Source organism: Antarctobacter aquimaris, from assembly GCF_900184945.1.
Lineage (GTDB): Bacteria > Pseudomonadota > Alphaproteobacteria > Rhodobacterales > Rhodobacteraceae > Maliponia > Maliponia aquimaris.
The window spans coordinates 1-54,424 of record NZ_FXYF01000017.1; the positions used below are offsets into that span (position 1 = coordinate 1).

The 54,424-nt window shown below is 62.5% G+C and carries 60 protein-coding genes, 1 rRNA gene and 2 pseudogenes (1 of these 63 cut by a window edge); 39 read left to right on the forward strand and 24 right to left on the reverse strand.

What is annotated here, in order from left to right; translation table 11 throughout:
- Nucleotides 1–84 (forward strand): 5S ribosomal RNA (gene rrf / locus MAA8898_RS21610); the annotation flags it as partial.
- Between the two features lie 55 nt (nucleotides 85–139).
- Here rrf and tnpC read toward each other — a convergent pair.
- Genes tnpC through tnpA form a run of 3 tightly spaced genes read right to left on the reverse strand, consistent with a single transcriptional unit; the run spans nucleotide 140 to nucleotide 2,417 of the window.
- Nucleotides 140–1,648: an IS66 family transposase gene (tnpC, locus tag MAA8898_RS21615; RefSeq protein WP_094023117.1), complete on the reverse strand. Its 1,509-nt coding sequence runs from the start codon at nucleotides 1,646–1,648 to the stop codon at nucleotides 140–142.
- A gap of 59 nt (nucleotides 1,649–1,707) precedes the next feature.
- Nucleotides 1,708–2,055 (reverse strand): IS66 family insertion sequence element accessory protein TnpB, encoded by a 348-nt coding sequence (gene tnpB, locus MAA8898_RS21620; protein ID WP_094023118.1) that lies wholly within the window; start codon nucleotides 2,053–2,055, stop codon nucleotides 1,708–1,710.
- Entirely contained in the window at nucleotides 2,052–2,417 is a 366-nt protein-coding gene (tnpA, locus tag MAA8898_RS21625; protein WP_094023119.1) for an IS66-like element accessory protein TnpA, read from the reverse strand. The genes tnpB and tnpA overlap by 4 nt, the downstream gene beginning before the upstream one ends.
- An 86-nt stretch (nucleotides 2,418–2,503) precedes the next feature.
- On the opposite strand from tnpA, the pseudogene MAA8898_RS21630 reads away from it, so the two are divergent.
- From MAA8898_RS21630 to MAA8898_RS21675, 10 genes and pseudogenes are all read left to right on the forward strand, one after another.
- A pseudogene (locus MAA8898_RS21630) lies at nucleotides 2,504–3,310 on the forward strand (DUF932 domain-containing protein); the annotation flags it as partial.
- A 126-nt stretch (nucleotides 3,311–3,436) separates the two neighbouring features.
- A complete protein-coding gene (locus tag MAA8898_RS21635; protein ID WP_094023120.1) occupies nucleotides 3,437–3,877 on the forward strand; it encodes a JAB domain-containing protein in 441 nt (146 codons plus the stop codon).
- 107 nt (nucleotides 3,878–3,984) lie between these two features.
- Nucleotides 3,985–4,503, forward strand: a complete 519-nt coding sequence (locus MAA8898_RS21640) for a DNA repair protein RadC (protein ID WP_094023121.1) — start codon at nucleotides 3,985–3,987, stop codon at nucleotides 4,501–4,503.
- A 101-nt stretch (nucleotides 4,504–4,604) separates the two neighbouring features.
- Entirely contained in the window at nucleotides 4,605–5,096 is a 492-nt protein-coding gene (locus MAA8898_RS21645) for a DUF6878 family protein (RefSeq protein ID WP_094023122.1), read from the forward strand.
- Between the two features lie 10 nt (nucleotides 5,097–5,106).
- The gene (locus tag MAA8898_RS21650) at nucleotides 5,107–5,484 is read left to right on the forward strand and encodes a DUF6915 family protein (RefSeq protein ID WP_094023123.1); all 378 of its coding nucleotides are present in this window, start codon (nucleotides 5,107–5,109) and stop codon (nucleotides 5,482–5,484) included.
- Between the two features lies 1 nt (nucleotide 5,485).
- A complete protein-coding gene (locus MAA8898_RS21655; protein ID WP_094023124.1) occupies nucleotides 5,486–5,683 on the forward strand; it encodes a hypothetical protein in 198 nt (65 codons plus the stop codon).
- Nucleotides 5,684–5,758: 75 nt separating this feature from the next.
- Nucleotides 5,759–6,178, forward strand: a complete 420-nt coding sequence (locus MAA8898_RS21660) for a hypothetical protein (protein ID WP_094023125.1) — start codon at nucleotides 5,759–5,761, stop codon at nucleotides 6,176–6,178.
- Nucleotides 6,171–6,815, forward strand: coding sequence for a DUF8835 domain-containing pootine (locus MAA8898_RS21665; protein WP_094023126.1), 645 nt, complete (start codon nucleotides 6,171–6,173; stop codon nucleotides 6,813–6,815). Before MAA8898_RS21660 ends, MAA8898_RS21665 begins: the two co-directional genes overlap by 8 nt.
- Nucleotides 6,816–6,872: 57 nt before the next feature.
- Nucleotides 6,873–7,466 (forward strand): DUF6088 family protein, encoded by a 594-nt coding sequence (locus MAA8898_RS21670; RefSeq protein WP_088716143.1) that lies wholly within the window; start codon nucleotides 6,873–6,875, stop codon nucleotides 7,464–7,466.
- The gene (locus MAA8898_RS21675) at nucleotides 7,459–8,481 is read left to right on the forward strand and encodes a nucleotidyl transferase AbiEii/AbiGii toxin family protein (protein WP_094023127.1); all 1,023 of its coding nucleotides are present in this window, start codon (nucleotides 7,459–7,461) and stop codon (nucleotides 8,479–8,481) included. Before MAA8898_RS21670 ends, MAA8898_RS21675 begins: the two co-directional genes overlap by 8 nt.
- Nucleotides 8,482–8,503: 22 nt before the next feature.
- On the opposite strand, the gene MAA8898_RS21680 is transcribed toward MAA8898_RS21675, so the two are convergent.
- Nucleotides 8,504–8,800: a hypothetical protein gene (locus MAA8898_RS21680; RefSeq protein ID WP_088716141.1), complete on the reverse strand. Its 297-nt coding sequence runs from the start codon at nucleotides 8,798–8,800 to the stop codon at nucleotides 8,504–8,506.
- A gap of 144 nt (nucleotides 8,801–8,944) precedes the next feature.
- Between MAA8898_RS21680 and MAA8898_RS21685 the strand changes: the two are divergent.
- The 14 genes and pseudogenes from MAA8898_RS21685 to MAA8898_RS21750 all read left to right on the forward strand — a co-directional run.
- Nucleotides 8,945–10,516 (forward strand): annotated as a pseudogene (locus MAA8898_RS21685) (type IV secretory system conjugative DNA transfer family protein); the annotation flags it as partial.
- Between the two features lie 133 nt (nucleotides 10,517–10,649).
- The gene (locus tag MAA8898_RS21690; RefSeq protein WP_094023193.1) at nucleotides 10,650–11,294 is read left to right on the forward strand and encodes a hypothetical protein; all 645 of its coding nucleotides are present in this window, start codon (nucleotides 10,650–10,652) and stop codon (nucleotides 11,292–11,294) included.
- A gap of 322 nt (nucleotides 11,295–11,616) precedes the next feature.
- Nucleotides 11,617–11,937, forward strand: a complete 321-nt coding sequence (locus tag MAA8898_RS21695; protein WP_141194914.1) for a hypothetical protein — start codon at nucleotides 11,617–11,619, stop codon at nucleotides 11,935–11,937.
- A 212-nt stretch (nucleotides 11,938–12,149) separates the two neighbouring features.
- The gene (locus MAA8898_RS21700) at nucleotides 12,150–13,166 is read left to right on the forward strand and encodes an outer membrane protein assembly factor BamB family protein (protein ID WP_217900528.1); all 1,017 of its coding nucleotides are present in this window, start codon (nucleotides 12,150–12,152) and stop codon (nucleotides 13,164–13,166) included.
- Between the two features lie 39 nt (nucleotides 13,167–13,205).
- Entirely contained in the window at nucleotides 13,206–13,577 is a 372-nt protein-coding gene (locus MAA8898_RS21705; protein WP_094023130.1) for a DUF5676 family membrane protein, read from the forward strand.
- On the forward strand, nucleotides 13,574–14,956 hold the full coding sequence (locus MAA8898_RS21710) for an MBL fold metallo-hydrolase RNA specificity domain-containing protein (protein ID WP_094023131.1): 1,383 nt from the start codon (nucleotides 13,574–13,576) through the stop codon (nucleotides 14,954–14,956). Before MAA8898_RS21705 ends, MAA8898_RS21710 begins: the two co-directional genes overlap by 4 nt.
- Entirely contained in the window at nucleotides 14,953–16,461 is a 1,509-nt protein-coding gene (locus tag MAA8898_RS21715; protein WP_094023132.1) for a thymidine phosphorylase family protein, read from the forward strand. The genes MAA8898_RS21710 and MAA8898_RS21715 overlap by 4 nt, the downstream gene beginning before the upstream one ends.
- Nucleotides 16,458–17,414, forward strand: coding sequence for a ribose-phosphate diphosphokinase (locus tag MAA8898_RS21720; protein ID WP_094023133.1), 957 nt, complete (start codon nucleotides 16,458–16,460; stop codon nucleotides 17,412–17,414). Before MAA8898_RS21715 ends, MAA8898_RS21720 begins: the two co-directional genes overlap by 4 nt.
- A gap of 59 nt (nucleotides 17,415–17,473) precedes the next feature.
- On the forward strand, nucleotides 17,474–19,765 hold the full coding sequence (locus MAA8898_RS21725; protein ID WP_442403447.1) for a copper-transporting P-type ATPase: 2,292 nt from the start codon (nucleotides 17,474–17,476) through the stop codon (nucleotides 19,763–19,765).
- Nucleotides 19,766–19,780: 15 nt separating this feature from the next.
- Nucleotides 19,781–20,047, forward strand: a complete 267-nt coding sequence (locus MAA8898_RS21730; protein WP_094023135.1) for a DUF2933 domain-containing protein — start codon at nucleotides 19,781–19,783, stop codon at nucleotides 20,045–20,047.
- Nucleotides 20,044–20,727, forward strand: a complete 684-nt coding sequence (locus MAA8898_RS21735) for a methyltransferase family protein (protein WP_094023136.1) — start codon at nucleotides 20,044–20,046, stop codon at nucleotides 20,725–20,727. The genes MAA8898_RS21730 and MAA8898_RS21735 overlap by 4 nt, the downstream gene beginning before the upstream one ends.
- Nucleotides 20,717–22,033: an APC family permease gene (locus tag MAA8898_RS21740; protein WP_094023137.1), complete on the forward strand. Its 1,317-nt coding sequence runs from the start codon at nucleotides 20,717–20,719 to the stop codon at nucleotides 22,031–22,033. Before MAA8898_RS21735 ends, MAA8898_RS21740 begins: the two co-directional genes overlap by 11 nt.
- 45 nt (nucleotides 22,034–22,078) lie before the next feature.
- The gene (locus MAA8898_RS21745; RefSeq protein WP_141194915.1) at nucleotides 22,079–23,011 is read left to right on the forward strand and encodes a hypothetical protein; all 933 of its coding nucleotides are present in this window, start codon (nucleotides 22,079–22,081) and stop codon (nucleotides 23,009–23,011) included.
- Nucleotides 23,012–23,318: 307 nt separating this feature from the next.
- Entirely contained in the window at nucleotides 23,319–23,732 is a 414-nt protein-coding gene (locus MAA8898_RS21750) for a cytochrome c (protein WP_217900529.1), read from the forward strand.
- Nucleotides 23,733–23,843: 111 nt separating this feature from the next.
- Here the strand turns inward: MAA8898_RS21750 and MAA8898_RS21755 are convergent, their stop codons facing one another.
- Together MAA8898_RS21755 and MAA8898_RS21760 are read right to left on the reverse strand one after the other, a co-directional pair.
- Nucleotides 23,844–25,130: a multicopper oxidase family protein gene (locus MAA8898_RS21755; RefSeq protein WP_094023139.1), complete on the reverse strand. Its 1,287-nt coding sequence runs from the start codon at nucleotides 25,128–25,130 to the stop codon at nucleotides 23,844–23,846.
- 93 nt (nucleotides 25,131–25,223) lie between these two features.
- Nucleotides 25,224–25,805, reverse strand: coding sequence for a L,D-transpeptidase (locus MAA8898_RS21760; RefSeq protein ID WP_094023194.1), 582 nt, complete (start codon nucleotides 25,803–25,805; stop codon nucleotides 25,224–25,226).
- Between the two features lie 179 nt (nucleotides 25,806–25,984).
- Between MAA8898_RS21760 and MAA8898_RS21765 the strand changes: the two genes are divergently transcribed.
- The 7 genes from MAA8898_RS21765 to MAA8898_RS26905 all read left to right on the forward strand — a co-directional run bounded on the left by MAA8898_RS21765 (nucleotide 25,985) and on the right by MAA8898_RS26905 (nucleotide 31,971).
- A complete protein-coding gene (locus MAA8898_RS21765) occupies nucleotides 25,985–26,821 on the forward strand; it encodes a DUF305 domain-containing protein (RefSeq protein WP_176445273.1) in 837 nt (278 codons plus the stop codon).
- Between the two features lie 10 nt (nucleotides 26,822–26,831).
- Nucleotides 26,832–27,596 carry a MauE/DoxX family redox-associated membrane protein gene (locus tag MAA8898_RS21770; RefSeq protein WP_094023140.1) on the forward strand — a complete coding sequence of 255 codons (765 nt, stop codon included), beginning with the start codon at nucleotides 26,832–26,834 and terminating at the stop codon, nucleotides 27,594–27,596.
- A gap of 556 nt (nucleotides 27,597–28,152) precedes the next feature.
- Entirely contained in the window at nucleotides 28,153–28,368 is a 216-nt protein-coding gene (locus MAA8898_RS21775) for a hypothetical protein (protein ID WP_141194916.1), read from the forward strand.
- Nucleotides 28,365–29,777, forward strand: coding sequence for a TolC family protein (locus MAA8898_RS21780; RefSeq protein WP_094023142.1), 1,413 nt, complete (start codon nucleotides 28,365–28,367; stop codon nucleotides 29,775–29,777). Before MAA8898_RS21775 ends, MAA8898_RS21780 begins: the two co-directional genes overlap by 4 nt.
- The gene (locus MAA8898_RS21785) at nucleotides 29,774–31,141 is read left to right on the forward strand and encodes a multicopper oxidase family protein (RefSeq protein WP_094023143.1); all 1,368 of its coding nucleotides are present in this window, start codon (nucleotides 29,774–29,776) and stop codon (nucleotides 31,139–31,141) included. The genes MAA8898_RS21780 and MAA8898_RS21785 overlap by 4 nt, the downstream gene beginning before the upstream one ends.
- 27 nt (nucleotides 31,142–31,168) lie before the next feature.
- A complete protein-coding gene (locus MAA8898_RS26900; protein WP_245853547.1) occupies nucleotides 31,169–31,654 on the forward strand; it encodes a cupredoxin domain-containing protein in 486 nt (161 codons plus the stop codon).
- Between the two features lie 29 nt (nucleotides 31,655–31,683).
- A complete protein-coding gene (locus MAA8898_RS26905; protein ID WP_245853553.1) occupies nucleotides 31,684–31,971 on the forward strand; it encodes a copper-binding protein in 288 nt (95 codons plus the stop codon).
- Nucleotides 31,972–32,028: 57 nt separating this feature from the next.
- Here MAA8898_RS26905 and cueR read toward each other — a convergent pair whose 3' ends face one another.
- Nucleotides 32,029–32,433 carry a Cu(I)-responsive transcriptional regulator gene (gene cueR, locus MAA8898_RS21795; RefSeq protein ID WP_094023144.1) on the reverse strand — a complete coding sequence of 135 codons (405 nt, stop codon included), beginning with the start codon at nucleotides 32,431–32,433 and terminating at the stop codon, nucleotides 32,029–32,031.
- Nucleotides 32,434–32,445: 12 nt separating this feature from the next.
- Complete coding sequence (locus MAA8898_RS21800) at nucleotides 32,446–34,956, reverse strand: heavy metal translocating P-type ATPase (protein WP_094023145.1); 2,511 nt, start codon at nucleotides 34,954–34,956, stop codon at nucleotides 32,446–32,448.
- 148 nt (nucleotides 34,957–35,104) lie between these two features.
- Here MAA8898_RS21800 and MAA8898_RS21805 point away from each other — a divergent pair, with 148 nt between their 5' ends.
- Nucleotides 35,105–35,305, forward strand: coding sequence for a heavy-metal-associated domain-containing protein (locus tag MAA8898_RS21805; protein ID WP_094023146.1), 201 nt, complete (start codon nucleotides 35,105–35,107; stop codon nucleotides 35,303–35,305).
- A gap of 45 nt (nucleotides 35,306–35,350) precedes the next feature.
- On the opposite strand, the gene MAA8898_RS21810 is transcribed toward MAA8898_RS21805, so the two are convergent.
- The 8 genes from MAA8898_RS21810 to MAA8898_RS21840 are packed head-to-tail and all read right to left on the reverse strand — an operon-like array spanning nucleotide 35,351 to nucleotide 40,919.
- Entirely contained in the window at nucleotides 35,351–36,082 is a 732-nt protein-coding gene (locus MAA8898_RS21810; RefSeq protein WP_094023147.1) for a DsbA family protein, read from the reverse strand.
- Nucleotide 36,083: 1 nt separating this feature from the next.
- A complete protein-coding gene (locus MAA8898_RS21815; RefSeq protein WP_094023148.1) occupies nucleotides 36,084–36,566 on the reverse strand; it encodes a c-type cytochrome in 483 nt (160 codons plus the stop codon).
- On the reverse strand, nucleotides 36,563–37,957 hold the full coding sequence (locus MAA8898_RS21820) for a multicopper oxidase family protein (RefSeq protein ID WP_094023149.1): 1,395 nt from the start codon (nucleotides 37,955–37,957) through the stop codon (nucleotides 36,563–36,565). Before MAA8898_RS21820 ends, MAA8898_RS21815 begins: the two co-directional genes overlap by 4 nt.
- A 44-nt stretch (nucleotides 37,958–38,001) precedes the next feature.
- The gene (locus MAA8898_RS21825) at nucleotides 38,002–38,919 is read right to left on the reverse strand and encodes a c-type cytochrome (protein ID WP_094023150.1); all 918 of its coding nucleotides are present in this window, start codon (nucleotides 38,917–38,919) and stop codon (nucleotides 38,002–38,004) included.
- 2 nt (nucleotides 38,920–38,921) lie between these two features.
- Nucleotides 38,922–39,494: a c-type cytochrome gene (locus MAA8898_RS21830; protein ID WP_094023151.1), complete on the reverse strand. Its 573-nt coding sequence runs from the start codon at nucleotides 39,492–39,494 to the stop codon at nucleotides 38,922–38,924.
- A gap of 43 nt (nucleotides 39,495–39,537) precedes the next feature.
- Entirely contained in the window at nucleotides 39,538–39,873 is a 336-nt protein-coding gene (locus tag MAA8898_RS25965) for a hypothetical protein (RefSeq protein ID WP_141194917.1), read from the reverse strand.
- On the reverse strand, nucleotides 39,873–40,331 hold the full coding sequence (locus tag MAA8898_RS21835) for a c-type cytochrome (protein WP_094023152.1): 459 nt from the start codon (nucleotides 40,329–40,331) through the stop codon (nucleotides 39,873–39,875). Before MAA8898_RS21835 ends, MAA8898_RS25965 begins: the two co-directional genes overlap by 1 nt.
- A 27-nt stretch (nucleotides 40,332–40,358) precedes the next feature.
- Nucleotides 40,359–40,919 (reverse strand): L,D-transpeptidase, encoded by a 561-nt coding sequence (locus MAA8898_RS21840; RefSeq protein ID WP_094023153.1) that lies wholly within the window; start codon nucleotides 40,917–40,919, stop codon nucleotides 40,359–40,361.
- A gap of 155 nt (nucleotides 40,920–41,074) precedes the next feature.
- Here MAA8898_RS21840 and MAA8898_RS21845 point away from each other — a divergent pair, with 155 nt between their 5' ends.
- The 3 genes from MAA8898_RS21845 to MAA8898_RS21855 all read left to right on the forward strand — a co-directional run bounded on the left by MAA8898_RS21845 (nucleotide 41,075) and on the right by MAA8898_RS21855 (nucleotide 44,504).
- The gene (locus MAA8898_RS21845) at nucleotides 41,075–41,380 is read left to right on the forward strand and encodes a DUF2933 domain-containing protein (protein WP_094023154.1); all 306 of its coding nucleotides are present in this window, start codon (nucleotides 41,075–41,077) and stop codon (nucleotides 41,378–41,380) included.
- A gap of 245 nt (nucleotides 41,381–41,625) precedes the next feature.
- Nucleotides 41,626–42,387, forward strand: coding sequence for a DsbA family protein (locus MAA8898_RS21850; RefSeq protein WP_094023155.1), 762 nt, complete (start codon nucleotides 41,626–41,628; stop codon nucleotides 42,385–42,387).
- Entirely contained in the window at nucleotides 42,381–44,504 is a 2,124-nt protein-coding gene (locus MAA8898_RS21855) for a protein-disulfide reductase DsbD family protein (RefSeq protein ID WP_245853554.1), read from the forward strand. Before MAA8898_RS21850 ends, MAA8898_RS21855 begins: the two co-directional genes overlap by 7 nt.
- A 27-nt stretch (nucleotides 44,505–44,531) precedes the next feature.
- Here the strand turns inward: MAA8898_RS21855 and ccmI are convergent, their stop codons facing one another.
- The 7 genes from ccmI to MAA8898_RS21890 form a co-directional block, all read right to left on the reverse strand.
- Nucleotides 44,532–45,683 carry a c-type cytochrome biogenesis protein CcmI gene (gene ccmI, locus MAA8898_RS21860; RefSeq protein WP_094023157.1) on the reverse strand — a complete coding sequence of 384 codons (1,152 nt, stop codon included), beginning with the start codon at nucleotides 45,681–45,683 and terminating at the stop codon, nucleotides 44,532–44,534.
- Nucleotides 45,680–46,153: a cytochrome c-type biogenesis protein gene (locus tag MAA8898_RS21865; RefSeq protein WP_094023158.1), complete on the reverse strand. Its 474-nt coding sequence runs from the start codon at nucleotides 46,151–46,153 to the stop codon at nucleotides 45,680–45,682. Before MAA8898_RS21865 ends, ccmI begins: the two co-directional genes overlap by 4 nt.
- Entirely contained in the window at nucleotides 46,150–46,716 is a 567-nt protein-coding gene (locus MAA8898_RS21870; RefSeq protein ID WP_094023159.1) for a DsbE family thiol:disulfide interchange protein, read from the reverse strand. The genes MAA8898_RS21865 and MAA8898_RS21870 overlap by 4 nt, the downstream gene beginning before the upstream one ends.
- An 8-nt stretch (nucleotides 46,717–46,724) precedes the next feature.
- Entirely contained in the window at nucleotides 46,725–48,725 is a 2,001-nt protein-coding gene (locus tag MAA8898_RS21875) for a heme lyase CcmF/NrfE family subunit (RefSeq protein WP_094023160.1), read from the reverse strand.
- A gap of 62 nt (nucleotides 48,726–48,787) precedes the next feature.
- A complete protein-coding gene (locus tag MAA8898_RS21880) occupies nucleotides 48,788–49,042 on the reverse strand; it encodes an SHOCT domain-containing protein (protein ID WP_245853556.1) in 255 nt (84 codons plus the stop codon).
- The gene (locus MAA8898_RS21885; RefSeq protein WP_094023162.1) at nucleotides 49,029–50,495 is read right to left on the reverse strand and encodes an ATP-binding protein; all 1,467 of its coding nucleotides are present in this window, start codon (nucleotides 50,493–50,495) and stop codon (nucleotides 49,029–49,031) included. Before MAA8898_RS21885 ends, MAA8898_RS21880 begins: the two co-directional genes overlap by 14 nt.
- On the reverse strand, nucleotides 50,495–51,217 hold the full coding sequence (locus MAA8898_RS21890; RefSeq protein WP_094023163.1) for a response regulator: 723 nt from the start codon (nucleotides 51,215–51,217) through the stop codon (nucleotides 50,495–50,497). The genes MAA8898_RS21885 and MAA8898_RS21890 overlap by 1 nt, the downstream gene beginning before the upstream one ends.
- 172 nt (nucleotides 51,218–51,389) lie before the next feature.
- Between MAA8898_RS21890 and MAA8898_RS26910 the strand changes: the two genes are divergently transcribed.
- From MAA8898_RS26910 to MAA8898_RS21905, 3 genes are all read left to right on the forward strand, one after another.
- Nucleotides 51,390–51,968, forward strand: a complete 579-nt coding sequence (locus MAA8898_RS26910; protein ID WP_245853561.1) for an EF-hand domain-containing protein — start codon at nucleotides 51,390–51,392, stop codon at nucleotides 51,966–51,968.
- 75 nt (nucleotides 51,969–52,043) lie between these two features.
- Nucleotides 52,044–52,430: a DUF302 domain-containing protein gene (locus tag MAA8898_RS21900; RefSeq protein ID WP_094023164.1), complete on the forward strand. Its 387-nt coding sequence runs from the start codon at nucleotides 52,044–52,046 to the stop codon at nucleotides 52,428–52,430.
- 16 nt (nucleotides 52,431–52,446) lie between these two features.
- Complete coding sequence (locus MAA8898_RS21905; RefSeq protein WP_094023165.1) at nucleotides 52,447–52,923, forward strand: rhodanese-like domain-containing protein; 477 nt, start codon at nucleotides 52,447–52,449, stop codon at nucleotides 52,921–52,923.
- 146 nt (nucleotides 52,924–53,069) lie between these two features.
- Here the strand turns inward: MAA8898_RS21905 and MAA8898_RS21910 are convergent, their stop codons facing one another.
- Nucleotides 53,070–54,424, reverse strand: partial view of a sialidase family protein gene (locus tag MAA8898_RS21910; protein ID WP_245853563.1) — the 3' portion only. Its footprint extends 10 nt past the window's final position; 1,355 of the gene's 1,365 nt are visible here — the last part of the coding sequence; the start codon falls outside the window, past its right edge; its stop codon occupies nucleotides 53,070–53,072.

A 54,424-nucleotide genomic window follows, 5' to 3' on the forward strand; every position in this document is an offset into this window, starting at 1 on the left:
GTCCCATTCCGAACCCGGCAGTTAAGTGCCGCCGCGCCAATGGTACTGCGTCTCAAGACGTGGGAGAGTAGGTCGCCGCCAAACCTAGAAAAAACCACTTCTCTTAATACGATATCACGACAAAAAGGTAAGCGTCCGGTCAAGCCGCGTGGTTTGACCAGTTCCACGGCAGGAGATCATCCACGCGGGTGATCTTGTAGTCTGGGATGCGGGCCAGCGTATCGGCGAGCCATCCTTGTGGGTCCACACCGTTCAGTTTGGCGGTCTCGATCAAGGTGTATGCGATGGCGGCGGCTTTGCCGCCGGTCTGTGAGCCGACGAACAGGTAGTTCTTCCGCCCGACAGCCACGGATCGCATGGCGCGCTCGGCCGTGTTGTTGTCGAGTTCGAGGCAGCCGTGGTCGAGATAGGGTCGAAGCCGCTTCATGCGCGTCAGGCCATATCGGATCGCCATCGCCAGCGGCGATTTGCCGGAGATGGTCGGCAGTTGGTCGTGCAGCCAGCTCTCCAACTCGTCGAAGATCGGCGCCGCTTTCGCCTGGCGGATCTCGACCCGGCGATCGGGCGGCGAACCCCGCGCCTCCTTTTCGACGGCATAGAGTTGCGCGATGCGCCGGATGGCCTCGTCGGCGATGGCCGATCCCTGGGCCCTGTGGACATCGACGAACTTGCGCCGAACGTGTGCCATACAGGCGACTTCGCGAATGTCGCTGGAGCGGTAGATGTCCTCGAACCCGGCGTAGCCATCAGCATGCATCCAGCCTCGGTAACCTGCGAGATGATCCTTCGGATGCTGGCCTTTGCGATCTGGCGAGAACCGATACCAGCTGGCGGGCGGGGCATCGCCATTCCATGGCCGCTCGTCCCGCCCGTATGTCCACAGCCGCGCCGTTGCGGTCTTTCCGGTGACGGGCGCCAGCATCTTCACCGGGGTGTCGTCCGCGAAGATCGCCCGGCCGGCCAGCACGTGTCGGCCGATGGCATCTGCAAGCGGTTCCAGCAGCGCGGTGGACTTGCCGACCCAGTCGGCCAGCGTCGAACGGTCGAGGTCGAGCCCCTCGCGCTCGAAGATCTGGCTCTGGCGATAGAGCGGCAGATGGTCAGCGTATTTGGAGACCAGGACATGGGCCAGTAGACCAGGGCCGGGACGACCGCGCTCGATCGGGCGGGATGGCAAGGGAGCCTGTGTGAATGCCTCGCAGCCGGAACAGGCCATGCGGGGACGGACGATCCGGTTCACGATAAACCGGCCGGGCACATACTCCAACTCTTCGGTCACATCCTCACCCAGGCGTCGCAGCGTCCCACCGCAGCGAGCACAGTCCTCGTCGCCGGTCGTCAGCTCGATCTCCTGGCGCGGGATATGATCGGGGATGGGACGACGCTTCGGCTTGTCCTTCTCCTCTTCGTCCGGCAGACGCAGCTTCGCGGTCATCTTGGCGACGGCGATCTCGCTGGCTTCCAGAGCCAGCTGAAGCTGCTCGATGGTCTCCGACGACGTGCCAAACCTATGGCTGCGGTGACCGGCGAGCTGGTGGCGAAGCTTCTCGATCAGCATCGCCTGCGACTTCACTTCGGCCAGCAAAAGCGCCGTGAACCGCCGCAATTCCTCGGGGTCTTCGGGCAGGGATTTGGCCACGTCCAGCATGGCCAATCATAGCAAAAGAAGGGTGAGACAGGAATCCCGAACGTGCTATCGCGCCCGGCTTATCCCGCCTTGAGCGGCGTCCAGCTGCGCCGCGGCAGGCGCCAGTCGATCCCCTCCAGCAGCATCGCCAGTTGCGCCGGTGTCAGCGCGATCTTGCCCTCCTTCGCGGACGGCCACACGAACCGGCCCTTCTCCAGGCGCTTCGAGAACAGGCATGCGCCTTGGCCGTCCCACCAGATGATCTTGATCAGATCACCGCGTCGGCCCCGGAAGACGAACATGTGTCCGGCGAACGGGTCCTGCTTCAGCACCATCTCCGCCTGAGCCGCGAGGGTCGTGAACCCGCGCCGCATGTCGGTCACGCCTGCCGCCAGCCACACGCGGGTGTTCGCCGGGACCGGGATCATCCGGAAAGGCCCCGGATCAGCCGGGCCAGCGCCTCGGGATCGTAGGCTCCGCTGATCCGCAGCCGGTGGCCACCCGCTGTATCGATCTCGATCGTGCCTGACGCAGGAGCGGGATCGGCGACGGCTTTGTCATCGTCGTGCATGGGCCGATTGACGATCTCGACGGGAAGAAAACACGCCGAATCCGGCTCTGCCGGGGCCCCCGGCGCATAGCGTGGGTCGCGCAACCACTTGAAGATCAGGTTGGCGTTCATCGCGTAGCGCTGCGCCACCCGCGCGACCGACACACCCGGCGCCGTCGTCTGCAAGCAGATCGACCGCTTCTCCTCGTCCGTCCAAAGCCGCTTCGTCCGACGCGCCATCACGCACCCACAGTGTCCACTATCCCATGGTGGACACTATCGATCACCCTCTACGCGCGGCAGAGCAGCGACGCCGGACGCTTACGACCAACCACCGGGCCGAGCAGGTGAAGACCTTCGAGACGGAAGACGGTCGCACCGAACTGCGCGCGGTGACCGGCCCCGACTATGGCCGCATCCATGACCATGAACTGGTCGAGGCGGTGCAGCGCATCGCGGGCAATGGCACGGGCGACACGCGCTGGAAGGTGCCGGGGGTGCTCGACTGGTCGACCGGAATTTACAACCCCGATGTCGAGATCAGCCGCGACACGACCACGCTCTATGCCTCTGACCGTGACGTGTTCCTGTTCCTGGTCGATGATCACAACCCGATCGAGGCGGGCCGCCTGCCCGACGGCTCTCCCGATCTCTACTTTCGGGGCTTCTACTGCTGGAATTCCGAGGTGGGCGCGAAGACCCTCGGCATGGCAAGCTTCTACCTGCGGGCAGTGTGTCAAAACAGGAATTTATGGGGCGTCGAGGATTTCCAGGAAATCCGGATCCGGCATTCGAAATACGCCGCCTCGCGTTTCGCACATGAGGCCGCCCCGGCGCTGACGCGGTTTGCCAATTCCTCGCCGCAGGGCTTCGTGAACGGCATCAAGGCGGCGCGGCAGCAGATCGTGGCGCGCAGCGATGAGGATCGTGCGGATTTCCTGCGCAAGCGCGGTTTCTCGAAGGCCGAATCCGGCAAGATCATCGAGAAGGTGCTGATGGAGGAAGGCCGCCCGCCCGAAAGCATCTTCGACTTCGTGCAGGGCATCACGCGACTTGCGCGCGACAAGACCCAGCAGGACGCGCGCCTCGACATGGAAGGGCGCGCCAAGAAGCTCCTCGACCGGGTCGGCTGACGCCGGACCCGATAACGCGACCGCCCTCGCGCGCGGCGGTCGCGCTTTCCCCTTCCACATACATGCCACGGGCCCCGCCCCGAGAGGGCTGGGGACTTCGGCCTGCGCATTTCAGCGAGAACCTCCATGACCCCCCAGGAAGAAACCGTCATCCTCGAGGCCCGCGACATCCTCGGTCGCTACCTCAGCCAGAACCCGGTCATCGGCAGCTGGCAGGCGCTGATGGACTATTGCGCGCTCACCGTCCGCGGCCCGATCGAGCGGTTCCACGTGCTCTATCTCGACCGCAAGAACCGCATCATCTCCGATGAGCTTCTCTCGACCGGCACGGTCGACCATGTGCCGGTCTATCCGCGCGAGGTGATCAAGCGGGCGCTGATGCTGAACGCCTGCGCCCTGATCCTGATCCACAACCACCCGTCGGGCGATCCAACGCCGTCCGAGGCCGATCTCAGCATGACCAAGGAGATCCAGAAGGGGTGCAAGTACCTTGGGCTGACGCTGCACGATCACATCATCGTCGGCGCCGGAACTGAGCTGAGCTTGCGGGCCCTCGGCAAGCTCTGAGGGCCCATCGGACCTATCACCGCTGCCCCGTCGAGGAAGAGGGCAGCGGTTTTGTCTTTGACGGTGAAGCGGGGAGAGAGGCTTCCCGCGCCGTCGGAGATACTCCCATGTTCGATCTGCCTTTTCCCATCCACCCGACCGCCCACGCGCGGGGCATCCCGCCGCATTTTCCTTCGGGTAACACCGATCCCAATCACCCCTTCGCCCTGACCCTGGCTCGCCGTGCACTGGCTGATCTGATGTCTGGCCGTGCCGCCCCGTTGGTCCTCGCCCGTTTCGCGAGCCTGGCCGAGGCCATGCTGGGCGCGATCGACCATGCCGAGGGGATCGGCCCGGATGCTCCGCCCCAGCTTTTAGCCATCCTCGACCGCGACGAGCGCCTTGTGCTGGCCGGGGCCGCCAGTGACTGCGCCGTCGCCTGGTGCCACCCGGTGACGAGCGCGGCTGAGGCACGTGGCGTCGTGACCGAGGCGAGCCAGTTGCGCGCGCAGGCGGGCCGCGCATCCGCTTGGGGTGAGCCCAATCTGGCGCAGCGGCTGCGCCACCGCGCCGATCTTCTCGATGCTCGGCTCGTCGACCCGCTCTGGCGCGCCTTCGCCGCCCGGACGCTGCAGGTCGCTGCGTGAAGCCCGAGAGACAGAGGAGGGCAGGGGGGATTTGGAGCTTGTCCGGGGGAGAGAGATCGCCCGGACCGGCTCCGATCCCTTAACCTTAGCGGAGACTCACGATGACCTTGACCGAACCCACCCTCACGCCGCCGATGACACCCTCGTCCGTCGACATGGCGCAGATCTTCGCGGCGCATGCCGAACGCGCGGCCCGGATCGACGCACTGCGCCCCGGCAACAAGGACCGCCTCTTCGACGGTCTCATGGCCGCTGGCATCACCCATGTCACCGTGACTTTCGACGGTGCCGGGGACAGCGGCCAGGTCGAAAGCATCGGCGCATGGTCCGGCGAGATCGCCGTCGATTTCCCCGCGACCGAGATCGAGTATGCCGCGCTCACCTGGGACGACCCCGAGGTCGAGATGCGGCAGCTCTCGCTGGAAGATGTCGTCGAGCAACTCGCCTACGACTTCCTCTCCGACACCCATGGCGGCTGGGAAAACAACGACGGTGCCTGGGGCGAGTTCTGCTTCGATGCCGCGGCCCGCTGCATCCACCTCGAGTTCAACGAGCGGTACACCTCGTCCGAACTCTTCACCCATGATTTCTGAGGGTGCGGCGATGGCACATCCCTATCACCACGCCCTCTCCTCGGTGAAGAAATGGGGCGGCACGGTCGAGGATTTCATGGCGATGCATACCTGGTTCGACCAGAGCAAGGAGATCACAGCCGACTTCCGGCACCGGGCGCTGCGCCACCATGCCGAAGGCATCTTCATGGCCGAGACGATTTTCGGGCCGACCCTCACGCTCTCGACCGGGCGCGTCATTCCGACCCGATGGGTCGGCGAGCAGCATGTGAAAGAAGACCTCGGCTTCATCCCGAGCTTCGCCGATTGGGTGAAGGCTATTCGGCCAGAGCCGTGGATGGGCCGGACCGCGCGGATCGAGGCCTTGGTCGATCCGTATCTCGCTTCGCCCGTGGTCGAGGTCACCTGAGATGACCGATCCGGCCTATCAGCGCCTCGGCCTGCCAGTGACGGCTTCGCCATTTGCGGTCCTGCGGGCAGCGGTCCGGGCGCTCCACCCGGACACGCGCGCCGTTCGCGGCTTCCGGGCGGCGCGCAAGCGCTTCTACCGGCAGATGCTCTGCGCGCATGCCGCGCGACAGGTGGCGGGCGACGAGCCAATCGGCTGATCGCCCCCAACCACCCCTTCATTCCAACACAATGCCCGGTCTCTCGGCCGGGTCTTCCCCATTCAGGAGGTCCCCATGGCGGATTACTTCACCCATTTCTCGTGCCTGCTCGACGTTGGCACCCCTGACAAGGCTGCCCGCGCGCTCGCGCTGTTCCAGGAACTGCGTGCCGCAGATCAGGACGTCGGCGATCCGGAGGTCTCGGGCTTTGACCTCGTGCGCCAGGACGCGCCGGAAGGTAGCAGCCTCTGGATCCATGACGACGAGCACGGCGATGTCGAAGCTGTCATCCGCTTCGTGATGCGCCTCGCGGACGATCTCGACCTCACCGGCTTGTGGGGCTTCCAGTATACCCACACCTGCTCCCGACCGCGCCTCGACGCCTTCGGCGGCGGCGCGCATGTCATCGATCTCGGCGCACGCAAATCCATCGGCTGGACCAGCACGCAAGAATGGCTGGCCGGCGCTCTCAACGGGGAGGACGTCGATGCCTGAGATCATCTGCACCACCGTCTACCAGTTCCCCGAACTCTCGGATGCCGCCAAGGAGAAGGCGCGCAGCTGGTATCGCGAGCTTGGACCCCACGATGACTGGTGGGACGCGGTCTACGAGGATTTCGAGCGGGTCTGCGAGATCCTTGGCGTCCGCCTGAAGACCAGGCCCGTCCTGCTGATGGGCGGCGGCACGCGGGCCAAGCCCTACATCTGGTTCTCCGGCTTCTGGAGCCAGGGCGACGGCGCTTGCTTCGAAGGTTACTGGTCCCACGTGAAGGGCGCCGCCGCCCGCATTCGGGACTACGCCCCGACCGACGCGACGCTGCATGGCATCGCGGATCGACTGCAGGCCATCCAGCGGCGGAACTTCTATCAGCTCGCCGCTGAGGTCAGCCACCGCGGGCGCTACTACCACGAATACACCATGTCCGTAGACGTCACCCGCGACAGCCCGACCTGGCAGCCGCCGACTGAGGATGCCGAGGAGATCGTGACCGACGCGCTGCGCGATCTGGCCCGCTGGCTCTACCGCCAGCTTGAGGCTGAATACGACCACCTGACCTCGGATGAGGCCATCGAGGAGGGGATCATCGTCAACGAGTACACCTTCACAGAAGCCGGGCGTCGCTTCGGGTAAGGGCGCACGGTTGAAAACTGTCAGAAAACTGCGTATGTTTCTGACAAAGGAGCGATCATGGAGCGCATGGCCGAGAGCATTATGAATGTCGCAACGACGTTGCCGGAGGGGGTACCCTTGGCAGCGAAGGGGCTTTTGCATCTCGGCTCGCGCGCGGCGGTCGATCAAACGCTGTCGCGTCTGGCTGCGCGCGGCGAGTTGATCCGTGCAGGACGCGGCATCTACATGCGCCCGGTCCAGACACGCTTTGGACCGCGTAGCCCGTCGGCTGAACAGGCGATTGAAGCGCTCGCTATGCAGCGGGGCGAGACGATCGTCCCGAGTGGCGCTGCTGCGGCAAACGCTCTGGGCCTCACGACACAGGTGCCGGTCAAGTCGGTTTACCTTACTTCCGGTCGAAGCCGCGTGCTGAGCCTTGGCCGGCAGGCAGTCGAACTGCGTCATGCGCCGCGTTGGCAGTTGGCCCTTGGGAGCAAGACCTCGGGCCAGGCCGTCCGTGCGCTGGCATGGCTCGGGCCGGATGAGGCTCCCAAAGCTCTTCAAATCCTGCGATCCAAGCTCACGGAGACGGCAAAGACTGAGCTGATGTCCGCCGCGCCGCAGTTTCCGACTTGGCTGGCACGATTAGTCGGAGAGATGGTCCATGGCTGAGGCATTCCTGCGCCTCAGCGGTAAGGACCGACTGGATGCTCTTGGTGTCGCGGCCGATCGGCTCGGCCGACCAGCCCATCTCCTCGAAAAGGACGTCTGGGTGGTCTGGGCGATCCAGCAATTGTTTGGATCGCCCATCGGCACAAACCTCGTCTTCAAGGGCGGCACCTCGCTGTCGAAGGCCTACCGGGTCATTGACCGGTTTTCCGAGGATGTGGATCTGACCTTCGATATCAGAGCGCTGATCCCGGATCTGCTGGAGGGCCGTGAAGACGCCATGCCCGCCACATCCAGCGAAGAGCGGCGCTGGTCGAAACGTGTTCGAAAGGCTTTGCCTGAATGGGTGGCCGGGACCATTCAGCCGATCCTGCAGCAGGCAATTGATCGGGAAGGGGTCGATGCCGGCCTTCGGATTGATGGCGACAAGCTGTTCATCGACTACCCGCACCTCGCCCAAGGCACTGGATACGTTTCTCCGAGCGTGATGCTGGAATTCGGCGCGCGTTCTACAGGAGAGCCCGCATCCCCACGCGATATCGTTTGCGATGCCGCGTCGGTGATCGAAGGCGTGGAGTTTCCCACTGCCCGCCCGCGCGTGATGCATGCGGAACGGACGTTCTGGGAAAAGGCGACAGCGATCCACGTCTTCTGTTTGCAAAACCGTATGCGAGGGGATCGCTTTTCTCGCCACTGGCATGATGTCGCCCGGTTGGACGATGCGGGCATCGCCGCTGCGGCCATCGAAGATCGCGCGCTTGCGACCGCTGTCGCCCGGCACAAGACGATGTTCTTTGCAGAGAAGGCGGCGGATGCCACGTGGATCGATTACGGAGCCGCAACCTGTGGTCAACTCCAACTGGCCCCAAGCGGTGCAGCCCTCGACGTTCTCGCTGACGATTATCGCCAGATGGCCGAGGACGGCCTGCTTGCAAAAACACCAGAGCCCTTTGGCGACTTGATGGACCGCTGCGCTGACATCGCGCGTAAGGCCAATGCAGCGTTCAAGCCTGACTGACCATCTTTTCGGAAGATTCCCGCTACTTATTTCCGTCGATCCATTTCGACATGAGCCCCTTGTCGCGGAAGCACTCTTCCGGAACGGCGCGCTGTTTGATCCGGGCAAGTTTCTCCGCGAAGGCCACCTGCTTTGAGGTCGGCAGCCGGTCCATGTCGGAGACCGGCTTCAGCTGGGCCTGAGCCTCAATCCAGACGCTCAAGGACCGGCGGTCCTGCTGAACCTCCCAGGGCAGAAGGGTCTGATTGCGCAGGGCGAGTGACCGCGCATAGGCGATCTGCTTCGGTGTCGCGGGCAGGGTGTATGTGGTGCTGTCCATCGGGAAACTCCCTTTCTAGCTTGGCCCTGAATATAGAACATAACAGGAACAAAATCAAGCCAAGCGAACGGAACGCACCGGTTCGAGAGGGAGAGAGGGGTCGGGGAAGATCAGGCCTGAGGGTGCCCGAGAGAGAGGGTGTCCGGGCCTACAGGCCGGGGCAAGGGCGTGGGGTTCGTGATCCCGAACCTGCTGACCTACAAGGGCTCCGCCGTGGTGCTCGACGTGAAAGGTGAGAACTTCCGCGAGACCTCGCGCTTCCGCGCCAGCATGGGCGACAAGGTCTTCCGCTTCGCGCCGACCGACTGGGACCGACCGACACATCGCTACAACCCGCTTGCACGCATTGCTGCCATGACCAACCCCGACCGGCAGCAGATGGAGCTGAAACTCACCGCCAAGCTCTTCCTGCAGACCGACAATGAAAAGCTGAGCGGGCTTTTAGCCGGGGGTATCGACCTCTTCGTAGCGGCCGGTCTTCTGGCCTTCGAGCGCGGCGTGCCGACCATCGGCGAGATCTATCGCATCACAGCCTCGGGGGGCGACAAGCAGAAGGAATACCTGAAGCGTTCGCAAGAGGTGAAGAACAAGTCGGCCAAACTGATCTTCGAGCGTATGGCATCGACCAACAACGACACCCTCACTTCCTACCTCTCCCTCCTGATGACATCGGGTCTCGACACTTGGGACAACCGCGCGATTGACGCGGCCACCGCGACCTCTGACTTCTCATTCCGGGATATCCGCCGCCGCCCACATGCGATCTATCTTGTGGTCGAATCCGAGATGATCCGCCCGCTTGCCCCGCTGATCCGCCTCTTCTTTTCGGATCTGATTGCCTCACTGCAGACGCGGGAACCCGGCGATGACGAGCCTTGGCCGGTCATGATCATGCTCGACGAGTTCGACCGGCTAGGCAAAATGCCGATCGTCGCCGAGAGCATCAAGACGCTGCGTTCCTTCGGCGGTAACCTCGCCATCGTGACCCAGACGATCCCCGCGCTGGACGAGATCTATGGTGAGAACACCCGCAGGTCGCTGCAGGGCGGCGCCGGCGTGAAGCTCTACCTCACCCCGTCCGAGCAGAAGACCATCGAAGAATTGAGCCAGGCCGTTGGCAAGACCACCAAGCGCGTGGTGACCCGCTCCCGCGCGGTCGGGCGCAACCCGTTCGAGGGGCGCAGCGTCTCGGAGCGGACCGAGGATACGCCGCTCCTGACCGAGGATGAGGCCCGGCGCATGGACCTCGATGAAGTCATCCTTGTGATCGACGCGCAGATGCCTATTCGCGCACGAAGGGTGAAGTATTTCGAGGATCCAGCGTTAAAGGTTCTGCACTCGGGCCAGTCTGGGAGCTTCCCCTATCCGGACGAGGACGGGCTGCGGCGGGATCGGCAGATGACGGAGACACGTGAGACGGTGGAGAAGCTGAAGCAGGAGTTGCAGGAGGTGCGGGCAGAGAAAGCCGGGCAGGAAACCGGCCCAACAGCGCCGAAGCCATCGAATGAAATTTCGAAGACCGGCCCTGGCACTGCAGCGAAGGCACGCGGCCGCGCGGCTCGGGCTGCAGCGAGTAGCGGTGGCCAGGATCAGCTTTCGCTCAATGTTGAGGGACTGGGGATTACCGACAGCGATCAACCTGCGCTGGCCTCGGCGGTTCAGACAACGAAGGCGATTATTGCCGAGCATGGCCAAACCAGGGCCGTAATTATCTAGGGAGAATTACGATAGCGTTTTCCAAACAGCGAGCCAAGCTCCAATTCGTAGGCTTGTGCAGAAAGGTCTGGCAATCGACGAAACTTCAACGAGTGTTAGACCGGGGATGGTCTGGCATGCAATCGTTGACCCTATGCAAAAGTTCTTCCTCCTGGAAATGCCTGCAAGGCTGTTCATAAGGAATACGCTGCTCGTCAGCCTAGTTGGATTGTTTGCAGTGCTCGTGCCCTACGTTTTCCTGATCCCGGGTTTCGGGGCGGTGCTGGCTGAGGGCGGACCGGCGTTCAGCCGGTTTCTCCGGCAAATTCTCACGAACGGTCTGCCGGTCGTCTTCGCGGTCAACTACGTCGGCTTTTTCCTGATTGCCTTGGGAAACACCCGAACCAAGGCGAACAAGGTGCCAATCCTGGCGCTGATGCTCGACATACCCGCACGAGTTGCCGTCTTTGTCGTCCTGCACGTGATCGTTTACGTCATGTCTGCCGACTGGTTCGATTCATTCGGCGGCAGTCGCGCGACGGCACTGCGTGTCGTGGCTCCGACACTCGCGAGATCGGCATTTTTCGAAAACCTGTCCGGCGTCTATCTCTATGCATCCCTCATGTGCACGTTTCCGATGCACGTGGACTTGCTCGCACGTGCGGACTGGATGCGACGGATCGGCAGGAGATTGCCGCGCTTCGCGATGCCCGTCTTCGTGGCCTTGCTTTGGTTCGCTCTTGCCGTCGTCACGTTGACACTCCTGGCGGACCAGATCACCAGATGGCAGCAGCCCTGATCCCCGCAAGGCTCCCGCCATCACGAAGAATTGCATGGCTCGAGGATCCACCGGCAAGCGTGCCCCTCGTCCGTCCGGCTTGGACGATCCCGCTGGCGCCCCTGATTAGACCATTGATTTGGCGATACATTCCCATTGCGCAGATCGCGGACAAATGAGCCTCGCCCGCCTCCTCTCGCGGCCCAGCGACGGACCCTCGCGGTTTGATCTGAATCATGGAACCGCCCGGCTGCCTTCGCAATCATGGGGTTGTTTCTTCTGAAGGACGGAAGTGTTGCGAGGAAGACGCTCCAGTTTCTTGCGGACAGGCGGCATCAGGTTGGTGCCGGTGCTGGTGGCGTTTCTCGCGATTGCGCTTTCTTCCCTGCATGCCGGCGAAGTCCACGCGGAAACGGGGCCGTCGCAACAGGTCCAGATCCAGCAGATCGACGACGATACTCATCCCGCCGACTTGTCGTCAGAAATCACGGGCTCGCATTGCACGCTGACTCTTGCCTGCCATGCGCCGGTCTTGTTGGCTGCGGCCGCAAGCGTGCCGGGTGATACGGCCTTGTCCGGCCTGGCTTGGCCCGAGGATTTCGTCTTCCGTGACGGACGTTGCCTGGCGGTGCCGACGCCCCCTCCCCTTGCCGCCCGCGCCTGACGCGCGCGGGATGAACTGACTCGACAGTTTCCGAACCTTGAGCGTTTCTCGCGCGCTCCTTTCGTTGCGATGTCGACGAAAGGACAGTGGCGGTCGTGTCCCGGCATCCAGCGTGACACCTGCGATCCCATGAAATCCGTTCGTCAGGGAAGCGTCTCATGTTTCGACACCTCGTCCGTTCCACACTAATTCTGGCAACCGCCACGATGCCGATGATGGCCACTGCCGGAGAGCTTCGCGTCTTCATTCCGGAAGGCAGCGCCGACTCGGTTCGCATCGTCGATCCGAAGACCGGTGAAGATCTCGGCAGGATCGAAGGCACCCCTGCCGTTCACGGTCTGGCAGGCGGACCGACCTCCATCTACCTCGTGGCCGGCAGCTATGCCGAAGTCGACCGTGACGCGGCGTTGGCAGCGGCCAGACCCGCCGATGTCGGCGAAGACGAGCACGCCGCCCACCACGCCAAGCCGGCGGAGCGGATCGGTCCTCAAGACGCCGGGATCAGCCTGCTGAGCGTCCTCGATGCGGAGTCCGGCGAGATTGTGCGGCGTATCGAGGTGCCCGGGGCGGTGCACCACGTGGCGATTTCGCCGGACGGAAGGACTGCTGTTGCCACGCATCCGGCAAAGGACGGACTGTCCATCGTCGATCTGACGTCGCTGAAACTCGTCGCCTGGGTGCCGACCGGCGCGATGCCCAACTATGCCGTCTTCGGGACGGACCCCGGCGTGGTCTACGTGTCCAATGCCGGAAACGGGACGATCAGTGAGGTCGATCTCGGCCGGGCGATCGTTCGGCGCAACCTGCTGGCGGGCGACGAACCCGAACACCTCGCGCTCAGCCCCGACGGCAAGCGCGTTCTTGTTGCGGACGCCGGCAACGGCACCGTGATCGAGTTGGAGACTGCGAGCGGGCAGGAGCTGCGTCGGTTCGAGATCGGTGGCGAGATACATGGCCTGGATCTGTCCGAAGACGGGACGCGCCTGCTGGTGGCCGCGAAAGAGACGGACCGCATCGTCGCCATAGACCTGGGCACGGGAGACCTGACGTCCGCTCCGCTCGCTCCGGCGCCTTATCACCTGACGACGGTCCCGGGAACCAACAGCGTCTTCGTGTCGAGCCGGGACGAACCGAAGGTCTGGGTCGTCGACGCGACAACTCTCTCGGTGCTGCGGGAAATCCGGATCGAAGGCGAGGGCCATCAAATGGTCGTTCGTCCGGCCTCGTGACGACTCCGACCTTCAACTTGATGAAAGGGAGCAACTGACATGTTGGCGTTTCTCTACTTCGTGGCCGTCGCGGCACTTCTCTTCGCCGCGTTGCGGCTTGGCTGCGGCGCATGCGTGATGGGCCGCGATACCGGCGGCGCCGGTGCGGCGCATCTTCTGCCCGTCTTCCCGCTTGGCTGGGCTTTGAGCGGGTTCCTTGGCGCAACCTTCGTGATCTGCGTCGTCTTCGACCTCGTGTTCCCGCAGTTCGCCATGAATGCGACCTGGGCCCCCCTGTTGCCCGGCTTCGTCTGGTTGACGCCTTGGTCCTTCATTCTCGGACTGGCTGAAAGCCTGCTGTACGGATGGTACGTCGCGCTCGTCTTCGGAGGCCTCTACAACGCAGCTGTTTCGCGGAGGGCCGGTGCATGACCCCGCGTTCCCGCCCGACTTTACGCTTCCTGGGCGCCACCGGAACGGTCACCGGATCGCGCTACCTGGTCGAATGGGGCGATCGCCGCATCCTGATCGACTGCGGGCTGTTCCAGGGGTTCAAGCAGCTTCGGCTGCGCAACCGAAAGCCCTTCCCGGTTCGCCCCGGCTCGATCGAGACGGTTCTGCTGACCCACGCGCATCTGGACCATTCGGGCTACCTGCCGGCATTGATCCGCGCCGGTTTCCGGGGTCGGGTCCTTTGCACGCCCGCCACACGGGAATTGTCCGGGCTGATCCTGCCCGACAGCGGCCATCTGCAGGAGGAAGAGGCCAGGCACGCTCGAAAATGGCGCTATTCGGAACACAAGAGACCGGCCCCGCTCTATACCCTCAAGGATGCGCAGGCGGCGCTGGAGCATTTCGAGACCGTGGAGTTCGACCAACCGGTCGACCTCGGCGGTGGCCTGTCGGCGGAATTCATTCCGGCGGGTCACCTCCTCGGGGCCGCCCAGATCCGCCTGACGCTGGATGGCCTCACAGTGCATTTCTCCGGCGATCTGGGGCATGATCCCGATCCGCTTATGCGTCCGCCCGTGCCGTTTGCAGGCGCAGACGTGCTTGTGTGCGAGTCGACCTATGGCAACCGAAAGCACCCCGACACCGACCCGGAGGCCGAGCTTGCGCCGATCCTGAAGCGCACCTTCGCGCGCGGCGGCACCGTGCTCATTCCTTCCTTCGCGGTCGGGCGGGCGCAGGGGCTCATGTACCACATCTCGCGCCTCATGAGCCGCGGCGAGATCCCGTACGTGCCGGTCTACCTGAACAGCCCGATGGCCGTGGACGCGACGGAGATCTACCACCGGCACCATGACGAGCATCACGTCGCGTGGGAGGACTGCATCGGCATGTTCCGGATCGCGGAACGGGTGAACACGGTCGAACAATCGAAGGAACTCAATACGCGCTACGGGCCGATGATCATCGTTTCGGCCAGCGGGATGCTGACCGGCGGACGGATCCTGCACCATCTCCTCAGCTTCGGCGGGGACCGGCGGAACACGATCGTGCTGTCGGGTTTCCAGGCCGGCGGGACACGCGGCGCAGTACTGGCCGGGGGTGAACGCAAACTCCGGATCTTTGGCAAGGAGGTCCAGATAGATGCGGAAGTCGTACAACTTGAGACGTTCTCGGGTCATGCCGACGCGGACGAAATCCTGGCGTGGATGGCCGCGGGGCCGGCCCCGGCGATGACCTACCTCACCCATGGCGAACCCGAGGCGGCGGATACCCTGCGCCGACGTATCGCGCATGAGCTGGATCGCCCCGTGCGAGTCCCCGAGCACCTCGAGACCGTCAGACTGGACCGCCCGAGATGACCCGGCAAAAGAGCACGATGCGCCTTCAAAGGGCAGGCATTGATACATACAGGCAGCCGGTCGTCTACATGCCGGCCGACTGCCACCTGTGCCACGCCGAAGGATTCTCGGCCCTGGCCCGTGTCCGGATTTCACTCGGTGGCCGCACGATCGTTGCGACCCTGAATGTCCTGACGGACGCCGACTGGCTGCCGCCGGACACCGCCGGGCTCAGCGACGCCGCCTGGCGCGCGCTGTCGGCGGACGAGGGCGATGTCGGAACATTCGCGCACCCGGAGCCGCCGGCGTCGACCTCGGCCATTCGCGCAAAAGCGTATGGCGGTCGCCTGAACGACGACGCCTGCAAGGCTATCATCGAGGATACCGTCGCGCATCGCCTTTCCGATCTCGATCTGGCCGCCTTCGTGACGGCCTGCGCGGGCGACAACCTGGATGCCGCCGAGACGATCGCCCTCACGCGCGCAATGATCGGAGTTGGAGAAAGGCTGGACTGGGGAGGCGGGCCGGTTCTCGACAAGCACTGCGTTGGCGGCCTGCCGGGAAATAGAACGACGCCCATCGTCGTCGCCATCGTTGCCGCGGCTGGGCACCGGATCCCGAAAACCTCTAGCCGCGCCATCACGTCCCCCGCGGGCACCGCCGATACCATGGAGGTCATGGCGCCCGTCGCGCTCGACATCACTGCGATGCGTCGCGTGGTCGAAGCCGAGGGCGGCTGCATCGTCTGGGGCGGGGGGCTGGACCTGAGTCCGGCCGACGATATCCTGATCCGGATCGAGAGACCGCTCGACTTCGACAGCGAAGGGCAGATGGTCGCCAGCATCCTCTCGAAAAAGGTGGCGGCCGGTTCCACGCATGTCCTGATCGACATGCCCGTGGGTCCGACGGCAAAGGTGCGATCGGTCGCCGCGGCAGAGGCGCTCTCTCGGCGCCTCTCGATCGTGGCCGAGGACATCGGATTGCACCTGGCCGTGCATCGGAGCGATGGAACGGCCCCCATCGGGCGCGGGCTGGGACCTTCACTCGAGGCGCGCGACGTTCTGGCCGTTCTTCGCAGATCGTCGGACGCTCCGGCGGACCTGCGCGCGCGCGCACTGGATATCGCCGGCGCGGTGCTCGGGTTGACCGGAGGCGAGACATCCGGACGGGACCGCGCGGAAGCCTTGCTGGAGAGTGGCGCGGCAGAAGCGAAGTTCATGGCGATCTGTGATGCCCAGGGCGGGTTTTCGGAACCCGGCACGGCGCCGCATCTTCAGGTCGTTTCCGCCAACCGGGACGGGGTCGTCGCCAGCTTCGACAACCGCCGCATCGCCCGGATCGCGAAACTGTCGGGGGCTCCGGGGCGCAAGACCTCCGGTGTGCGGCTGCATGTGCGGCTCGGTGAGCGGGTCCGGCGCGGCGCGCCCCTCTACGAGATTCACGCCGAAACGCCCGGCGAGCTTGGGTGGGCCCTCGATTACGCCGAGGCCGGACCGGCCCCGATCAAGCTGGAGGACGAAGCGTGAAACCTGTCGTGCTGGCCTTTCCCGGCATGGAGCCACTTGCCGCGGAGATCGCGCAAGAGGTGGGTGCCGACCGCGCAGCCGTCGGGCTGCATCGTTTTCCCGACGGCGAAACGCTGGTCACCCTGCCGCCGGACCTCCAGGGGCGAAGCGTCGCCCTGCTGGCCACCCTGAGGGACCCCGACCCTCTGGTCCTTCCCTTGCGCTTCGCGGCCGAAACCGCGCGGGAATTCGGAGCCTCCCGCGTGGGGCTCATCGCGCCTTATCTCGGCTATATGCGGCAGGACCGGCGGTTCGGTCCGGGACAGGCCGTCAGCGCGCCGCTCTTTGCCAGGTTCCTGCAAGAGAGTTTCGACTGGCTGGTCACGGTCGATCCGCACCTGCATCGGATCAGCGCTCTGCATGAGATCTTCGACATTCCCACGCGGCGGGTCGCGTCCGCGACACAGATCGCGGCCTGGATCGCGCACAACGTTCCCGATGCCATCGTCCTCGGCCCTGACGGTGAAAGCCAGCAATGGGTTGCCGAGGTCGCGGGCCTCGCGGACCGGCCCTGCGAAGTGCTCAGCAAGGTGCGCAGCGGCGACAGGACCGTGGATGTCAGCGTTCCCGACAGCAGGACGTTCCTCGATGGCACGCCCGTGATCCTCGACGACATCGCGTCATCGGGACGAACCATGGTCACGGCGATCGAACGACTGCGGCAGATCGGCACCCGTCCGCCCGTCTGCGTCATCATCCACGCCATTTTCGCGGGCGATGCATTCGCGGACATCCGGAAAGCCGGAGCCGCACGCATCGTCACGACGGACAGCATCCCGCACGAAAGCAATGCAATCCACCTTGGGCCCGGCATCGGGCATGCCCTGCGCGAGCTTGAGGAAGTCCTTGACCTTACCAACGCTGGAATGTTGCAGGCTCGGGGAAATGAAACCGAATCCGGGAAAGACACATGACTCACGCGCACACTTCCCATGCCAGCCACGAGGCGGCGACAACGATCTATACCTGCCCGATGCACCCGGAGATCCGTCAGGAGGAACCGGGCGACTGCCCGAAATGCGGAATGCATCTCGTTCCGGAAAACGAACTTGACCAGCACAAGGGCCACGACCACCACGCACATGCACAGGATGGCCACGCGGCAAGGTCCGATGGACGCTACGATACCGTGCCCGCCGGCTATGACGGCCCGGTCTACACCTGTCCGATGCATGCAGAAGTTCGGCAGACGCATCCGGGCTCCTGCCCGATCTGTGGCATGGGGCTGGAACTCGACTCCGCCACGATGGCCGAAGAGGGGCCAAACCCCGAACTGGTCGACTTCACCCGCCGTTTCTGGATCGGCACGGTTCTCACGGTGCCTCTCCTTGTCCTGACCATGGGTCCGTTCCTCGGTCTGCCCGTTCGAGAGATATTTGGCGAACGGACGACGCTCTGGATCGAGCTTGTGCTTGGAACGCCTGTCGTCCTGTGGTGCGGCTGGCCGTTTCTGGTTCGCGGCTGGAACTCCTTCCGCACGATGAATCTCAACATGTTCTCGCTGATCGGCATGGGCGTCATGGCTGCCTGGCTGTTCAGCATCGTCGCCGTGCTCTTGCCGGGAATTTTCCCGGACGGTTTCCGCGACGCCGAAGGCCATGTCGGCGTCTACTTCGAGGCGGCGGCGGTCATCGTCACGCTTGTCCTTCTCGGACAGGTAATGGAATTGCGCGCGCGCGAAGGGACCGGCAAGGCGATCCGCGCGCTGCTGGATCTGGCTGCCAAGACGGCGCGGATCATCCGCGACGATGGCAGCGAAGAGGAAATCCCGCTTGAGGACGTCCAGGTCGGCGACCGGCTGCGGGTGCGCCCCGGCGACAAGGTTCCGGTCGATGGCGTGGTCGTCGATGGCCGCTCTTCGGTCGATGAAAGCATGATCACGGGTGAGCCTGTTCCCGTCGAAAAGGTCGCGGGCGAGCCGGTGACAGGCGCCACCATCAACGGGACGGGATCCCTGGTGATCGAGGCGCGCCGGGTCGGTGCGGACACCATGCTGAGCCAGATCGTCGAGATGGTGGCCAATGCGCAGCGGTCGCGGGCGCCGATCCAGAAATATGCCGACAAGGTTTCGGGATATTTCGTGCCCGCCGTCATCGCCATCGCGGTTCTGTCCTTCATCGGCTGGGCTGTCTGGGGCCCTGCGCCGGCCTTGTCCTATGCCCTGATCGCCGCTGTCGCCGTCCTGATCATCGCGTGTCCCTGTGCCCTTGGCCTTGCGACACCGATGTCCATCATGACGGCAACCGGCCGCGGCGCGCAGGCGGGGGTTCTGATCAAGAACGCCGAGGCGCTCGAGCGTTTCGAGAAGGTCGACACCCTGATCGTCGACAAGACAGGAACCCTCACGATGGGCAAACCCCGTCTGGTCGGCGTGTTCCCCGAGGCGGGGCATGACGAGGCCGAGGTGCTGCGCCTTGCTGCAACCCTCGAGAAAGGGTCGGAACATCCTTTGGCCGAAGCGATCGTGGAAGGCGCCGAAGAACGTGGCGTCACGCTCGCGAATGCAGACGACTTCGAGGCCGTCACCGGCAAGGGCGTCATGGGCAGGGTCGATGGGAAGTCCGTCGCGCTCGGGAACCTCAAGCTGGTTCGGGATCTCGGACTGGAGGCGGGCCACCTGACCGAAAAGGCGAATTATCGGCGCGACGAGGGTGAAACCGTCATGTTCGTGGTGGTCGAGGGCGAGGTCGCCGGAATGGTCAGTGTCGCTGATCCGGTGAAGGAGACAACCCCCGCCGCGCTCAAGGCACTTCACGACCTCGGCTTCCGTATCATCATGGCGACGGGCGACAATGAACGAACGGCAAGAGCGGTGGCTCAACGCCTCGGCATCGACGAAATCCGCGCCGACGTCCTGCCGGAGGACAAGGCCTCGATCATCAGGGAACTTCAGGACAAGGGCGCGAAGGTCGCCATGGCCGGGGACGGTGTCAACGACGCCCCTGCCCTCGCACAGGCCGATGTGGGGATCGCCATGGGCACCGGCGCCGACGTTGCGATCGAAAGCGCCGGGATCACGCTGATCAAAGGCAACCTCGACGGCATCGTGCGCGCGCGGCGACTGGCCCGCGCCACCATGCGCAACATCCGGCAGAACCTCTTTTTCGCGCTGATCTACAACGCCTCGGGGGTCCCCGTCGCGGCGGGCGTGTTGTTCCCGGTCTTCGGCATCCTGATCAGCCCGATGTTCGCCGCCTTCGCGATGAGCGCGTCTTCGATCTCGGTGGTGCTCAATTCGCTGCGGCTGCGCGGCGCAAAGATTTGAAACGGAGCTCAAACCATGAATGATCACAGCGAACACCCAATCCCGGACGTTTTGGGCGAACATGCGCCGCCGCCGTCCTTCTGGAGGTCGCGCGCAGGCATTTATCTGATCGTCGCGCTGGTTTTGGGCGGCCTCCTCCTCGGTTACGAGCATCGGGTCCATATCTTCGCCGACGACTGGATCCTCTGGTTGCCGATCCTGATCTGCGTGGGCATGCATTTCTTCATGCATGGCGGTCACGGCGGACATGGAGGCCATGGGTCGGGAGGCGACCGAAGATGAACGATCTCGGACCTTCCTACGGGCTCTGGCTGCTCGTGTTCATCAACTCGGCGGTCTTCATCCTCTTCGCCTTCAGCTTTTTCAAGCCGCAGACATCGCGGGACTGGCGCAGTTTCGGGGCCTTCAGCGCCTTCATCGTGGCGCTCTTCGCCGAGATGTATGGCTTTCCCCTGACGATCTTCTTCCTGTCCGGCTGGCTCCAGTCGAACTGGCCGGGCATCGACTGGTTCGCCCATGACAGCGGGCACCTGCCGGAGATGATCCTCGGATGGCGCTCCAATCCGCATTTCGGCCTGTTTCACCTGCTCAGCTTCGGCCTGATCGGCGCGGGATTCTGGCTGATCTCGGTGGCCTGGCATCACCTCTGGACCGCGCAGCGGCACGGACGCCTGGCGGTTGGTGGCCCCTACGCCCGGATCCGGCATCCGCAATATGCGGGCTTCGTTCTCATCATGGCCGGGTTTCTCCTGCAGTGGCCTACGCTGCTGACGCTGGCGATGTTCCCGGTCCTCGTCTGGATGTATGCGCGCCTCGCCCGCAGCGAGGAAGCCGAGAGCCGCGCCAGGTTCGGCAAGGCCTGGGACAGCTATGCCGCGCGGGTTCCCGCCTTCGTTCCGCGCTTTGAGCCGTCCGGCGCGGTGACCGGCACCGGAAGTCACGGAGACGCCGATGGCGCATAAACATGACTCCGCGGGCCGCGACGGCTCGATCAGTCTGACCAGCGCCGTCGCCATGGGAACGGGCGTGATGATCGGCGCCGGGATCTTTGCCTTGACCGGCCAGATCGCCGGACTTGCGGGCCCGTGGTTTCCGCTTTCCTTCATCGCCGGGGCCGTGGTGACCGCGTTCAGCGCCTATTCCTACATCGCCATGTCGAACCGGTGGCCATCCTCCGGTGGCATCGCGATGATCCTGACCAAGGCCTACGGCCCGGGAGCGGTTGCCGGGGCGGCCTCGCTTCTCATGGCGTTAAGCATGGTCATCAACGAAAGCCTGGTGGCGCGGACCTTCGCCGCATACGCGCTGCGTCCGTTCGACATCGAGGGTGGGCCATTGGTCCCGCTCATCGCCGTGGGCCTCATCCTTTTCGCCTATGTCGTCAACGCGTCCGGAAACCGGTCGGTCGGACTGCTGTCGGTTCTGATGTCGGCGCTGAAGATCGGCGGCATTGCCTTGTTCGGCGTGGCCGCCCTCTGGGCGAGCGGGTCCGCGGGCGGTGACACCGGCACGTCGAACGACTTTGCCGCCATCGGCTTCGTGGGTTCGGTCGCGCTGTCGATCCTCGCCTTCAAAGGCTTCACCACGATCACCAATTCCGGCGGCGAAATCACCGACCCGCATCGCAACGTCGGGCGCACGATCGTGATCTCGATCGTGATCTGTGCGGTGACCTATCTTCTGGTCGCCCTCGCGGTCGGTTCCAGCCTGACACCCGCCGAGATCGAGGACGCCCGCGACTACGCCCTCGCCGAGGCCGCGAAGCCGGTCCTGGCGCAGACGGCGTTCTACCTCACCGTGGCCCTTGCGATGGTGGCGACCGCGTCGGGGATCATTGCCAGCGTCTTCGCGGTGTCCCGTATGCTGACCATGCTGACCGACATGGAAATGATCCCGCACAGCCATTTCGGCATGTCCGGCTCGATCCGGTCACACATGCTGATCTACACGGTCGTGATTGCCGCCACGCTCGCGGTCCTGTTCGATCTGTCCCGCATCGCGTCGCTCGGGGCGTTCTTCTACCTCGTCATGGACATGGCGGTGCATTGGGGCGTGTGGAGCCGCCTGCGGGACGAAATCGACGCACGCGGATGGGTGATCCTGACGGCACTGGCGCTCGACGCGATCGTGCTCGCCGCCTTCACGGTTCTGAAATGGCAATCCGACCCGATGATCGTGGCCTACGCCGTCGGCGGTATCGTCGCGGTCTTCACCTACGAGAGGCTTTACCTGGGAACCTGGTTCGGTGACCAGAAAGAGGAGGCGTAATACGCTGGGACCATGCCACGAGGCGAGCCATCCGTTGTCCTGCTGATGAGCCTGAGCGCTGCGGCGCTCGGAGTTCTCGTCGGCTACGCCGCTGCGACAGCGGACTGGCGGCCAGTCCTGTCGGGTGTTTTCCTGGCGCTGGCGACATTCGTGGCAGGCCTCGTTTGGACCGGGCTCAGGACATGCCGCCGCAGTTCTGCTACGGACACGATAGGCTGGCGCCTGGCGCGGACCTGCATTCTGGCGGCTCTGCGCCCCGCGATGCGCGCGGTGCTGTCGACCCGTGAAATCCCGGGACTGGACGGTTCGGCGAGGCTCCTGCCCGACGAAATCGACGCCATTTCCGCACGGGTCGAGCCGATGGCCGTTCGCCTGCGCGAACACGCCGCTCTCGCGGATCTTCCGGGCGTCGGGAACCGGCTCATGGTCGAACTCGCCATATTCACGGCGGCTGGCTACCGGGTCCTTCTGGATGCGGGCTGGACCGTCGAAGCTGCCCGAAGCGCGCTGGCGGACGCCGGCTGGCTGCTTTATTCGCAGATGCTCGCGCTCTCCTCTATGCCATTCCGGCTGACGACCCGCGACCCGGCCAAACGTCTGCGGCGGACCATCCGAACCCTTTTGCGGTTCCCGTTCGACGCACCGGGCGCGCCCGGATACGAGGTGCATGTCAGCGAGGATGCATCCGGGATCTCGACGCATTTCACCCACTGCCCGCCGCAGACCTTCGTCCGGACACTGACCCGCAGCGAAGACCGGGGCGACCTCGAGGCCTTCCGGCAGAGCTGGTGCCGTTACGACTGGCCCGGGGCAGACCTGATCGCCGGGGATGGGAGGCGCGGGCACTATTCCCGACCGCGGACGCTGTCCCATGGAGACGCCGTTTGCGACATGTGCTGGCGCGGCGAAGTGGGCGCGAGATCAAAGGATCGAACCCGCACGGATCGCGGCCTTGCCGACGGGAGGGACACGCAATGATGGTCTCCGGAAATCGCTCCGACCTGGTCCGACGCCGTCGGGTCCTGTCGTTCTTGGGGCTTGCAAAGCCTTATCGCGGCACAAATCGATCCACCTGGATCGTGGCGACCGACCTCTTCTGCGCCCGCCGCTTGCGGCCAAACGGTGGAGCGCGGTTGATGCAGGGCTTTCCTGCTTCGGAGGGCCCAAAACCGGCCCTCTTCATCGCGACCGGCCATCGCCCGGCCGCTTCCCGCGGCCTGCCGTTTGGCAGGGCGCGTGATCGGCGGGATCACCCCGCCAATCCCCAACGAAAGGAGTACTTCTCATGAAACATGCCGTTCTGGCCTTTTTGAGCCTGGAGATCCTCGCCGGTACGACGGCACTCGCGGATGACAACGGCAAGCACATGATGACGTCCGTAGACATGATGGCACCCGGCCTGATGATGCCGACCATGAATGCTGCACGCGGAAGGGAGTTGTTTGCATCGAAAGGCTGTGTCGTCAGCCATTCGATCAACGGGGTCGGAGGGGAAGATGCCCCGATGCTTGATGCCGAGTTCATGGACGACGTCATGAACCCGTTCGAGTTTGCCGCCCGCATGTGGCGCGGCGCGGGCGCGATGGTCGCGCTTCAGGAAGATGAACTTGGCGGCCAGATCGATTTCACCGGCGAGCAACTCGCCGACATCATCGCATTCGTCCATGATGCAAAGAAACAGCGCAGATTTTCGTTATGAACGCGAGGACGACCATCACGGGGAAGACAAGAAGGATGACCATTGATTACATCGAAATGGTCAGCGTGACCTGTCGCTGATCCGGATTGCGCTCCGGCCTTGGGGCCGCTCTTATCCGACCCGGATCCAGGTTGCCATTCCGTCGGCTTGGTGGCTCAACATGTGGCAGTGCAACATCCAGGCGCCAGGATTGTCGAGTGTCACGATCATGGTCCTCTGCTCGCCGATGTCGAGAAAAATCGAGTCGCGGAAGGCGCCAAGTGTCCCCGAGGGGTCGCGCTCCCGGAAATGATGACCATGCAGGTGCATGACATGCGGGAAACCGGTTTCATTCCGAACCGAGATTTCGACCGTGGTTCCCCGCGGCACCGACAGGAACGGTTGCCGTGGCAGTCCCGATGCGTCGTTCAGCGCCCAGGTCCCCGTGCCACGATGGGGGCGTCCTCCGGCTCCGCCCTGCAACACGAGTTCGACCGACCGTGACGGGTCTTGTTCGTGGGGGGTCGGGTTTGGTGGCAACGGCTTGATGGGTTCCGTCGTCGGCGGACGCGCACCAGAGACGACGATCTCGCCCAGATCGGTTTCGCCCGGCCCCCAGACATCCTTGAAAAGGATCTGGCCGATCACGTCACCAATGACGTCGCAGCGTTGTCCGGGTGCAAGAAGAACGGTCTCGAGTTCCATCGGCTCGGACAAGGGCATGCCGTCAAATGCCACGATCCGGCCAACCAATCCGGAAAGACGCAGGCGATAAATCCGGTCGATGGACGGATTGATCAGCCGCAATCGCAGACGATCCCCAGATTTGACGCTGTCTACTGAAGCGTAAGTCGTCACCACATTCCCGATCCGGCCCACGGTCGAGAACTGGTCGGCGCGGAACGCTTCATCGTAGTTTCCGTCCTGATCGAGCAGCACGTCAAAGAACTGGACGACGATATCGTGATCGACGGCAGGCGGATTTTTCTCGTCAACGATGAAAGCGCCGAAAAGCCCCCGACTGACCTGATCGTAGGACAGGTAATGCGAGTGGTACCAAAACGTGCCCGCGTCCAGAACGTCGAACCGGAATTGAAAACTCTCGCCCGGCGCGACGACGTCCTGTGTCAGGACGTTGACGCCATCCATACGATTGGGAAGCCGAAGCCCGTGCCAATGGACAAGGGCACCGTCGTCAAGGCGATTCTTCAACGTGATGTCGACCGCCTGGCCTTGCCGGAACCGCAGTGTTGGACCCGGCAGGCTTCCGTTGAAACCGAGCATCGGGATATCCCGTCCGGCGATCCGCGTGTCGATGCTGCCCGGCACAAGTGTGATACGTTCGGTGGCCGCAGGCAGACGGGTGGCGACAAATGACGCCGGTGCGCCAGCCAGGACGCCTCTTCTGGTCAATCGCATCCCGATGTCTCCAGCACATCGCCGCGGCTCGCCCGCGTCTCGGGTTGCCTGTGCCATCCCCCCAACGCGGGGTTCAAGCCACGGACCCGGAGATCACGCGGTTGTCAGCTTGGGATGAAGATAGACACGCGCGCCCACATCAACCCGTTCGTACAGATCCTTGATGTGCTCGTTTGTCAGACGGGCACAACCGTTCGAGACGGCGGAACCGATCGTTCCGGGCGCATTGGTGCCGTGTATGCGCAGGTAGGTGTCCTGACCTTCGTCATTGTAAAGATAGAGCGCCCTGGCACCGAGCGGGTTGTTCGGCCCTCCCTTCATGCCGCCCCTGTAGCGCGCATACTTGTGGGGCTCTCTGCGGATCATGGCGTCGGTTGGCCGCCACCAAGGCCATTTCGCCTTTCGGGCTACGGTGAACTCTCCCGGTTGATACAAGCCCTTGCGCCCCACCCCCACTCCGTAGCGGATTGCCGCGCCCTCATCGAGCATGAAGTACAGGAAGAAATCGTCCGGGACGACGTGGACATCTCCGGGCAACCAGTCCTTCTGGCCAGTGTCCACAGGTTGCGGCAGAAAGCGGTCCGGCAGTTGGACGCTATGAGCGAACAACCCGCTCGGGGCTGCGATACAGGCCACAGACGTTGATAGAAACTTTCGGCGATTCAGCCATATCATCACGACACCTCTCTTCGACAACATGAAAAAGTGGCCGCCCTCCAGGTAACACTCACGATCCTGTGAGAGGGGCCCCGTGCGGCCGGCTTGTTGCCGTAACGGCACGAATCCGGCGCCGAAATGGAACCTTCCTGCGCTGGAATGTTGTTTGCAAACAGAGTCCTAAGCGGAGGGAAAACATGCACTATTCGCGATTCTTCTTGATGATTGCCACCTCCACCGTGGTGATGTTCGGTTTGATGTACCTGAACACATACCTGGTCGGGCACGTCTTTTTCTCGGAAACCCGAGCTTACATGGCCGCGTTGATGGGTGCAGCGATGTCCATCGTGATGCTGGCGTTCATGTTGTCGATGTACACCGATTCAAAGGTCAATACGGGGATCTTCGTCGGCGCCGCGCTCGTGTTCGGATTGACGCTCTGGCTTGTGCGCAGCCAGGTGACCGTTCAGGACCGGTCCTACATGCGGGCCATGATCCCGCATCATTCGATCGCCATCATGACCTCGTCGCGGGCCGAGATCACCGATCCGCGTGTGCGCGCGTTGGCTGACGACATCATCTATGCGCAGGACAAGGAAATCGCGGAGATGCGCTACCTGATCGCGGACATCGACGCCAATGGCGAGGTCGCGGATCCAGCGCCCGAGCCGCAGTCCACGGTGGTCAGCGCTGGGGAGGCGCTGCGCACGGAGGTTGTCGCCAAGGTCGATCCGGAATTCCTCACGGAGGATGACGTCGCCCAAGTATTCTCGGACGCCGGCACATGCCGCTTCACCTATACGGAGGGCAGTCCCGCGGTTCTTGTGACAGGCAGCGACGCCGGCGACCAGATCGCGCTGATCAAGATCAGCGGCGACCTCGTTCGACTGAACGCAAGCTCTGACAAGATATTCTCGCAAGCGCCGCTGTCCGCAGAGATTCGAGAGGCCGAGAATGGCCTTTACGATCTCGTCGTGTCGGCTGGGCAGGCATACGAGGCAGGGTTTCGCGGGCAATACAACTGTGCCGGATAAGGAGGTCGACATGCCAAAAGATCCCGAGACCAAGATCGCGCAGATCTATCGAAAGGTCATGCCCGGGCATATCTGCCCCTTCGGCCTGAAGTCGAAGGACCTGGTGGAGAGGCAGGGCTATCGCGTCGAAGACCACCCTCTCGAATCGCACGAAGAATCCCTCGCCTTCATGGAGCAGCATGACGTCTCCACGACGCCGCAGACATTCATCGATGGAGAGCGGATTGGCGGGTATGACGACTTGCGGATCTTTTTCGACATCGACGCACCATTGGAGGAACAGGACGGGACGACCTACCAGCCAGTGATTGCCATTTTCTCTGTGGCAGCATTGCTGGCGCTGTCTTTTTCCTGGCAACAGTACGGATCACCGCTGACAGCGCGCGGCTTCGAATGGTTCATCTCCCTTTCGATGGCCATCCTCGCGATCCAGAAGCTTCAGGATGTCGAGGGATTTTCGCTGATGTTCCTCAACTACGACCTTTTGGCGCAACGCTGGGTGCCATACGGTAAGCTTTATCCGTTTGGCGAGGCCTTCGCCGCCATCCTCATGACAGCGGGAGCGCTGATATGGATTGCGGCCCCGGTCGCTCTATTCATAGGGACGGTCGGAGCGATCAGTGTGTTCAAGGCCGTCTACATCGAACGACGCGAACTGAAATGCGCCTGCGTCGGAGGCGACAGCGCGGTTCCACTCGGGTTCATTTCACTGACCGAGAACCTGATGATGATTTTCATGGGCATCTGGATGCCTGTCCAAGCATTCTGGTTATGAGCCTGGGCTTTGAACGGCAAATTCAGGCACGATTTTCTGCCAATTTTTTTGGCAGTTGTCTGTGTCCGCGCGGTCCTGCCCGTTGCAACGAACTTGTGAATTGTGGGGTCGGATTGCTCACAGTATCGATAACCCAGCATGAGTGTGATTCGCACCTTTTTCCTTCATCTGTTGGCGCTGTCGGCGCTGTTGGCGGTGCTGTTAGCACCTCCGAACGCATCGGCCATGATCAGTTGCCTCGACGCGACACATGTGCAGCATACAGTCGGAATCGATACGACCGACCTTCATGGTGGGCATGACTTGTCGGACAATAAAACCGACCGCCAAATGTCCCACTGCCAAAATCACGCATGCACGACAGGCGTGTTGCACCTGCCTACGCAGGCGCTTTCCGAGCTTTTGGTAAAGCGATTGGACAATTCGTGGGACTCGACGTCGCTCGTGTCCATGCCTGCACCCGAAGGGCTCAGGCGGCCACCTCGCGTTTGATGCGAACTGAAGCCAGCGCTCTTGCCGCTATGGCCCATAGCATCTGAATCGTCGAGGATACCAAGTGAAAAAACTGACTGCGGCAATGCTGCCGCTGCTCGCTGCCGGGTGTGCATCCGTGGCCGAGCTAAACGATGCGACCGCTTTCATTGTGGCCGCAAACCCTGTTGTCGTGTCCCAAGTGCGCCCGGCGCCCGGCGTGGACTATACCGCGTACCGGATCGAAGACCCCGCCGATTGGCGCGGTCTGAACGACGCGCAATCCGGAGAGAAAAGATGAAGACGGTTGCAGCGATCAGTACAGCGCTTTTGCTGTCCGCCTGTGCGCAAACCTCGATCGTCCAGATTGCCAGCAAGAATCGGGCGGGATTCGATACGGTACAGACCGGAGCGCAGCGGGCGGTCGGGGCTTCGCCGGAATGGGCGTTGTCCGCTACCGAGATCCAAGCTCTGGACCAGCGTGTTCACGGGTTGGTGCACAAGAAAACCATCAATGCCGATACCGCTGTGCAGGTTGCGATCATGAACAATCGCGCATTGCAGGCGAGTTTTGCCGATCTGGGGTTGTCTTCGACGGAGCTCTGGGAAGTGGCCATGGGGCCGATCCCTTCGGTCGGCGTATCTGTTTCCGGACTTGCTGGAGACGTGACGCGGTCTCTCGAATCTCTGGTCACGCAATCCATCCTGGATCTGGCAACCCGAAAGCCGCGGACGGAAATCGCGCAAATTCGCTTCCGGCAAGCGCAGCTCAACGCTCTATCCGAAACGATTGCGCTCGCGATCGAAACCCGCCGTGCATGGATCGAGGCGGTTGGCGCTTTTGAAAAAGCCGCACTTATCGCTGAGGCACAAAACACAGCTGACGCTGCGTCTGAGCTTGCCTCTCGACTTGGGCGCACAGGATTTATGAGCAAGGCCGATCAAGCGCGTGAACACGCGCTGACTGCGGTTTTGGCCGCAGAGCGATCCGAAGCCCGTCTCGAAGCGCAACTCGCGAAAGAGCGTTTGATCAGGCTTATGGGACTTTCTGGAAGCGAGACGGAGGTATTCGTCCCCAACGCCCTGCCGAGCCTGCCAAGCCGGCCACGTGCCTCCGCCGATATCGAACGTCTGGCATTGGTAAACCGTGTGGATCTCGCAGTGGGCATGCTGGAGCTTGAAGCCGTGGCACGCGAGTATCGACTGTCTGGCGAAACACGCATGATTTCGGATGTTGCGCTGGCCGCCGGTCTGGAGGCCGAGGTCACCGACGGGGATAAAGAAGTAAGTCCGGCGTTGTCGGTTGAATTCGAAATTCCCCTTTACGACACCGGGCGCCTAGAGTCGAAGCGCGGGCAGATGAATTATCTGCGGGCTGCAAACAGCCTGGCGCAGCAGGCGATCGACGCGCGTGCCGAGGCGCGGATGGCCTACAAGTCCGTAACCGGCCGACACGCCATCGCGCGACATTGGCGCGACGTGGTTCTGCCACTCCGCAGAACCATCGATGAAGAATCTCTCAAGTCTTACAGCGGGATGATCACCTCGACCTTCGAATTGCTCGAGGACGCGCGTGACGGTCTCGAGGCCCAGATCGGTGCGGCAGTGGCAAAGCGTGACTATTGGCTGGCCGAAACAGAGGTGACCGCCGCGATCTGGGGCGGCGCTGGCGGAACAGTTGTCGACGGCAATGAGGAGGACAAGGAATGATCAATCGCAGACAAGTTCTCGGAGCGGGTTTGACTGCCGGAGCAGGAGCGGTTCTCGCCAATGCGGGGGCGGCACAGACCCGGTTTCGCGATTTGCCCGAGGCTGCATTCACCGACAGCCCCTACACTCAGGTGCCGCCGCGCCCGACCGACCGTTTCGACTACAACCCAGTCGTGACGCTCAACGGCTGGTCCCTGCCCTACCGGATGAACGGAGACGTCAAGGAGTTTCATCTGGTCGCCGAACCCGTCGAGCGGATCATGGCGGACGGCATGATCGCCCGGCTTTGGGGCTACAACGGCCAGTCGACCGGCCCCACCATCGAGGCGGTGGAGGGCGAGCGCATACGCATCTACGTCACCAACCGCCTGCCCGAACACACCTCGGTGCACTGGCACGGGCTGATCCTGCCCTCGGGAATGGACGGTGTAGGCGGGTTGAGCCACCCGGCGATCCCGCCGGGCAAGACCTTTATCTACGAGTTCGACCTGGTGAAATCCGGCACTTTCATGTACCATCCCCATGCCGACGAGATGGTCCAGATGGCCATGGGCATGATGGGCCTCTTCATCGTCCATCCGCGCGACCCAGCCTTCATGCCCGTCGACCGCGACTTTGCCTTCCTGCTCGCGGCCTACGACATCGATCCTGGCGGTTACATTCCGCGCGTCGCGGAAATGACGAACTTCAACATGTGGACATGGAACAGCCGGATCTTTCCGGACATCGACCCCCTCGTCGTCAACAAGGGGGATCGTGTGCGTGTCCGGTGTGGCAACCTGACCATGACCAACCATCCGATCCACATGCACGGGTACGATTTCGAAGTGACCTGCACGGATGGCGGCTGGGTCAGGCCAGAAGCGCGCTGGCCCGAGGTCTCGATCGACATTCCGGTAGGGGCTATGCGTGCGTACGAGTTCGACGCGGTTCACGAGGGCGACTGGGCCATCCACTGCCACAAGTCGCACCACACGATGAACGCGATGGGCCACGAGATCCCGACCTTTATCGGCGCGGACAAACGGCGCCTTTCGGAGATGATCCGGCGTCACCAGCCCGGCTACATGCCAATGGGCACCGCGGGCATGGCCGATATGGGCGAGATGTCGATGGAGATCCCGGAAAACACCGTCCCCATGATGACCGGCTGGGGCCCCTACGGTCCGCTGGAGATGGGCGGTATGTTCAGTGTCGTGAAGGTGCGCGAGGGCATCGCGCCCGACGATTACAGCGATCCGGGCTGGTACGAGAACCCGCCGGGAACGCAAGCCTATGAGTGGACGGGCGAATTGCCCGAACACGCAAGCAACACCAGTCCAAAAACCGAAATCACTCCGCGCGGCGGAGTGCGATGGGGCTGATGCAACGAGCACAGGAGAAACACGCTCATGAAAACTGGATTTCTGGCCATGGGACTTACCTTGGCAACGTCAATCCTCCCGGCGATGGTTCTGGCCAGTCCGGGGCACGAAGGCGGTCAAATGGCGGTCGGCATGCCCGCCATGCACGGCGAAAAACCGGCCCGTACCATCAATGTCATACTTGGGGAAGATTACGACAGCGACAGGCCGTTCGTGGTCGAACCCTCGGTTTTGACCTTTTCAAAGGGTGAAACCGTTCGCCTGATCATTACGAACAAGGGGGAGGAAACCCACGAGTTCGTCATGGACACGGTCGAGAAGAACGCCGAGCACCGAGACCTGATGGCGAAGTTCCCGGAGATGGAACACGACGATCCGAATGCCGTGCGCCTCGAGCCCGGCGAAGAGGCCGAGATCCTCTGGACATTCAACAATTCCGGAACGTTTGAATTCGCCTGCCTGCTGCCTGGCCATTACGAAGGCGGGATGTACGGCAGCCTCATCATCGAATGAACTCTCAAATCAAAGTCAGGAAGCAACCCATGAACAAACTCCTTGCAATCAGCACCGCCCTTCTCCTTGCCGCAGGCGCAGCCATTGCCGATGGCGAACACGCGATGTCTAGCGGTACGGTGACCAAGATCGACACGAAGTGGAACAAGGTCACGATCGACCACGGACCTCTCGCAAATCTCGACATGCCGGCCATGAAGATGGTTTTCGAACTGGCAGATGCAGGAATGCTGGAGGGGCTCTCGGAAGGAGTCCAAATCAGCTTTGTTGCAGAGCGTGTCAACGGAAAGTTGACCGTGACCGAAATGCAGAAGTAAGAAATTGCCGCGCACCAGCAATGCTTGGTGCGCGGCTGCCTGGTCCGTTCTGCTTCGTCAGTCTCTGGCACTTGGGTTGTTCGGCGACAAGTCCGCAAGGATCGGGCAATCAGGCCGATGATCTCCGGCGCATTTGTCGATCAGCTCAGACAGGGTCGCCTTCATCGACTGCAGTTTCCCGATCTTTTCGTCGATCTGGCGCAAGTGTTCTTCCGCCACGGCCTTGACCTGCATGCTTTCGCGGTTCTCGTCCTCGTACAACTCAAGAAGGGTCCTGCAATCCTGGATGGTGAAGCCCAAAGCACGTGCGCGACCGAGGAAAGCCAGCTTGTGCACGTGCTTCTCGGAAAAGGCGCGGTAGCCATTCTCGCTGCGGTTTGGTCGAACAAGCCCGATGTCCTCGTAGTAGCGGATGGTCTTGGGCGGAATGCCCGACCGGCGAGCGACGTCTCCAATGTTCATCTGTGACCTCCTTTATTCTGCTGGAACCGGGATGACCGATGACGAGGAGCCCGAGACATCACGCCGCTCATCCATCACCGGGGCGACGCGGCGCAGTCGCAAGGCGTTCGTGAGCACGAAGACCGAGGACAACGCCATCGCACCAGCTGCAAGGATCGGCGACAGCAAAAGTCCGAAAACCGGGTAAAGCGCGCCCGCCGCGACCGGGATAAGCGCGACATTGTAGGCGAATGCCCAGAACAGGTTCTGCCGGATGTTGCGCATCGTACGGCGCGAGACTTCGAACGCGTTCACCACGCCTCGAAGGTCACCCGACATCAGCACCACATCGGCAGACTCGATCGCCACATCCGTGCCGGTGCCAATGGCAATGCCGACATCGGCATGGGCCAGCGCGGGGGCATCGTTGATGCCGTCGCCAACAAAGGCGATCCGCTTGTCGCCTTGCCGCAATTCATCGAGTGCCGAGACTTTTCCGTCGGGAAGTACGCCCGCGACAACGTGGTCGAAGCCTGTCTCACGCGCGATCGCCTCTGCGGTCTCGCGCTTGTCGCCAGTGATCATTGCGACTTTCAAACTCATTTCATGAAGTGCGGCAATTGCCGCCCGGCTCGCCGGCTTGACCGGATCGGCAACGCCGATCACCGCGGCAATCCGGCCGCCGATCGCAGCATAAAGCGCGGTACGCCCGCGGCGCGCCAGTTCCGTCTCCCGGCCGGTCAGCGCCGAGATGTCGATCCCTTCCCGTTTCATGTAGCGGTCGGCCCCGACAAGCACCTCGGCGCCGCCGACCACGGCACGCACACCGTAACCCGTAATCGATGAAAAATCCTCTGCCTCGGCGACGGAAACGCCTTCTGCCCGCGCAGCCCTGACAATAGCTTCGGCCACGGGGTGCTCGGAAAGCGCTTCGACCGAAGCAATCTTCGCAAGGACCTCGGCCCGGTCGAAATCGTCGGCAAGGACCAGGTCGGTCAGTTCGGGTCGGCCCTCGGTGACCGTACCCGTCTTGTCGAACGCGACAACGTCCACCGTATCGAGTTGCTGCAACGCATCGCCCTTGCGGAACAGCACGCCCATTTCCGCCGCGCGACCCGTTCCAACCATGATCGAGGTCGGGGTGGCCAGCCCCATGGCGCAAGGGCAGGCGATGATGAGGACAGAGACACCCGCCACAAGCGCCATCGTAAGCGCCGGGGACGGCCCGAACACCAGCCAGACCAGCACTGTGAGTGTGGCAACCGCCATCACCACCGGAACAAACCAGAGCGTTATGCGGTCGACCAGCCCCTGTATCGGCAGCTTGGCGCCCTGCGCTTCTTCGACCATGCGGATGATCTGGGCGAGGGTGGTTTCGGAACCGACGCGAGTGGCGCGGAAGCCAAGGCTGCCCGCTCCGTTGACGGTGCCGCCCGTGACCGCGTCACCGGCACGTTTCTCGACGGGGATAGGTTCCCCCGTGAGCATGCTTTCGTCGACGTGACTGGACCCTTCGACCACTTCGCCGTCCACTGCAATCCGCTCGCCCGGGCGGACGACGACGATGTCACCCTGTGTCAGCGCGTCGATCTCGATCTCGACGGTTTCGCCGTTCCGGCGCACACGCGCCGTGCGTGCCTGAAGGCCAAGCAGTTTCTGGATGGCCGCCCCTGTACGCCCCTTGGCGCGCGCTTCAAGGAAACGACCGAGCAGGATCAGAACGACGATGACAGCTGCGGCCTCGTAGTAGACGGAACGCACCCCGTCAGGCAACGCCGCAGGCACGAAGGTTGCGACGACGGAAAAGAGATAGGCAGCGCCGGTTCCGACTGCCACGAGGCTGTTCATGTCGGGAGCGCCTCGGAGGAGCGCCGGAAAACCCTTGAGGTAGAACACGCGTCCCGGACCGAAAAGCACCAGGCTGGTCAGGATGAACTGCGCGATCCAGCTTGCCTGTTGGCCGATGCTGTTTTCGATGGCCATGTGCACCGCCGGAATGAGGTGGCCGCCCATTTCGACGAGGAAGACCGGCAGGGCCAACGCCGCCGCCATACTCATCTTCCCTGCAAGGTCCTTCGCCTCTTCTTCCTTCCTTGCGACCCTGTCGCCCGACGACTTGGCCTCGGTCACGCAGGCCGGGTAGCCTATGGCTTTGCTCGCTTCAATCAGGTCGGAGTGCGCAACGACGCCTTCCGCGTAGACCACCGTTGCCGTCTCGGCGGCGAGATTGACGTTGACCGACAGCACACCCGGAACCGCGGCGAGCGCCTTGTCAACGCGTCCGACGCAGGATGCACAGGACATCGCGTCGATGGAAAGCGTCACTTTTGCGGCGCGCGCCGGGTAGCCCAGTTGATCCAGCGCTTCAATGACGGAAGGAATGACCTGCGGATCCTCGACCCTCATGCGTGCGGTTTCCGAGGCAAGATTGACGGATACATCCTGCACACCGTCCAGCGCCGCCAACCCACGGTCCACCCGTCCGACGCAAGATGCGCAGGACATGCCCTCGACGGACAGGCTGATCTGGTTTGATTCAGGCATCTTCGACTCCTTTACCGAGACAGTTGAGGTAGAAATGGCCCTTCCAGCGACTGGAAGGTCAAGCTTGAAGCGAAGTTGTTTTTTCTCTTGACCTTCCAGTGGGGGGAACACCCATTTACACGTCGGTGTTAAGAGCGGAGTGATCCAAATGAACTTCAGTGTCCCTGACATGAGCTGCGGCCACTGCACCGCGGCTATCGAAAAGGCCGTAAAGGGCGCGGATCCGGCAGCAGCCGTCGAATGCGATTTGGCGAACCGAAAGGTTCGGATCGATAGCGGATTGGCGCCCGATCAGATAGCGGCCACGATCAAGGCCGCAGGCTACGACGCCGAATTGTCAAACGCGTAACGCCGGATTGCCTGGACCGCGCATCGCCGGTCCAGGCAGCTTCGCTCACTGATCGTTCTCGCGGGCAGCGTCGACGAACTCTGCGAGGCGCGCTTTCTCGACAAATCCGGGCACGAGGGCATCCCCGATCACGAAGGACGGCGTGCCGTTGAAGCCCAACGCCTGGGTCAATTGCATCGAGGTTGCGATGTGCTCTTCGACCTCCGGTGCCTGCATGTCGGTTCGAAGCTGGTCGAGGTCCAGCCCGATTTCTTCGGCAACGCGCAGGACCGAGGCTTCCTCGGCCCGCCCTTGCAGCCCCATCATTGCCCAATGGAACTCTTCGTATTTCCCCTGCTTGCGCGCTGCCAGTGCCGCCTTCGCAGCAAAAACCGATCCTTCACCCAGAATCGGCCATTCGCGATAGACAAGGCGAATGTTGGGGTCCTCGTCGATCAATGCGCGCACCTCGGGTTTTACCCTGCGGCAGTACGGACAATTGTAGTCGAAGAACTCCACGACGGTCACGTCACCCTCAGGATTGCCCAATACGGGGGCATTGGGATCGCGCTCGATCAACTCTCGCTGCGTCTCGAGCACTTGGACCTGATCACGTGCCTGGGCCTGGGCCTGCCGTTGCTCGAGGATGGCGACAGCTTCCATGACGATTTCCGGGTTCTCCCGGATGGTTTCGAGGACGAGTTCCTTGATCCGAGCCTCCGAGAGTTCGTCCGCACTCGCCGCAAGCGGAGCCAAGGTCGCTAATGCGATGGCCACGATCAGTTGTCTCAAATACATGTCAGCCTTCTCCTTGTTGCTTGTCAGCTCTTGTTCGCTCGGCCTGGGCGTCGCGGATGCGTTCAGGCCAGGTGGACCGAATGAACGCAAGGATGTTGTGGATTTCCTGGTCCGTCAGCTTGTCGCCGAAGCCAGGCATTCCGCTTTCGAACTCCACCCCTTGGCGTGCCAGTGCGGCGGTTCCCCCCAGCCTCGTGTAATCGAAAAGGACGCCGTCAGGATGATGCCATGTGTGACCGTTTTCGTCATGGGGAGGAGCCGGAAGGCGTCCGTCCGGGCCCGGGCTCCGCCACTCCGGCTGCCCCTCAAGCTCTGCGCCATGACATTCTGCACAATTTTCCGCATACAAGACGGCACCCTCTGCGACGTCATAGGATACCGGCGCCGAGGCAGGGTTGCGGCCCTGTGGCACAGCCTGGACAACCCAGTAACCCGCCCCGGCGGCAAGCACCGCGATCGGCACCGCAAGGTAGACGGCATTCATACCACCCGCACCCACGTTGTCATGCCGGACGCCGCATGGCTGAGCATGTGGCAATGGAACAGCCATTTCCCGGGATTGTCGGCGACAAAGGCAATCTCTCGCGTCTCGTTGCCAGCCATGAGGATCGTATCCCGCATCGGACCAAGCGCGCCATCGGCCCGCACTTCGCGGAAATGCATGCCGTGCAGATGCATGGCGTGCGGGAAGACCGTCTGATTGTCGATCTTCAGGCGAACAGGTTCGTTTATCGAAAGGTCTGCGAGAGGGGTTTCGGTCATTTCGGCGACGTCGTTGAAGGACCAGAACCGTCCTGCGCCGGCCAATTGGCGGAATCCCAGGCGTTCCCCACCCAGTAGGGCGGATTGCATGCGCCCCATGGCACCCCCGGCCATGACAAGACGCAGGTCGCGGGCGCCGGCAAGATCCGGCATCGCCGATTTCGGGTTCGGTTCGAGCGGCGCTGGTGCGGCGCGTGTCGCAAGGCTCGCCAGCCCTTCGACCGGGAAGGAAACTTGCGGAACCGGCTGGTCATCGTCACCGATCCGCAGCACCTGCGCAACCGACCCCTGGTCCGCGGTCACATCGACGACGAGGTCCATGCGCTGCGCCGGGCCCAGGATCAACACGCCGTCTATCCTTTCGGGACTGGGCTGGGGCATGCCGTCGAGCGCAAGTGTCCAGCCTTCGAGCCCGGACAACGTAAGCGGGAAAATCCGCGCGCCAGACGCATTGATGACACGCAGGCGGATGCGCTCGTTTTTCCGGGCGGGCATGGAGAGGTCATAGAGCCCGTTTGTCGTGACGAAGTTTCCGATCCGCCCGCCATGGCTCATCATCATCGGCTGGTCGAAATCCGCGAAGTGCTGACCGGTCTCCGGGTCCAGCAGCCAGTCCTCCAGCATCAACACTTCTTCCCGGTCGACGTCCGGGCCATTCGGCTCTTCGACGATCAAGGCGCCGCGCAACCCCCGTGCGACCTGTTCGTGCGAGCGGTTGTGTGCGTGGTACCAGTAGGTTCCCGCGTCCGGCGCGGCGAAATCGTAGTCGAAGCTCGCACCCGGAGCCACGGCGTCCTGGGTCAGTCCCGACACGCCATCCATGGCATTCTCTATGCGGATCCCATGCCAATGGACCGAGCTGGGCTGCGGCAGTTCGTTCCGGAATCGGCGCTGCACCCGCCCCCCCTGCCTGACGCGAATCTCCGGCGCCGGCACCGTGCCGCCGTAGCCCCAGATTTCTGTCGCGGGATAGGTGTCCGGAAGAAGCTGCTGGCGCGCCACCCTGGCCGTCAGTTCGTCGAATGATCCTTGAGCAAGGACGGTGCTCGGCACCGCCAGGGTGCAGGTGGTCGCCGCCGAATACCGAAGGAACTCCCGTCTCGTTTGTGTCATCGCTTGTCCTCATGAATGCGGGGGCTCGATGCCCCCGCAAATGTTCAGTTCGCCCAGGCAGTGGCACCCTCGGGCGCGTCCTGGTCGAGAAGATACAACGCCATCGCCTGACGATCCTCGGCGGTCAGAAACCGCGTCCCCTCTCTGACGACCTCGGCCATGCTGCCGCCGAACGCATCACCCGAAGGCGTGACTCCTGTCTGTAGCGCATAGGCGAGCGCCGAGACGGTCCAGCCATTTTCGGTCAGGTCCCTTGCACGGATCGCAGGTGCCTTGCTGCCGCCGGGCAGATAGGAATTGCCCGCGAAAGATGCCCCGATGTCCCGGCCACCGGCCAGATTTCGGGGCGTATGGCATGCGCCACAATGCGCCGCGCCACGGACCAGTTCCCTGCCGCGATTCCAGGCATCGCTCCGTCCTGCGACCGGTTCCGTATCCGGGTCGTAGAAGAAGGCTGCCCGCCATAGCTTAAGCCCCCATCGCTGGTCGAAAGGAAAGCCCACCTCGTGCTCGGGGGCAGGTTCAGTGACAGGGGGAACTGTCTGAAACGCTGCCCAAAGATCGGCGATATCCTGATCGGAGAAGTCCGCGTAGAAGGTATAGGGAAACGACGGAAAATATGGCTCACCGTCGGGTCCGATGCCCTGCCGCACCGCCTTGGCGAATTGCTCTCGCGTCCAGCTTCCCAAGCCGTGCTTGGGATCGGTGGTGAGGTTCGGCGGGTAGAATATGCCGAAAGGCGTTTCGAGCGGAGCGCCGCCCGCAAGCGGCGCCCCACCGGCTTCGAAATTCGAATGACAGGCGATACACCCGCTCGCACGCGCCAAGTATGCGCCCCGGTCAACGTTGCCATCCTGCGGGATCGGGCCGACAGAGCTGCCCACGGGCCACGCAACGACGGCACCGAGAGCGGCCACGCCAAGCACGGCAGCCCCGGAAACAAGCCTCAACAAGCGCCGCATGATCAGTCTTCTTCGGCACGGAAGCGGGAGTGACATGCGGAGCAGACCTTCGTCGTCATGTTGAACGCCCCGTCGGCCGGCATGGCGGCGATGTCGGAAGCACTCATCATGGCCGAACCGCTCATCATGGGCGCACCACCCATCATTGAGGCTCCGCCCATCATCGATCCGCTGCCCATCATGTTGCTGTTCTGCATGCCGCCCAGCCCGTTCCCGGCTGCGCTCTCAAGACCTTTCGAATACTCGCCAAGTTGCTGGGCGAGGGAGGCGAAGCGGTCCCAGTCGGTCCAAACCGCGTCTTTTGCTTCGGACGGCATGCCGCCCGACCCCTCCGGGAAAAGCTTGGTCATCGCTTCGCCGGAATGCTCCTGGAAAGTGCGTGCGGCGTCACGCAAGGTTTCGGCGTCGTAGGCCGCTTCGCCTCGCATCATCGGCGCGATGGCTTTGACCGCGTCGCCCATCGCCTTCATCGCGTCCATGCGTTCCTTGACGACCCCGGTGGCTCCGCCATGGGCAAAGGCTGTGACGGCGGTTCCCGCGATCAGGATTGCGGCGGTTACAGTAGTCTTTTTCATCTTGTCGATCCTTCGATAGGTCTGCTTTTTTTTGTCGGTAAAGTCAGGCCGTCCTTCGGGGAGGAGGAGGATCGACGTTCGTATGCACCTTGGGTCCGAGGGTTTCTGAGAAGTGTCGCTCACTCTCAGAGAACAGAGGCTCATAGCTCTGCCCGAGCACCTGCACGAAGATGGCTGTCACAGAGCAGTCAAGGCCAGGATGGCAGTGACCGGCAGAAGAGTCCGCCCGAGCCGCTGCGTTTTCGCCGCCGTGCGGATGTGTTTCCGACGAATGCGAGATCGTCTCTTTAGTCGAGGGCGCTTCGGGAACACCGAGCACCATTAGGAAAACGCCCAAGACGATGGCAATCGCCAATCTGGACACTTCCTTCAAGCTCATCAATTGATCCCGTTTGCGCGCTGCAATTCCCGGACATAGGCCGCCACCATCTTGACGTCGCCCTCTGTCAGCCCCTCGATCCTTGGCATGTTGCCAAAGTTCCAGTGATGCGCGCGCACTCCATTCTGAGCGGCCATAATGAACGCCATGTCCGAATGGTGGCTGGGCTCGTAGATCTTGTGCACGAGAGGCGGAGCCATCCCGTTTCTGCCAGCCGCGTTTGTGCCGTGGCACTCCACGCACTTCGCTTCGAACACGTTCTTGCCTATTGACGCCTGCGCAGACAGCTCCGCTGGCAGCTTGACCTCAACGATCGGATCGCCCTCGGCGATCGAGCGCGTGTCGGGCGGGGTCATTGAATGACCCACCACGGTTTCGCTCTTTCCAAAGAACTGGTAACCGGCCGTCGCACCGCCGATGATCACCACGGCCGCAAACAGCCCTGTTAGCTTGTCCATGCCTGTGTACTTCTTTTTGCCTGCGTCTCAGATCAGTTTCACCTGCGTCCCGACAGGTGCCCGCTCGTAAACTTCCTCGATCTGTTCGTTATACAGACCGATGCATCCGTTCGATGACCGGCGCCCGATCTTGCGTGTGTCCTGGGTGCCGTGAATCCGGTAATACTGCCAGGAAAGATAAAGTGCCCGAGTTCCAAGCGGGTTCATGGGGTCTCCCCCCGGAACGAATTCGGGCCACTCGGGATTGCGCTCCCGCATAGATGGAGTCGGCGCCCAACTGGGGTTCTCCCGTTTTTCGACCACCTCTGTGTAGCCGCGTTTCGTGAGATCATCGGTCATCGGAACCGAGGTTGGATAGATCCGCATCTCCCCGTCGGTCGTCCAATGCTGGAGCGCCTTTGTCGTCGTGTCGGAGATGATGATCCCCTTTCCCAGCGTCTCGAAGTGGTCACGCCAGTCGTGAACCCTGAACGAAGAGATATTCCGCCGAATGATTTCGGCGCTGACAATACTTGGTGATGCAAGCGCAATGGCGGTCACGCTAAGCAATTGCCGTCGATTGAACTTCGTATCGCGCAGTGCGGACATTTGCCTCTCCACGTCTTTGTTGGACGAAGCGATTTGTACGCGACAACGCACGACAGGCAACCTGACAAGCCCGCGAGAAATGTATCGGTTTGTATCCTTGACTTTACAGCGCGGGAGGGCCGGAACTGCTGGGGAAATATTCACGCGAGGGAAACATGACAAGGCAAACCCAGACAAACAAGCCCTTTCAGGACCGGCTGATGCACTATGGCATGATGGCATGTTGTGCCCTGATGCTCTTGCCCATCGCTGGCTATTTCGTGGCCGGCGGAACCCTGTCCGGACTATGGGGTAACGCTGCGGCATTCGCCCCATTGCTGCTATGCGTCGGTGCGCATCTGGTGATGCACAAGGCCGTGGGCAAGTCGTGCCACAGCCGGAGAACGGCCACCGAAACGGCGGAAGACTCCACTGTGGAAACCGCCGCCAAACAGAATGTTCTAGGTAGGAAGACCGGTTGAGTTGCCGAGAGTTCCGAGTTCAATCGCTGGCTTTGCTGCGATACTCGCGCTTGGCGGGTGCTCGACATCGCTGGCTGATTGCTTTGGAGACAATCCCACCCTGTCAACCAAGCAAATGATGGATATGCTTCCGCAGGATTGCCGTATTGTCGGCACATCTAAATCCGGTGTCCAGATGCTTGAATGCCGCGGTGGCAGGCAGGGTTTCGTGTTTTCCAATAACGTGATCGAATAGAAGGCAACCCATGAACAGGCGTTACCTCCTTTATGCATTCGGGGCAGTGGCAATCGGCAGTAGCCTGCCATTGATCAGTTGGCTGAGGCACCGGTTCACGCCGGTGCCCGAGTTCGAAATGCTCGCGGATCCCAAGGGATTCCGCAGGATCGCTGGCGGCGAATTCTCACTTGCAGGAAATGTCTTTACGGGGATCGGCGACAATCGGAAGGCATCTCTTGAGCTTCCACTGGATGCCGTCAGGAAAAACATATGTGGCTCGCTGTTTGGCCAGTCGAACGGGAACACCAATGTCGTGCCAATCGCATCGTTCTCGGATTTCTACTGCCCATTCTGCAGGGTTCAGACAAAACGCCTCGGAGAGCTGGAAAGGGAGCTTGACAGCAAGGTGCGGCTTACGTGGCACGAACTCCCGCTTCTTGGGGACGCGTCGCTGCTCGCCGCCAGGGCCGCGCTGGCAGCCGACAGGCAGAATGCCTATGTTCAATTTCAGGAACGACTTCTTTCCAGCCCATTTCGCGCCAATGACGCCTATCTAGCCGCCTTGTCCGAGGCGATTGGCGTCAATCACGAGCAGCTCGTGTCGGACATGAACAGCCCTGAAGTAGCTGAGCAGATCAGGGTAAGCGCCGCGTTGGCCAAGATCTTTGGCTTTGTCGGCACGCCGGCATTGGTCGTAGGCCGAACCGTCATCCAAGGCGAGGTGAGCGACGCAGTCCTTCGGAAACTCGTGGAACTGGAGCGGAGTGAAAACTGGACCGACGCATGCTAGGTCTTCGCCAAATAATCCCTGTCCTGCTGCTGGCCGTCTTCTGCGCTCCCCAGGGCCAGGGCGCGATGGCCGCTTCTTCGGAGGAATATCAGAGTACTCCGCTCACGGCCCGTCTCGTCACCGCTCAGGACGGCATACCGGGCGATACCCGGAGCCTGTCGGCAGGGCTACATCTGAAACTGAACGAGAAGTGGAAGACCTATTGGCGCTCTCCGGGCGAGGTCGGAATTCCACCCTCCGTCGACTGGAGCGGCTCGGAGAACGTCGAGGATATCGAGTTTCTCTGGCCAGCTCCGACGCGTTTCACGGCATTCGGCATCGAGAATTTCGGCTACACGGGCAACGTTGTGTTCCCACTGCGGATCACCCTGAAGAACAGCGGGGCCCCCGCGACGCTTCGGGCGCAGGTCAAGTTGCTGGTCTGTTCGGACATCTGTGTTCCCGAAGAGTTTTCGCTTGGCCTGACACTTGAGAACGGCACGGGCATAGACCAGGGCGCGGCAGAGCTCATCAGCACCTACGCCGAACGGGTTCCGGCCGATGCGGATACCGAAGGCGTTCGGGTCGCAGAGGCTTTCATCGACGACGACCTCAAGGAATTGCAGGTCAGCATACGTGTCGACGCACCGCTTCAATCCCCGGACGTCTTTCCCGAACTCGGTGCCGGGTTTGCAATGGGCAAGCCGGATATCCGCCTGGGCGAGCAGAACCGGTTGCTTTGGGCGCGCCTGCCGATCCTTGCCGCGGATCCCGGCTCTCTCGAGCCGCCGAGGATCACGGTCACGGATGGCCCAGACCGGTCCTTTACAGTCCTCGCGGATCGCGCGACACAAGACCTGCCGCCGCCCTATCGGCGTGCCGCAACGAATCCCGACACCTTGGATATGGTTTGGATCGCAGCCATCGCGCTGCTCGGTGGGCTCGTTCTGAACGTGATGCCCTGCGTCCTGCCGGTGCTGTCGATCAAGCTGTCATCGCTGGTTCGCCACTCGGACATCCCGAGATCCCGTGTCCGAACCGGTTTCCTGGCGTCCGCAGCCGGGGCGATGGGCTTCATGTGGGGGCTGGCATTGGTGCTGTGGGGCCTTCAAAGGTTGGGGATGAGCGTGGGTTGGGGGCTGCAATTCCAGAACCCGCTGTTCATCTCGATCATGATCATGGTGTTGCTTATCTTCTCGGCGAACCTCTTTGGCGCCTTCGAGTTCTCCTTGCCGTCGGGCCTGCAGACCCGACTGGCCGGCGCAGGTGGGCGTGAGGGATACTCGGCGGATTTCTTTACGGGGATGTTCGGCGCGGTCATGGCCACGCCGTGCTCGGCACCGTTTCTCGGAACGGCCGTGGCTTTCGCCCTGGCCGGGAGGGGCGTGGATATCCTGGTCGTGTTCACGGCGCTCGGCCTTGGACTGTCGGCGCCCTACCTTGCTGTTGCTGCGTTTCCCGGCATCATCGCCTTCATGCCCAGACCGGGTCGCTGGATGATGGCCATAAAGCTGGGAATGGGACTACTGCTGTTGGTGACGGCGCTGTGGCTGTTCCGGGTTCTGGCTGGCGTCGCGGGTGAGCGTGCCGTCTGGGCCGTTGCCGTCTTCGCCAGCGTAGGCATCCTTGCCGTGTCCATCCCGGGTCTGCGCCTGCAATTGAAGTGGCCCCTGACGGCGGCCAGCTTCGTTCTTGCCGTGGTCGTCGGACCCTACCTGCAGCAACCTGCAGCCCCGCAAGAGGGCACGAAGGAAGCTCTGTCGTGGGTTCCATTCGACAGGGGCGAGATCGCCAGACGGGTTTCGGCCGGAGAAGTCGTCTTTGTCGATGTGACGGCGGACTGGTGCCTGACCTGCAAGGCAAACAAGGCATTAGTCATCGAACGCGATCCCGTCCGCACGGCGCTAGAGGCAGAAAGCGTCACCGCGATGCAGGCCGACTGGACCAGACCAGACGCGCGCATAGCACGTTATCTTGAAAGCTACGGACGCTACGGCATTCCGTTCAACGCCGTCTACGGCCCGGCCGCCCCCAACGGCATCGTCCTGTCCGAGTTGCTAACCTCCGCGGACGTCATGGATGCCCTGACCCGGGCCGGGACTGCCGCACTGGCGCAACAGGGTGCCGGACAGGACTGATAGCCTGCCCGGTCCCTCGCAGGTCATTCACCCGCCGAGTTGTTCCAGAGCCTCACGAACCACGGCCCTGCGCGGATCGTCGGACGGCATTTCCTCGAGAAGCGCCTGCGCCTTCCGGTATGCCTCGATCGCGAGGTTGCGTTCCTGAAGAACGCTGTACGCGTTCGCAAGTCTCATCCAGCCGTCCAAGTCCTCCGGATCGTCTTCGAGGCGGGCGGCAAGACGCGAGACCATCGAGCGGATGAAATCTGCGCGATCCTCGTCGGTCATGTCCGCCGCCGCCGCAACATCCGCCGCAGACGGTCCGGGTTGCCGTCCCCGGGCCATTGGCGTCTGAAACGCGGGCAGCCCTTCCTCTGCGGCGATCCGGTTGATCTGCTGCGCATAGACCTCCATCCAGGGAGCAAAGGTCTCTTCTTCGTCCAGGCGCGACAGGAGCAGTTCGTATGCCTTGCGCGGTTGTTCCCTTTGCAGGAAATAGAGCGACTGGAAATACGTCGCCGCAGGATTGCGCGGGTCGAGTTCGAGCGCGCGGTCGATCTCGCGCAACGCCTTCGGTATCACGACGCCATCATTGGCGATCACCACCGCCTCGGCAAGCATCGAGAACGTCGCGGATGTCGCGTCGGGACGCTTGGCTACGGTTTCGAAGGCCGCGATCGCTTCGTCGAGGCGGCCCATCCGTTGATAGGTCTGCCCCAACAGCATCCAGCCTTCGCTTGGACCGCCATCCGGGTCCGTTATCAAACGCTCGCGCAGACGGGCGGCAAGCTCTGTCACCTCGGCGTTCTGGGCGCGCTCCTCCGTCCGCTCGGCAAAAGCGAGTGACGGAATATCGGGCGAACCCATGGCCGTGTAATAGACAACGGCGAAAAGAGGCGCGAAAATCGCAGCGATAAGGATGCCCTTTCGTCCGCCGGCCGCCCCGTTTGCGGGCGCGCTTTCCGACTGGCGAAGCGTCGACAGGATGCGCTTCTTGATTTCCAGCTGCGCGGCCTGAGCTTCCGCTTCGGAAATCAGTCCTCTGTCGAGGTCGCGTTGCACCTCCTGCATTTGATCGGCAAGGATTTTCGGCACGGTATCACTTCGTGTCAGCATCCCCGAGCCCGCCATCCGCACCGGGTAGAGAACGATGGCAAAGGCGACCAGTGAAAGGATGGCGAAAGTAGCCCAGATCATGGAGCGTCTCCTGCGTCACTGTTCCTGAGAAATTCGGAAACCGTTTTCTCGTCATCCTCGTTCAGCGCCGAAACCACTTCGGGCTTTCGATTGCGGGACAGGACAACGAAACCGGTCAACAGCCCGATCAGGATGAAGCCGACCGGCGCGAACCAGAGCGCGTAGGTCGATAGTTCCAGTGGCGGTTTCAGCAACACGTAATCGCCATAACGCGCGCGGATGTATTCGATGACCTCGGCATCGCTGTCTCCGGCAAGCAGGCGTTCCCGGACAAGCAGGCGCAAATCGCGAGCAACGCCCGCATTCGAACTGTCGATGTCCTGGTTCTGGCAGACAACGCACCTGAGCTCCTTCGAAATCTCGCGAGCGCGCGCCTCGAGCGCCGCATCCTCGAGCATCTCGTCCGGTTCAACCGCTCCGGCCGTGAATGGGAACAGGGCGATGGCAAGAGCCAACAATAGCCTTTTCATGATCCGGTTCCGGTCCTGATTGCGCCTGCCTGGTTCAGGGCCCGCATGAAACGGGCCTCGGCCTCCGGTCCCACGACCGGCCCGACATACCTGAAAAGGACGACCCCGTTGCCATCGACGATGAAGGTTTCAGGCACGCCGGACAGCCCCCATTCGATGCCGGTGCGGCCCGTCAGGTCCGAGCCGATCCGTTCGTAGGGATTGCCGAGGTCGCTTAACCATTTCGCGGCATCCTCGGCCTTGTTCTTGTAGTTGATGCCGAACAGCCGGATGCCGTCCCGTTCGACCAGCCGTGTCAGAACCGCATGTTCCGCCCGGCAGGGGACACACCACGAGGCAAACACGTTCACGACGACGGCCCGGTCGTTCGAAACGAGGTCACTCCGGGACAGGCCCGGTCTGTCGACCCCTTCGACCGGACCGAGGTCGAATTCTGGCACGGGTTGAGAGATCAGAACCGAGGGGATCTCGCTGGGATCCCGATCCGGATTGAGCCCCCAGAGGAAGAAACCACCGAAAATGACAGCCGCCAGCAGCGGCAATACTGCGATCACGCGTCTCATGCTTGCTCCTATTCGGCTGGCACGGCATCGCTTGCCGCGGTCTTGGTGCGGCGCGGGGCACCGACGCGCAGGCGGCGATCCGACAAGGACAACACCCCGCCGAGGACCAAGAGGGAAGTGCCGATCCAGATCAGGTTGACCAGCGGTTCGTATAGAATGCGCAAGGTCCAGGCCCCGGCATTGTTGACCTGGTCGGAGGCAGGCTCGGCGATCGACGTGTAAAGATCCCCGGCCAGAGTGGAGCGGATGGCGGATTCCGTCGTCGTTGATCGCGCGACGGGATAGGTTCGGCGTTCAGGGAATAGCGTGGTGACAAGCTCCCCGTCGCGGCGAACCACCAACGTTCCACGGTCTGCAAGGTAGTTCGGGCCCCGAACCCGCTCGACTCCCTGAAAGGTGATATCGAATCCGGCGATCGAAACCTCTGTGCCGGGTGCCGCAAATACGATTTCCTCGCTTTTCCAAGCGCTGGAGCCGATCATCCCCAGCATCAGGACCGCGACGCCCGCATGCCCAAGGGTCATCCCGTGGGATGCCCGAGGCAGGTTGCCCGCGCGTGTGACCGCGTCCCGAAACGGAACCTCGAACAAGCGGATCCGCAGCGCCCATTCCCGCAACGTGGCCAGGAGAAGCCAGAGCGCGGCGAGGATCGCAAGATAGGCCATGAAGGGGCCGCCGTTAAGGAGATACCAGGAGGCGAGAGTGGCCAGCAAGGACAGGACCGCGACAAAGCGAACGCGGTCCAGCAGCCCGGCAATGTCCGCGCGTTTCCAGGACAGAAGCGGACCCAGCCCCATGAACCCCACGAGCAGCAGCATCATCGGAATGAAGGCTGCGTTGAAGAACGGCGGCCCGACAGAGATCTTTTCACCGGTCACTGCCTCGAGGATCAGCGGGTAAAGCGTGCCGAAGAGGACGGACCCCGTGGCAGCCGCGAGAATGATGTTGTTGACCAGCAGGCCAGCCTCTCGACTGACCGGGCGGAACAAGCCGCCGCCCTCCATCCCGGGCGCGCGCCAGGCGTAGAGCGCCAGCGAACCGCCGATGGAAACGGCAAGCAGACCGAGGATGTACAAACCGCGTTCCGGATCGACGGCAAAGGCGTGGACCGATGTCAACAGCCCGGACCGGACGATGAAGGTTCCGAGGAGCGAAAGCGAAAAGGTCAGGATAGCCAGTAGGATCGTCCAGCTTTTGAACGCATCGCGCTTTTCCGTGACGATGGCGGAGTGCAGCAACGCCGTCCCCAGCAGCCACGGCATGAAACTGACGTTCTCGACCGGGTCCCAGAACCACCAGCCGCCCCAGCCCAGCTCGTAGTAGGCCCACCAGGACCCAAGCGCGATCCCGGCGGTCAGGCTCACCCAGGCGGCCAGTGTCCAGGGTCGGACCCAGCGCGCCCACGCCGGATCGACGCGGCCCTCGATCAACGCGGCCACAGCGAAGGAGAAAACGATGGAGAAGCCGACATAGCCGAAATAGAGCAGCGGCGGATGCATCGCCAAACCCACGTCCTGCAACAAAGGGTTGAGATCGTTGCCGTCCAGAGGCGGCGGGAAGACCCGCTCGAAAGGATTCGAGGTCAGCAGGAGAAACGACAGGAACCCGACGCTGATCCAGGCCTGGACGGACAGCGTGCGCGCCTTGGTCTCGGCCGGGATGTTCGATCCCAGTCCGGCGACACCGGCGCCGAATACCGTCAGGATCAAAACCCAGAGCAGCAAGGAGCCCTCATGGCTGCCCCAAGTCCCGGCAACCTTGTACAGCATCGGTTTTAGGGAATGCGAGTTCTCGACGACGTTCCTGACGGTGAAGTCGCTAACGATGAAGGCGTGCATCAGGGCCGAAAATGCGACCGCCACGAACAGTACCTGGCCGATCGCTGTGGCCTGAGCGGATTTCATCAGGACGGCGTTCCTGCGCGATGCTCCAAGGATTGGCAGCACACTTTGCAGCAATGCCAGGGCAAGCGCCAACGCGAGCGCGAAGTGACCGATTTCCGGGTACATTGTCTTCCTCTCTTCTGTGCCGCCTACTTCCGCGGCGCATGGGCGAATGGGTCAAAACCCGCTCACTCCTCCAGAGTCGCTTTCAGACGCCTGTACTCTTCTTCGTCGATCTCGCCCTTTGCGAAGCGCAGCTGCAGGGCGTCCAGGGCTTTCGTCTCGCGAGGTTGTGTGGGCGCATCGCGCAGTCTGAGGACGACAAACACGATCAGAGCGATGACCGCGCCCCAGAAGATCACCATTGTCAATCCGCCCATGAAACCGAACCCTCCTCCCCACATGTGGCCTACCCAGGAACCTTCGGCATCAGCGCGCGCCATGCTCGCCTGCAAGACGGCCGGACCCGTCAATGCGTATTTCAGATGTCTCATCGTGTTCTCCTTTAAAGCTAGCCGCGCCGCCGACGGGCAGTGTAATGACCGCACGAAGACCGCCGCCGGCGCGGTTCATCAGGCAGATGTCGCCGCCATGGGACCGGATGATTGTCCGCGCGATCGAAAGTCCGAGTCCGTAGCCCCCCGTCTCCAGCGATCTCGATTCCTCGAGGCGGTAGAACGGGTCGAAGACTTTCTCCAACTGCTCCTCCGGGATGCCCGGTCCGGTATCGTCGATGTTCAGCGCCAGTTCCGATCCCTTGACGGTCCAGCCGACACGCACGTCTCCACCGTATCGATCGGCGTTTTCGACCAGATTGCGGAGCGCCCGCCGGAAAGCATTCGGCCTGACGCTGAGGTAGAGATCGGGTCCATCGACCAGCGCAAAGCCGACAGCCATGTCCGCGCGCAAATTCTCAAGAAATGTGCGCAGGTCTACCGGTTCCGTTTCCTCCGTTCCGGTCAGGCCCTGGGCGAAGGTCAGCGTCGCTTCCACCATGCCCTGCATTTCCTCGACGGAGGCAATCAGGCTTTCGCGGGTATCGTCCTCATCGACAAGTTCGGCGCGGACACGCATTGCCGTGAGAGGAGACCGGAGATCGTGACCGAGAGCGGCCAGCATGCGTGTCCGATCGTTGACGAAGCGCGTCAGCCGCGCCTGCATCCTGTTGAAGGCGACAGTGAGGTCTTGAACCTCTCGCGAACCTGCCGCCGGCAACTCGGAGACGTCTTCGCCGCGGCCCAGTCTATCCGCAGTGATGGACAAGAGGCGCAGTGGCCGCGTCAGGCGGGTCAGTACGAACCAACAGACCGCCACGAGGAGCAGGCCGGTTGAGATTACGAAGGTAACGAATGAGTAGAACGGCCATTGAAGCGGTGGTCGCTCGAAGCGGGTTCCGACGTTGAGCCATTCCCCACCCCGGATCGCGATCGACAGGTTCATTTCGACCGCGTTCAGCTCCCCCCGCATCATGACCATGTGCATCTCTGCCATTTCGTCGGACAGGTTGGGCAAAGGTCTCAGTTCGCCTTCTACCTCATGCAGTTCCACACGAATGTCGCGGCTGTAACTGTCGTTCATGAGTGCGCGGATCCGGCCTTCGACGATTCCGCCATCCGAATGGCCCGTATGCTCAACGGCTGGCACCTCGGACAGATAGAAACGGATCAAGGGAGAATTCGCTGCTCTCAGGATCGACTCCTTCAGGTCGGTCGGGGCCTCCTCGATGAGCAGCGCAACATTGGCAGCGCGACCGGCCGCCTCAAAGCCGATCGCCGCCCTGATGGCCAGGCTGCGCTCATCGGCGAACAGGAAGAAACTCACCACTTGCGCCAGGACTAGGGTCGCGATGACAACCAGGGTCAATTGTCCGGAGAGAGAGTTCACAAAGCGGGACATCACGGGGCTTCCACGACGTCGGCGGCCAGGCAGTATCCACCATTTCGGACGGTCTTGATGATGCTCGGGCGCAAGACGTCCGGTTCGATCTTGCGGCGCAGGCGGCTGATTTGGTTATCTATCGTTCGATCCATCGGACCCGCGCTCCGCCCCGCGGTCAGGTCCAGCAGTTGCTCACGGCTGAGCACCATACGCCGCCTTTCAAGCAGCACGGTCAGGAGTTTGAACTCAGACGTGGTCAAGGGCGCCTCGGCGCCGCTGTCTTCGATCAGGACCTGGCGATCCGTGTCTAGAATAAGATGCGCAAACCGAACACGCTTGCCGCCCAACCCGCCTGCCACTGGGTCTTCGCGGGAACTCCGCCTTAAAACGGACTTGATCCTTGCAAGCAGTTCGCGCGGGTTGAACGGTTTTGCCAGGTAGTCATCCGCACCGATTTCAAGGCCAACGATCCGGTCGGTGTCCGCACCAAGCGCGGTCAACATGATGATCGGAAGCCTTCCGGTGGGTGCCAGCCGGCGGCATACCGAAAGACCGTCTTCGCCCGGCATCATCACGTCGAGGACGAGCAGATCGTACTGTCCGGTCACAAGTTTCGCGTCCATCTCGACAGCATCCTTGGCGACGGTTGCGCGCATCCCGTTCTTTTCCAGGAAGCGCGCAACACTCTCACGGATCTGCGCGTGGTCGTCCACAATAAGAATGTGCGGCGGTGGTCCCATGAAGTTCTTCTTAGATTAGGTAGCCAATCGGTTTCATGGGGTGTTTTGTAGCGGTTTGTATCAAGGCCGTCTCTTGCGACAGACGGATACAAATCCCTGGCTGCGGCGGCTTCAATTCCGGTGTCTGAATACAAAGCTGAGAGTTGTAGGCTAGCAAGCAAAGGAGGCTGCCATGAAACACCTGAGGAAACCCGCTATCGTACTGTCGGTTGCGCTGTTGGGTGCCGCGCCGGCGATCGCCGACAATGACCATCATGGTGACGCGAAAGGCCCGGCCGCGAAGGGTGCCATGGGGCCCAGCACGTTCTCGAAAGACGATATGCCGATGGCCGGGGCTGATGCCCCGATGATGCAGAACATGATGCGCATGATGATGATGATGCATAGCGGCGGCATGAACCCGGGCGCGGGCAATCCCGTCGGCATGGGCATGATGGATCAGGACATGATGCGCATGATGATGGGGAACTCGATGATGGGCGGCATGGACGGAGGCATGGAGCCCGGCCAGATGATGCAATCCCGCCTGAAGGAATACGACGCGGATGGTGACGGTGCACTGGGCATCGACGAGTTCGCATCCTGGCACGCCGCGATGATGCGTGAGCAGATGGTCGATCGCTTCCAGCACCTGGATGCAGATGGCGACGGCAAGATCTCGCCCCAGGAGATGGACAGCTTTGCAGGCCGTCTCAAGCCTGGCACGGGCGATATGGGCCAGCGGGGTCCCATGATGTCGGATCAGAACTGATCACGGGCAGGAATGCATGATACGTTCGTCCGGTCGGACGTGACCGGACGACGCCATAGAATGGGAAAACAACGAATGAAATATACCCACGACCGACTGCTGGAGAATGTCTCGATCGACGACGCGGACATGCGGATCCGGGCTGCGCTTTCGGACGCAGGTTTCGGCGTGTTGACCGAAATCGACGTCCAAGAGACGATGAAGAAGAAGATCGATGCCGACATGGACGGATATCGTATCCTGGGCGCGTGCAATCCAAAGATGGCATGGGAGGCGATCGGCCTTGAACCGCGCATCGGCGCCATGCTCCCTTGCAACGTGATCCTGCGGAGCGTCGCAGGGGGAACCGAAGTCAGCGCGATCGACCCTGTTGCATCCATGGCGGCCGTGGACAACATCGAACTGCACAAGGTCGCGGGGCATGTCCGCGACATGCTTGTGACAGCCGTGGATTCCGCCTGATACCGGAGGTCCGGACATGTCAGAAAAGATGCACCGGCGAAGCTTCCTGATCGGCACTCACACCGCCGTTTTCGCCATCCTTGCAAGCCCGCTGCCCGCCCAGCAGGGCATGGCTCTTTCAGCGGGTGAGGCCTTTGACGGTCTGCTTGCCGATACATTGAGCGTCATCGACGTCAGATCGCGCGAGGAATGGCAGGAAACCGGTGTCGGGTCCGGGGTCTGGCCCATCAGCATGCACGAGGATCGATTTGCGGAACGGCTTTTTGCGGCAAAAGCCCTGAGCGGTCAACGGCGGATCGGATTGATCTGCGCGACCGGGGGGCGCTCCGCGTCCCTGCTCGGCGCCTTGATCCGTGCCGGATATTCTTCGGGCTACGCCGACATCGCCGAGGGAATGCTGGGCTCGGGGAGCGGACCGGGCTGGATCGCGTCCGGCCTGCCGACCGTGCCACTGGACGTCGCCCTGAAAAATATGCCCGCCGAGTTGGCTTGATGCCCCATCCCGCATGCGGGATGCGTGGTCCCCGTCGCATGAGCCTCAGATTTCGTTCGGTCATCTTCCATACCGAACTGCAACCGACGTCTGTTGAAAGAGACAACCAGACTCGCAGGGTAGATCGTGCCCCGGACCAAACGAGACTATTGGTTCGAGGGCAAGACCCCGCGGCGCAGCTTGATCGTGTCGCCGCCGTCGATCGGTTGTGTCCAGGCCACGAAAACGTCGTTCCCCGAACGGGCCATCTTCGGAAAGTTGACCGATGCTCCGTCAGCGTTGACAGCAAGAACCTGCGACGCAACGCACCCGAGGCCCGCGCGGGCGCGGCACAGCACCAGAGACTCACCATCGGCTGACCACTCGACCCAGGACACGATTGCCGATCCGTCATCCAGCATCTCGACATCGACGCGACCGACAGGACTGCCGAGATCGATCCTGTCCGGTTCCCCGAAGGTGCGCCCTCCGTCCTCGGAAAAGGCGACCTTGACGGCCGGGACATCATTGGCCCCCGTGAACCAGGTTGTGACCACCCTGTCTTGAAGGGCGGATACTGCGGGACCGTTCACCGGGCATCCGGACAGCTCCCATCCGTCATCGTGTACCATGACGGGCGTTTGCCATCCCTGCTTCGTCAATCGCGCGACGGCGATATCCCGGATTTCGCCCTCTGTCCGATCGCGATAGGCAGCGATTATCGTGCCGTCCCCAGATGCGGCGAGGCTCGTCTGGCAACAGGAACAGGTCTGCGGATCAACAGCCACGTCGCGGTCCGGCACACCGTCGCGTGTCAGCGACGTTGCCCGCAACTGCATGGCGCCCGGCGCCGACGGCGTCGCGCCGGCCTTGGCCGCGTAGGCCCGCCCGTCGAGCCAGATGACAGCCAGATCATTCGGCTGCGTGGGCAGCATCGAAACGAACCCGTGCTGGGAAAAGGACCGATCGTCGTGCGGGACGATGGGATCGCTCCACGAGGCGCCCCCGTCATGGGACACGGCGATCTCGATCCGGTAGTCGTAACTCGACAGACCAATCTCCCGAAGCCAATGAACGGCAACAGTGCCATCCTTGAGAACGGCAATTCCGGGGAAGTCGGCCCAGTTCACGAAGAGGTCGGTACCCTCCTGAACAAGACGCGGGTCGGACCAGCCCTGCAATGTCCGGACTGCCATCATGACCCTGGTCCGGTCCCCTGCTTGCTCCATCCAACTCATGTAGAGCGCGCCGTCAAACGTCGTCAGAAATGGCTCATGGGCACCCGGCTGCCAAGGCAGGGGCAGGTCCTCCATTTGTTCAAAAAGCGCTGAATCCACTTGGGCGGCGACTGGATCGGCCAACAACACCGCAACCACAGCTGACAGCATGACACTCGGCCAGATCCGGGTCTGCCCAAAGCGCCACTTGCGCGGGTGTCCGCATTCTCGTCTGTCAGCACTGCGCTCCATGACGCCCAGCGTAGCCCGGTTTTCGCAGATGACCCGAACTTCTTTTGTCGCAA

Coding starts and splice junctions, on each gene's coding strand:
- MAA8898_RS21890 (WP_094023163.1), bottom strand. CDS start 51,217: ATGGGACCACCGCCGCACATTCTTATTGTGGACGACCACGCGCAGATC.
- MAA8898_RS21845 (WP_094023154.1), top strand. CDS start 41,075: ATGACAAGGCAAACCCAGACAAACAAGCCCTTTCAGGACCGGCTGATG.
- MAA8898_RS21850 (WP_094023155.1), top strand. CDS start 41,626: ATGAACAGGCGTTACCTCCTTTATGCATTCGGGGCAGTGGCAATCGGC.
- MAA8898_RS21865 (WP_094023158.1), bottom strand. CDS start 46,153: ATGAAAAGGCTATTGTTGGCTCTTGCCATCGCCCTGTTCCCATTCACG.
- MAA8898_RS21750 (WP_217900529.1), top strand. CDS start 23,319: ATGAAACATGCCGTTCTGGCCTTTTTGAGCCTGGAGATCCTCGCCGGT.
- MAA8898_RS21705 (WP_094023130.1), top strand. CDS start 13,206: ATGTTGGCGTTTCTCTACTTCGTGGCCGTCGCGGCACTTCTCTTCGCC.
- MAA8898_RS21645 (WP_094023122.1), top strand. CDS start 4,605: ATGACCTTGACCGAACCCACCCTCACGCCGCCGATGACACCCTCGTCC.
- MAA8898_RS21730 (WP_094023135.1), top strand. CDS start 19,781: ATGAATGATCACAGCGAACACCCAATCCCGGACGTTTTGGGCGAACAT.
- MAA8898_RS21880 (WP_245853556.1), bottom strand. CDS start 49,042: ATGGCGCGCGCTGATGCCGAAGGTTCCTGGGTAGGCCACATGTGGGGA.
- MAA8898_RS21670 (WP_088716143.1), top strand. CDS start 6,873: ATGGAGCGCATGGCCGAGAGCATTATGAATGTCGCAACGACGTTGCCG.
- MAA8898_RS21680 (WP_088716141.1), bottom strand. CDS start 8,800: ATGGACAGCACCACATACACCCTGCCCGCGACACCGAAGCAGATCGCC.
- MAA8898_RS21780 (WP_094023142.1), top strand. CDS start 28,365: ATGAAGACGGTTGCAGCGATCAGTACAGCGCTTTTGCTGTCCGCCTGT.
- MAA8898_RS26910 (WP_245853561.1), top strand. CDS start 51,390: ATGAAACACCTGAGGAAACCCGCTATCGTACTGTCGGTTGCGCTGTTG.
- MAA8898_RS21690 (WP_094023193.1), top strand. CDS start 10,650: ATGCAAAAGTTCTTCCTCCTGGAAATGCCTGCAAGGCTGTTCATAAGG.
- MAA8898_RS21900 (WP_094023164.1), top strand. CDS start 52,044: ATGAAATATACCCACGACCGACTGCTGGAGAATGTCTCGATCGACGAC.
- MAA8898_RS21660 (WP_094023125.1), top strand. CDS start 5,759: ATGGCGGATTACTTCACCCATTTCTCGTGCCTGCTCGACGTTGGCACC.
- MAA8898_RS21825 (WP_094023150.1), bottom strand. CDS start 38,919: ATGCGGCGCTTGTTGAGGCTTGTTTCCGGGGCTGCCGTGCTTGGCGTG.
- tnpC (WP_094023117.1), bottom strand. CDS start 1,648: ATGCTGGACGTGGCCAAATCCCTGCCCGAAGACCCCGAGGAATTGCGG.
- MAA8898_RS21800 (WP_094023145.1), bottom strand. CDS start 34,956: ATGCCTGAATCAAACCAGATCAGCCTGTCCGTCGAGGGCATGTCCTGC.
- MAA8898_RS25965 (WP_141194917.1), bottom strand. CDS start 39,873: ATGAGCTTGAAGGAAGTGTCCAGATTGGCGATTGCCATCGTCTTGGGC.
- MAA8898_RS21760 (WP_094023194.1), bottom strand. CDS start 25,805: ATGATATGGCTGAATCGCCGAAAGTTTCTATCAACGTCTGTGGCCTGT.
- MAA8898_RS21700 (WP_217900528.1), top strand. CDS start 12,150: ATGATGGCCACTGCCGGAGAGCTTCGCGTCTTCATTCCGGAAGGCAGC.
- MAA8898_RS21855 (WP_245853554.1), top strand. CDS start 42,381: ATGCTAGGTCTTCGCCAAATAATCCCTGTCCTGCTGCTGGCCGTCTTC.
- MAA8898_RS21640 (WP_094023121.1), top strand. CDS start 3,985: ATGTTCGATCTGCCTTTTCCCATCCACCCGACCGCCCACGCGCGGGGC.
- MAA8898_RS21655 (WP_094023124.1), top strand. CDS start 5,486: ATGACCGATCCGGCCTATCAGCGCCTCGGCCTGCCAGTGACGGCTTCG.
- MAA8898_RS21770 (WP_094023140.1), top strand. CDS start 26,832: ATGCCAAAAGATCCCGAGACCAAGATCGCGCAGATCTATCGAAAGGTC.
- MAA8898_RS21905 (WP_094023165.1), top strand. CDS start 52,447: ATGTCAGAAAAGATGCACCGGCGAAGCTTCCTGATCGGCACTCACACC.
- MAA8898_RS21835 (WP_094023152.1), bottom strand. CDS start 40,331: ATGGACAAGCTAACAGGGCTGTTTGCGGCCGTGGTGATCATCGGCGGT.
- MAA8898_RS21885 (WP_094023162.1), bottom strand. CDS start 50,495: ATGTCCCGCTTTGTGAACTCTCTCTCCGGACAATTGACCCTGGTTGTC.
- MAA8898_RS21870 (WP_094023159.1), bottom strand. CDS start 46,716: ATGAGACGCGTGATCGCAGTATTGCCGCTGCTGGCGGCTGTCATTTTC.
- MAA8898_RS21715 (WP_094023132.1), top strand. CDS start 14,953: ATGACCCGGCAAAAGAGCACGATGCGCCTTCAAAGGGCAGGCATTGAT.
- MAA8898_RS21665 (WP_094023126.1), top strand. CDS start 6,171: ATGCCTGAGATCATCTGCACCACCGTCTACCAGTTCCCCGAACTCTCG.
- MAA8898_RS21805 (WP_094023146.1), top strand. CDS start 35,105: ATGAACTTCAGTGTCCCTGACATGAGCTGCGGCCACTGCACCGCGGCT.
- MAA8898_RS21765 (WP_176445273.1), top strand. CDS start 25,985: ATGCACTATTCGCGATTCTTCTTGATGATTGCCACCTCCACCGTGGTG.
- tnpA (WP_094023119.1), bottom strand. CDS start 2,417: ATGGCGCGTCGGACGAAGCGGCTTTGGACGGACGAGGAGAAGCGGTCG.
- tnpB (WP_094023118.1), bottom strand. CDS start 2,055: ATGATCCCGGTCCCGGCGAACACCCGCGTGTGGCTGGCGGCAGGCGTG.
- MAA8898_RS21650 (WP_094023123.1), top strand. CDS start 5,107: ATGGCACATCCCTATCACCACGCCCTCTCCTCGGTGAAGAAATGGGGC.
- cueR (WP_094023144.1), bottom strand. CDS start 32,433: ATGAACATTGGAGACGTCGCTCGCCGGTCGGGCATTCCGCCCAAGACC.
- MAA8898_RS21840 (WP_094023153.1), bottom strand. CDS start 40,919: ATGTCCGCACTGCGCGATACGAAGTTCAATCGACGGCAATTGCTTAGC.
- MAA8898_RS26900 (WP_245853547.1), top strand. CDS start 31,169: ATGAAAACTGGATTTCTGGCCATGGGACTTACCTTGGCAACGTCAATC.
- MAA8898_RS21635 (WP_094023120.1), top strand. CDS start 3,437: ATGACCCCCCAGGAAGAAACCGTCATCCTCGAGGCCCGCGACATCCTC.
- ccmI (WP_094023157.1), bottom strand. CDS start 45,683: ATGATCTGGGCTACTTTCGCCATCCTTTCACTGGTCGCCTTTGCCATC.
- MAA8898_RS21740 (WP_094023137.1), top strand. CDS start 20,717: ATGGCGCATAAACATGACTCCGCGGGCCGCGACGGCTCGATCAGTCTG.
- MAA8898_RS21735 (WP_094023136.1), top strand. CDS start 20,044: ATGAACGATCTCGGACCTTCCTACGGGCTCTGGCTGCTCGTGTTCATC.
- MAA8898_RS21875 (WP_094023160.1), bottom strand. CDS start 48,725: ATGTACCCGGAAATCGGTCACTTCGCGCTCGCGTTGGCGCTTGCCCTG.
- MAA8898_RS21815 (WP_094023148.1), bottom strand. CDS start 36,566: ATGAATGCCGTCTACCTTGCGGTGCCGATCGCGGTGCTTGCCGCCGGG.
- MAA8898_RS21710 (WP_094023131.1), top strand. CDS start 13,574: ATGACCCCGCGTTCCCGCCCGACTTTACGCTTCCTGGGCGCCACCGGA.
- MAA8898_RS21725 (WP_442403447.1), top strand. CDS start 17,474: ATGCACCCGGAGATCCGTCAGGAGGAACCGGGCGACTGCCCGAAATGC.
- MAA8898_RS21820 (WP_094023149.1), bottom strand. CDS start 37,957: ATGACACAAACGAGACGGGAGTTCCTTCGGTATTCGGCGGCGACCACC.
- MAA8898_RS21785 (WP_094023143.1), top strand. CDS start 29,774: ATGATCAATCGCAGACAAGTTCTCGGAGCGGGTTTGACTGCCGGAGCA.
- MAA8898_RS21675 (WP_094023127.1), top strand. CDS start 7,459: ATGGCTGAGGCATTCCTGCGCCTCAGCGGTAAGGACCGACTGGATGCT.
- MAA8898_RS21745 (WP_141194915.1), top strand. CDS start 22,079: ATGAGCCTGAGCGCTGCGGCGCTCGGAGTTCTCGTCGGCTACGCCGCT.
- MAA8898_RS26905 (WP_245853553.1), top strand. CDS start 31,684: ATGAACAAACTCCTTGCAATCAGCACCGCCCTTCTCCTTGCCGCAGGC.
- MAA8898_RS21810 (WP_094023147.1), bottom strand. CDS start 36,082: ATGTATTTGAGACAACTGATCGTGGCCATCGCATTAGCGACCTTGGCT.
- MAA8898_RS21830 (WP_094023151.1), bottom strand. CDS start 39,494: ATGAAAAAGACTACTGTAACCGCCGCAATCCTGATCGCGGGAACCGCC.
- MAA8898_RS21755 (WP_094023139.1), bottom strand. CDS start 25,130: ATGCGATTGACCAGAAGAGGCGTCCTGGCTGGCGCACCGGCGTCATTT.